This is a genomic window from Kaistella sp. PBT33-4 (assembly GCF_029194425.1).
In the GTDB taxonomy this organism is placed as follows: Bacteria; Bacteroidota; Bacteroidia; order Flavobacteriales; family Weeksellaceae; genus Marnyiella.
This window is the reverse complement of sequence record NZ_JARFYL010000003.1, coordinates 402846-459996: the sequence shown is the minus strand read 5'-3', so window position 1 is coordinate 459996 and position 57151 is coordinate 402846. Positions and strand designations below refer to the sequence as shown.

At 43.8% G+C, this 57151-nt stretch carries 58 protein-coding genes (1 of these 58 running past the window's edge); 33 read left to right on the top strand and 25 right to left on the bottom strand.

Going from position 1 to position 57151, the window contains the following annotated elements; translation table 11 throughout:
- The first annotated feature begins 870 nt into the window (after positions 1-870).
- Entirely contained in the window at positions 871-1218 is a 348-nt protein-coding gene (locus tag P0M11_RS08210; RefSeq protein ID WP_275625230.1) for a hypothetical protein, read from the top strand.
- A 426-nt stretch (positions 1219-1644) separates the two neighbouring features.
- Here the strand turns inward: P0M11_RS08210 and P0M11_RS08205 are convergent, their stop codons facing one another.
- Complete coding sequence (locus P0M11_RS08205; protein WP_275625229.1) at positions 1645-1863, bottom strand: helix-turn-helix transcriptional regulator; 219 nt, start codon at positions 1861-1863, stop codon at positions 1645-1647.
- 193 nt (positions 1864-2056) lie between these two features.
- Here P0M11_RS08205 and P0M11_RS08200 point away from each other — a divergent pair, with 193 nt between their 5' ends.
- The 7 genes from P0M11_RS08200 (at position 2057) to P0M11_RS08170 (ending at position 6174) form a co-directional block, all read left to right on the top strand.
- Positions 2057-2392, top strand: a complete 336-nt coding sequence (locus P0M11_RS08200; protein WP_275625228.1) for a hypothetical protein — start codon at positions 2057-2059, stop codon at positions 2390-2392.
- Positions 2393-2400: 8 nt separating this feature from the next.
- Positions 2401-2823: a hypothetical protein gene (locus P0M11_RS08195; RefSeq protein WP_275625227.1), complete on the top strand. Its 423-nt coding sequence runs from the start codon at positions 2401-2403 to the stop codon at positions 2821-2823.
- A gap of 22 nt (positions 2824-2845) precedes the next feature.
- On the top strand, positions 2846-3439 hold the full coding sequence (locus tag P0M11_RS08190; protein ID WP_275625226.1) for a hypothetical protein: 594 nt from the start codon (positions 2846-2848) through the stop codon (positions 3437-3439).
- A gap of 39 nt (positions 3440-3478) precedes the next feature.
- Positions 3479-3865, top strand: a complete 387-nt coding sequence (locus tag P0M11_RS08185; protein ID WP_275625225.1) for a hypothetical protein — start codon at positions 3479-3481, stop codon at positions 3863-3865.
- Positions 3866-3913: 48 nt separating this feature from the next.
- Complete coding sequence (locus P0M11_RS08180) at positions 3914-4354, top strand: JAB domain-containing protein (RefSeq protein WP_275625224.1); 441 nt, start codon at positions 3914-3916, stop codon at positions 4352-4354.
- Between the two features lie 490 nt (positions 4355-4844).
- Positions 4845-5525, top strand: a complete 681-nt coding sequence (locus P0M11_RS08175; RefSeq protein ID WP_345774359.1) for a type 1 glutamine amidotransferase domain-containing protein — start codon at positions 4845-4847, stop codon at positions 5523-5525.
- A gap of 211 nt (positions 5526-5736) precedes the next feature.
- Positions 5737-6174 (top strand): SRPBCC domain-containing protein, encoded by a 438-nt coding sequence (locus P0M11_RS08170; RefSeq protein ID WP_275625223.1) that lies wholly within the window; start codon positions 5737-5739, stop codon positions 6172-6174.
- Between the two features lie 34 nt (positions 6175-6208).
- Here P0M11_RS08170 and P0M11_RS08165 read toward each other — a convergent pair whose 3' ends face one another.
- From P0M11_RS08165 to P0M11_RS08150, 4 genes are all read right to left on the bottom strand, one after another.
- Positions 6209-6910 carry a YetF domain-containing protein gene (locus tag P0M11_RS08165; protein ID WP_275625222.1) on the bottom strand — a complete coding sequence of 234 codons (702 nt, stop codon included), beginning with the start codon at positions 6908-6910 and terminating at the stop codon, positions 6209-6211.
- Positions 6911-7072: 162 nt separating this feature from the next.
- A complete protein-coding gene (locus P0M11_RS08160; RefSeq protein WP_275625221.1) occupies positions 7073-8068 on the bottom strand; it encodes a T9SS type A sorting domain-containing protein in 996 nt (331 codons plus the stop codon).
- A gap of 129 nt (positions 8069-8197) precedes the next feature.
- Positions 8198-10321 carry a Tex family protein gene (locus tag P0M11_RS08155; protein WP_275625220.1) on the bottom strand — a complete coding sequence of 708 codons (2124 nt, stop codon included), beginning with the start codon at positions 10319-10321 and terminating at the stop codon, positions 8198-8200.
- Between the two features lie 150 nt (positions 10322-10471).
- Positions 10472-11284 (bottom strand): T9SS type A sorting domain-containing protein, encoded by an 813-nt coding sequence (locus tag P0M11_RS08150; protein ID WP_275625219.1) that lies wholly within the window; start codon positions 11282-11284, stop codon positions 10472-10474.
- 265 nt (positions 11285-11549) lie between these two features.
- Between P0M11_RS08150 and P0M11_RS08145 the strand changes: the two genes are divergently transcribed.
- From P0M11_RS08145 to P0M11_RS08135, 3 genes are all read left to right on the top strand, one after another.
- Entirely contained in the window at positions 11550-11759 is a 210-nt protein-coding gene (locus P0M11_RS08145) for a hypothetical protein (protein WP_275625218.1), read from the top strand.
- A 539-nt stretch (positions 11760-12298) separates the two neighbouring features.
- On the top strand, positions 12299-12589 hold the full coding sequence (locus P0M11_RS08140; protein ID WP_275625217.1) for a hypothetical protein: 291 nt from the start codon (positions 12299-12301) through the stop codon (positions 12587-12589).
- Positions 12590-12628: 39 nt separating this feature from the next.
- On the top strand, positions 12629-12832 hold the full coding sequence (locus P0M11_RS08135) for a hypothetical protein (protein WP_275625216.1): 204 nt from the start codon (positions 12629-12631) through the stop codon (positions 12830-12832).
- 211 nt (positions 12833-13043) lie between these two features.
- Here the strand turns inward: P0M11_RS08135 and P0M11_RS08130 are convergent, their stop codons facing one another.
- Positions 13044-13289: a hypothetical protein gene (locus tag P0M11_RS08130; RefSeq protein ID WP_275625215.1), complete on the bottom strand. Its 246-nt coding sequence runs from the start codon at positions 13287-13289 to the stop codon at positions 13044-13046.
- A 41-nt stretch (positions 13290-13330) separates the two neighbouring features.
- Between P0M11_RS08130 and P0M11_RS08125 the strand changes: the two genes are divergently transcribed.
- Entirely contained in the window at positions 13331-13999 is a 669-nt protein-coding gene (locus tag P0M11_RS08125; RefSeq protein ID WP_275625214.1) for an RNA methyltransferase, read from the top strand.
- A 73-nt stretch (positions 14000-14072) separates the two neighbouring features.
- Here P0M11_RS08125 and P0M11_RS08120 read toward each other — a convergent pair whose 3' ends face one another.
- Together P0M11_RS08120 and P0M11_RS08115 are read right to left on the bottom strand one after the other, a co-directional pair.
- Positions 14073-15035, bottom strand: coding sequence for an SPFH domain-containing protein (locus P0M11_RS08120; protein WP_158063487.1), 963 nt, complete (start codon positions 15033-15035; stop codon positions 14073-14075).
- Positions 15036-15298: 263 nt separating this feature from the next.
- Positions 15299-16321, bottom strand: a complete 1023-nt coding sequence (locus tag P0M11_RS08115; RefSeq protein WP_275625213.1) for a M23 family metallopeptidase — start codon at positions 16319-16321, stop codon at positions 15299-15301.
- Between the two features lie 210 nt (positions 16322-16531).
- On the opposite strand from P0M11_RS08115, the gene P0M11_RS08110 reads away from it, so the two are divergent.
- From P0M11_RS08110 to P0M11_RS08095, 4 genes are read left to right on the top strand one after another with little or no spacing between them, the layout of a single operon-like run.
- Positions 16532-17578 (top strand): NAD(P)H-dependent glycerol-3-phosphate dehydrogenase, encoded by a 1047-nt coding sequence (locus P0M11_RS08110; protein ID WP_275625212.1) that lies wholly within the window; start codon positions 16532-16534, stop codon positions 17576-17578.
- Positions 17579-17610: 32 nt separating this feature from the next.
- Positions 17611-18015, top strand: coding sequence for a hypothetical protein (locus tag P0M11_RS08105; protein ID WP_275625211.1), 405 nt, complete (start codon positions 17611-17613; stop codon positions 18013-18015).
- A 34-nt stretch (positions 18016-18049) separates the two neighbouring features.
- On the top strand, positions 18050-18670 hold the full coding sequence (locus P0M11_RS08100) for a DUF1684 domain-containing protein (protein ID WP_275625210.1): 621 nt from the start codon (positions 18050-18052) through the stop codon (positions 18668-18670).
- Between the two features lie 14 nt (positions 18671-18684).
- Positions 18685-19968: a hypothetical protein gene (locus P0M11_RS08095; RefSeq protein WP_275625209.1), complete on the top strand. Its 1284-nt coding sequence runs from the start codon at positions 18685-18687 to the stop codon at positions 19966-19968.
- Here P0M11_RS08095 and recO read toward each other — a convergent pair.
- From recO to P0M11_RS08075, 4 genes are read right to left on the bottom strand one after another with little or no spacing between them, the layout of a single operon-like run.
- Positions 19916-20602, bottom strand: a complete 687-nt coding sequence (gene recO, locus P0M11_RS08090; RefSeq protein ID WP_275625208.1) for a DNA repair protein RecO — start codon at positions 20600-20602, stop codon at positions 19916-19918. The genes P0M11_RS08095 and recO overlap by 53 nt on opposite strands.
- Positions 20603-20605: 3 nt before the next feature.
- Positions 20606-22879, bottom strand: coding sequence for a T9SS type A sorting domain-containing protein (locus P0M11_RS08085; RefSeq protein ID WP_275625207.1), 2274 nt, complete (start codon positions 22877-22879; stop codon positions 20606-20608).
- An 11-nt stretch (positions 22880-22890) separates the two neighbouring features.
- The gene (locus P0M11_RS08080) at positions 22891-23841 is read right to left on the bottom strand and encodes a metallophosphatase (protein WP_275625206.1); all 951 of its coding nucleotides are present in this window, start codon (positions 23839-23841) and stop codon (positions 22891-22893) included.
- Positions 23834-24604, bottom strand: a complete 771-nt coding sequence (locus P0M11_RS08075; RefSeq protein WP_158063496.1) for a 5'-nucleotidase — start codon at positions 24602-24604, stop codon at positions 23834-23836. Before P0M11_RS08075 ends, P0M11_RS08080 begins: the two co-directional genes overlap by 8 nt.
- A 111-nt stretch (positions 24605-24715) precedes the next feature.
- Between P0M11_RS08075 and dapA the strand changes: the two genes are divergently transcribed.
- The 9 genes from dapA to P0M11_RS08030 all read left to right on the top strand — a co-directional run bounded on the left by dapA (position 24716) and on the right by P0M11_RS08030 (position 31150).
- Positions 24716-25588 (top strand): 4-hydroxy-tetrahydrodipicolinate synthase, encoded by an 873-nt coding sequence (gene dapA, locus P0M11_RS08070; protein WP_158063497.1) that lies wholly within the window; start codon positions 24716-24718, stop codon positions 25586-25588.
- Positions 25589-25629: 41 nt separating this feature from the next.
- Entirely contained in the window at positions 25630-26124 is a 495-nt protein-coding gene (locus P0M11_RS08065; RefSeq protein WP_345774358.1) for a GNAT family N-acetyltransferase, read from the top strand.
- A gap of 9 nt (positions 26125-26133) precedes the next feature.
- On the top strand, positions 26134-26805 hold the full coding sequence (locus P0M11_RS08060; RefSeq protein ID WP_275625205.1) for a hypothetical protein: 672 nt from the start codon (positions 26134-26136) through the stop codon (positions 26803-26805).
- Positions 26806-26891: 86 nt separating this feature from the next.
- Complete coding sequence (locus tag P0M11_RS08055) at positions 26892-27149, top strand: hypothetical protein (protein WP_158063500.1); 258 nt, start codon at positions 26892-26894, stop codon at positions 27147-27149.
- Positions 27150-27304: 155 nt separating this feature from the next.
- Positions 27305-27862 (top strand): AraC family transcriptional regulator, encoded by a 558-nt coding sequence (locus P0M11_RS08050; RefSeq protein ID WP_158063501.1) that lies wholly within the window; start codon positions 27305-27307, stop codon positions 27860-27862.
- An 11-nt stretch (positions 27863-27873) separates the two neighbouring features.
- Positions 27874-28320: a response regulator gene (locus P0M11_RS08045; protein ID WP_158063502.1), complete on the top strand. Its 447-nt coding sequence runs from the start codon at positions 27874-27876 to the stop codon at positions 28318-28320.
- A gap of 2 nt (positions 28321-28322) precedes the next feature.
- A complete protein-coding gene (locus P0M11_RS08040) occupies positions 28323-30530 on the top strand; it encodes a PAS domain-containing protein (protein WP_275625204.1) in 2208 nt (735 codons plus the stop codon).
- Positions 30531-30725: 195 nt separating this feature from the next.
- Entirely contained in the window at positions 30726-30881 is a 156-nt protein-coding gene (locus P0M11_RS08035) for a lmo0937 family membrane protein (RefSeq protein WP_158063504.1), read from the top strand.
- A gap of 29 nt (positions 30882-30910) precedes the next feature.
- Positions 30911-31150 carry a hypothetical protein gene (locus P0M11_RS08030; protein WP_158063505.1) on the top strand — a complete coding sequence of 80 codons (240 nt, stop codon included), beginning with the start codon at positions 30911-30913 and terminating at the stop codon, positions 31148-31150.
- A gap of 99 nt (positions 31151-31249) precedes the next feature.
- On the opposite strand, the gene recG is transcribed toward P0M11_RS08030, so the two are convergent.
- The 6 genes from recG to proS form a co-directional block, all read right to left on the bottom strand.
- Complete coding sequence (recG, locus tag P0M11_RS08025; protein WP_275625343.1) at positions 31250-33334, bottom strand: ATP-dependent DNA helicase RecG; 2085 nt, start codon at positions 33332-33334, stop codon at positions 31250-31252.
- 105 nt (positions 33335-33439) lie between these two features.
- Positions 33440-33973, bottom strand: a complete 534-nt coding sequence (locus tag P0M11_RS08020; protein ID WP_275625203.1) for a thioredoxin fold domain-containing protein — start codon at positions 33971-33973, stop codon at positions 33440-33442.
- Positions 33974-34013: 40 nt separating this feature from the next.
- A complete protein-coding gene (locus P0M11_RS08015; RefSeq protein WP_275625202.1) occupies positions 34014-35525 on the bottom strand; it encodes a peptide MFS transporter in 1512 nt (503 codons plus the stop codon).
- A 75-nt stretch (positions 35526-35600) separates the two neighbouring features.
- On the bottom strand, positions 35601-37097 hold the full coding sequence (locus P0M11_RS08010) for a peptide MFS transporter (protein WP_275625201.1): 1497 nt from the start codon (positions 37095-37097) through the stop codon (positions 35601-35603).
- Between the two features lie 271 nt (positions 37098-37368).
- Complete coding sequence (locus tag P0M11_RS08005; protein ID WP_275625200.1) at positions 37369-38661, bottom strand: OmpA family protein; 1293 nt, start codon at positions 38659-38661, stop codon at positions 37369-37371.
- Between the two features lie 107 nt (positions 38662-38768).
- Positions 38769-40244 (bottom strand): proline--tRNA ligase, encoded by a 1476-nt coding sequence (proS, locus tag P0M11_RS08000; RefSeq protein ID WP_275625199.1) that lies wholly within the window; start codon positions 40242-40244, stop codon positions 38769-38771.
- A gap of 143 nt (positions 40245-40387) precedes the next feature.
- Here proS and P0M11_RS07995 point away from each other — a divergent pair, with 143 nt between their 5' ends.
- On the top strand, positions 40388-41338 hold the full coding sequence (locus P0M11_RS07995) for a prolyl-tRNA synthetase (RefSeq protein WP_275625198.1): 951 nt from the start codon (positions 40388-40390) through the stop codon (positions 41336-41338).
- Positions 41339-41360: 22 nt separating this feature from the next.
- Positions 41361-42803 (top strand): hemin receptor, encoded by a 1443-nt coding sequence (locus tag P0M11_RS07990; protein WP_275625197.1) that lies wholly within the window; start codon positions 41361-41363, stop codon positions 42801-42803.
- Between the two features lie 57 nt (positions 42804-42860).
- Here the strand turns inward: P0M11_RS07990 and P0M11_RS07985 are convergent, their stop codons facing one another.
- Together P0M11_RS07985 and P0M11_RS07980 are read right to left on the bottom strand one after the other, a co-directional pair.
- Entirely contained in the window at positions 42861-43550 is a 690-nt protein-coding gene (locus P0M11_RS07985) for a ZIP family metal transporter (protein ID WP_275625342.1), read from the bottom strand.
- Positions 43550-44329 (bottom strand): class I SAM-dependent methyltransferase, encoded by a 780-nt coding sequence (locus tag P0M11_RS07980; RefSeq protein WP_275625196.1) that lies wholly within the window; start codon positions 44327-44329, stop codon positions 43550-43552. Before P0M11_RS07980 ends, P0M11_RS07985 begins: the two co-directional genes overlap by 1 nt.
- Before the next feature lie 116 nt (positions 44330-44445).
- Between P0M11_RS07980 and P0M11_RS07975 the strand changes: the two genes are divergently transcribed.
- From P0M11_RS07975 to P0M11_RS07960, 4 genes are all read left to right on the top strand, one after another.
- On the top strand, positions 44446-45618 hold the full coding sequence (locus P0M11_RS07975; protein ID WP_275625195.1) for a class I SAM-dependent RNA methyltransferase: 1173 nt from the start codon (positions 44446-44448) through the stop codon (positions 45616-45618).
- Between the two features lie 12 nt (positions 45619-45630).
- Positions 45631-46647, top strand: a complete 1017-nt coding sequence (locus P0M11_RS07970; RefSeq protein ID WP_275625341.1) for a glycosyltransferase — start codon at positions 45631-45633, stop codon at positions 46645-46647.
- Between the two features lie 152 nt (positions 46648-46799).
- Positions 46800-47195, top strand: a complete 396-nt coding sequence (locus P0M11_RS07965; protein WP_275625194.1) for a hypothetical protein — start codon at positions 46800-46802, stop codon at positions 47193-47195.
- A 146-nt stretch (positions 47196-47341) separates the two neighbouring features.
- On the top strand, positions 47342-47959 hold the full coding sequence (locus tag P0M11_RS07960) for a hypothetical protein (protein ID WP_275625193.1): 618 nt from the start codon (positions 47342-47344) through the stop codon (positions 47957-47959).
- Between the two features lie 671 nt (positions 47960-48630).
- Here P0M11_RS07960 and P0M11_RS07955 read toward each other — a convergent pair.
- Positions 48631-50703 carry an alpha-ketoacid dehydrogenase subunit alpha/beta gene (locus tag P0M11_RS07955; RefSeq protein ID WP_275625340.1) on the bottom strand — a complete coding sequence of 691 codons (2073 nt, stop codon included), beginning with the start codon at positions 50701-50703 and terminating at the stop codon, positions 48631-48633.
- Positions 50704-50873: 170 nt separating this feature from the next.
- On the opposite strand from P0M11_RS07955, the gene P0M11_RS07950 reads away from it, so the two are divergent.
- Positions 50874-51164 carry a hypothetical protein gene (locus P0M11_RS07950; RefSeq protein WP_275625192.1) on the top strand — a complete coding sequence of 97 codons (291 nt, stop codon included), beginning with the start codon at positions 50874-50876 and terminating at the stop codon, positions 51162-51164.
- Between the two features lie 111 nt (positions 51165-51275).
- On the opposite strand, the gene P0M11_RS07945 is transcribed toward P0M11_RS07950, so the two are convergent.
- Positions 51276-52955: a peptide MFS transporter gene (locus tag P0M11_RS07945; protein ID WP_158063516.1), complete on the bottom strand. Its 1680-nt coding sequence runs from the start codon at positions 52953-52955 to the stop codon at positions 51276-51278.
- Positions 52956-52973: 18 nt separating this feature from the next.
- Entirely contained in the window at positions 52974-55100 is a 2127-nt protein-coding gene (locus P0M11_RS07940; protein WP_275625191.1) for a S9 family peptidase, read from the bottom strand.
- Positions 55101-55223: 123 nt separating this feature from the next.
- Here P0M11_RS07940 and P0M11_RS07935 point away from each other — a divergent pair, with 123 nt between their 5' ends.
- A complete protein-coding gene (locus tag P0M11_RS07935) occupies positions 55224-55691 on the top strand; it encodes a hypothetical protein (protein WP_275625190.1) in 468 nt (155 codons plus the stop codon).
- Positions 55692-55709: 18 nt separating this feature from the next.
- Here P0M11_RS07935 and P0M11_RS07930 read toward each other — a convergent pair whose 3' ends face one another.
- The gene (locus P0M11_RS07930) at positions 55710-56369 is read right to left on the bottom strand and encodes an HPP family protein (RefSeq protein WP_275625339.1); all 660 of its coding nucleotides are present in this window, start codon (positions 56367-56369) and stop codon (positions 55710-55712) included.
- Between the two features lie 66 nt (positions 56370-56435).
- Positions 56436-57151 carry the final stretch of an alpha-glucan family phosphorylase gene (gene glgP / locus P0M11_RS07925; RefSeq protein WP_275625189.1) on the bottom strand. It continues 952 nt past the right edge of the window, so only the last 716 of its 1668 coding nucleotides appear in the window; the start codon falls outside the window, past its right edge — the gene reads right to left on this strand; it ends in the stop codon at positions 56436-56438.

The window sequence follows — 57151 nt, the reverse complement described above, 5'->3', positions numbered from 1 at the left end:
CCAAAATATCCCCGCTGCCACAGCAAGTAACATAATGACAATTATACGCACAGGCCAGCCGCTACAACGTTGCCCTCCATTCCGCACGCCTGTGCTGAGCCTGCCGAAGTGCTTCATTACGTGCAAACCAGCACCATAGTGCCTATAATTGGAAATAATGCTTTTCTTGCAACGGGCAGATTTGTTTTTCGGAAACGGCTTTCTCCCCGGCTGCTTCCTACTAGTTTTCCAGCCAAAGATAAGACTCTAGCCTAAAATTTGTACCCGAAATAGGGGAAATGCAACAACGAAGGGCCGAAAAGGAAACCCAGAATGCCGGCCATAGAAATTTACCGTTATAGAAATGCAGCGACTCCGGCGCGGCTTTCTACCAAAATACTACATTTCCAACAACGACAACAGTGGTTTTCTGAAATTACTTTTTTTCTTTTCCGATGTTGTTTGCAACGAGCAGCAAAACGATCATTCCCGATATAGCCAGAAAAAGAAATGCTAAGACTAAAACGATATTTTCCATAATAATTTTTATAACATATTTATGCTACAAATATAAACTCGAGGTTTACGAAAATCGGTTTTGCTTAACGTGGAATACAATGCCAGGTTTATTATAGTAAAAGTTATGGCGCCAAAAATATTCGAGCCTCCTAAAGAAATTCTTCTAAAAAATTTTTTAGGATTCACTATATTCATTTGTCCCTCCCCCCACTCAAAACCCCCACCCATTTTGGGGAAATCAAGGTTCCCCCACCACTTATAGGAAAAGCAAAATTTGCAGCAGCATATTTTTTATTCAAGTTGAAAGCTGGATAAGTATGCAATGCGGATTCATTTCTTGTGGTGTAATGTCTAACTCATAATCCAAAAACAATGGTAAGAATTATCAATTACAAAAGAAGACTGGCAGAGGACAAAGAGTTCTTTGTGCTAGAAGTGCAGGGAGGTATTGAAATGGTATTAAGCAAAACTACTGGAATGTATTACGCAACTTCCAAAAAGGCCACTATTACCTCAACATTTGACGAGGAAACATGCAAATCCTTAATTGGATCAGAGTTCCCCGGTTCTGTAATTAAAGAGCAGTGTGAACCTTATGAATACACCATCCAGGATACAGGTGAAATTATTTCACTGTCTCACAGGTATGTTTACAGAGCAGAGGAGTTTGATCCATCTAAGGTTAATGCAACAACTGCAGACTTTGCAACTACTGAGTAGGTTGAACAAAATGTCCAAATTTTACCTTTAAATCATATATAGATTTGAGTAAAACTTGGACATTTATTTTTTTTAGCATCAGATTTTCTTTTTTTATATATAGGATTTAGGAAAATCTGATGCTTTTCATAATTTTTACATTAATGGTGCCCTTGAAAGCTGCACAAAATTTCTTTTTATATATTATAGTCCACGGAAAATATGTGCAGGGACTTTGAGGATTACCATTATGGATAATATATTATTTAATGTTTTTGACTAATGGTACTAGACGAATACCCTCCGAAATCTGCGAATACCAGTGAATATTTTAAGAAAGCTAATGCAAGTATGTGTATACCTGCTAATAGTCCCTCATTTACAGCATTAAACTTTAATGGTGATCTGTTCCGGTATAAGTATTAATAGCGAAAACTTATTACGTTTTCAAGTGAACCTTAAAATCTCGAAAGTCTCAATTTCCAACTTTTGAGAAATGATGTGCAGGGTGTATGCAGTAGGATTAGTTTTCCCGGCTTCTAATCTGGACATATTAGACTTTTCAAAATTACAAAGGGCAGCTAATTCAACTTGAGAAATATTTTTCGTTTCTCTTAGTTGTCTTATTCTTTTGCCTATTGCTATCTGAAATTCCTTTTTATCCACCAATTTTAACTAATAGCCAAAAGTGGTCATAAATGATAATCGCATGGTTATCATAAATGATACTTTGGTTATATTTGATAACTAAAAACTACATTTATGCAACGTATTTACATCTTATTTTATTCTTACTTTCAACTTTATCATTTCAATTCTGCTATTCACAACAAGATTTACAGTTGATACCCAATACAGGATGAAGCCAGATAGAAGTGTTGCTAATGAAAACTATTATTTTGGTTTTTATCCATCTGATGGGATTCTTTACACAAATCATAAATACTTAAGTATTCAAAAACAATACTTTATAAAATTTAAAGGTACTTTTTATGATAAAGCCAACTTGTTTAATATTGCATACACGACAGATGCTGTACAACATACATTGAAAAGAAGGCCAAATTCAGAATTAGGAGCTTTTTCGGTAATTTATAATGAAAAAAATGGTCAGGTTGTAGGAGTAAGGGTTGTTACGCAAGATTCAAGTGAAATCTATTTAACTGAGTTCGGAAAAAGAATATTATTTAATTAAAAAGAAAAATGATGAAAAAAGTTATACTGTTCCTTTGTTTATTATATAGTGCTTGGTTATCTTCTCAGATAGTTCCTGCAACAGAGGCTAGTTTGAAGAATTTTACCGCGTATTCCATGGAGGGGACCAATCCTTTTGGTAATGAACTTAGAAAGGCATTTGCGAATACCAGTGTGAAAGTACTCGAAGAAGGTAAGGTCACTAATATTCGATTTACAAGCTCATTAATTGGAAATGATGTTATTGACTTTGTAGTTACCAATGCAGTCAAAAGAATTAAACCTGATTATACGACATATGAGGTTCAGGCATTTAACGCAAAGGATCCATCAATTATCAAAAAAATTGAACAAATATACCTTGTGTATTCCGGGTCACAATTAAAAAGATTTGTTATAATAAGAAATGACGGAGCGGCTGAATTTTATTAATGCTCTGAATCATCTTAGTAAATTGAATGAGTCTCCTTTTGCCTTACAAAAAGTTGCTTACTGGCTTTACGAGTACAACGATTTATACATTGAGATTCTAAATCTCTCAAAAAATCCTTGTAATATCTGTGTAAGTAATGAAGCAGAGGGGTTACCTTTTGACTGTCTGGAAGAACCTGATTATTGCACAAAACAATACTCTTACTTTACGGATTTTTATAAAGGTGTAGAATACGGTGTAGATGTTCAGAGGTATGATTTAGAATGTAAAATTGCTCTTGATGAACTGGAAGAATGTAAAAATCTTTCAGATCAGAAGAATTGGCTAATTAAGTATTTTAATATCGGGATAAGTAAAGTGGCAATTTTCAGTTATGATCATCTAGATTACAGTGTGAAGAAAGGAGAGGTGGTCCATCCACATTTTGGAAACTCTCCAGTTGGTGAATTTGGTGTTTGCATTGACAGGAAGTATTATGAAAATCTGATTCAATTTATAAAAGTGTTTGAAGAATTATTTTACGAAAAGAAAGTATATCCGGAGAAACTGGAAAAAATAAGGAAGCAGATGGAAAAAATTGTAATTCCCATGATTCCAATACCGAAGATTGACTAACAGACCACCAACAGGTGGTTTTTTTATACCATTAACTAAATGAAAAATGATATTTATGATTACCTAATATTTAAGCTTGATGACCAATATGAAAAGTATGAATTTGTCCTTATTCCAATACCGCCGTATGAATTTGTAGAAAATGGATTGTCTTTGGAGCCATATGAGTACTTCGGTGATAGCACAGTCATATTGGGTTTAAGGACGAAGCAGATAATATTGTATTTTAATTGCGACATACTGATGAGAGTGAAGTTATTCTATAACGGTAACCGGCTGGAGTCTGTGAAGGATTTTTTGAACAGTATAGCAGTTAATTTGCCAGCATACATGACCCTCAGATTATATTACGATAATGGTGAACAACAAACCATTATCGAATACCAGAAGAAGATTCTTGGACAGAATAAATTAAAATTAAGTTAGCCAGTTTCAATCAGAGACTGGCTTTTTCAATTAACCAAAAAATCAATTATGAATAATAACGTTGCTGAGATTCAGGTCTCATATTCTCCACAAAAAATCTTAGATTTTAAAGTGGTTGACAGTAAGAAATCATTTGAACTGATGCTACAAAAGTGGGAGCAAGGAAGGATTGAAATGCAGGAAGAAGTGAAATTGCTTCTACTAAACAGGAATAATAAAGTCTTAGGGATTTATTCTCTGGCCACGGGTGGAATTACCTCTTGTGTGGTTGATGTTAGAATTATCCTGGCTGTAGCTTTGAAAGCATTGGCCACAGGAATAATTTTGGTTCACAATCATCCAAGTGGGAATTTGGCTCCCAGTGTAGATGACAAGAAAATAACAGAACAGCTAAACTTGTCTTGTAAGCTTATTGGAATTACATTGGTTGATCACCTTATTATAACCAGAGATGACTACTTCAGTTTTGCTGATGAAGGATTATTGTAATAAATTTAATCCTGCAATATTACAATTATTGCAAGACTTGCAGTATTACATAAATGTGTGTCAGTAATAATTTGCCGTCAACAATACGCCAACATTATTTCAGATAATGGTAAATAAATAAGAAATATCAGAATTTTGTTAATTTTTATATATCTGAAAATCAATTGAATACATATTAATAGAAGTTATTGTAAAAGTATTGATGGCTACTCATAATCAGCAAGTCCTTGGTTCGAGCCCAAGCTGGGCCACTTTAAATTGAAGCACTTACAGAAACGTAGGTGCTTCCTTCTTTTTATTACAGCTCTTTCTCCTGCTTGTATACATCCAATCCTTATTGATAAACTTTATTTTATAGGTAAGCTGCCCACTAATTTCCTATTTTACTTATTTGTACGTTCGATCAGATTTATTATCTGTTGGAATAAATATTGACAAGAGTCTTCAAATCTTTTTTATCACAAATTCAATTAACATCAAAAAAAGAATTATGAATGTACTGTTTGTCTTAACGTCCCACGCTGAGTTGGGAGATTCCGGTAAGAAAACCGGTTTCTGGATTGAGGAATTTGCCAGTCCTTATTATTACCTCACGGACAGGGGTGTTGAAGTGACATTGGCATCACCGGCGGGAGGTCAGCCGCCAATTGATCCTACCAGTGATCAACCTGAAAACCAGACTGAATCCACCATCCGCTTTAAAGGAGATGAGGCCCTGCAGGAAAAACTTAGCAGAACGCTGCCGCTGGCAGATGTAAGCGCAGATGATTATGATGCCGTTTTCTATCCGGGAGGTCACGGACCGCTTTGGGATTTGGCGGAAAGCGAGGATTCAAGGTTACTGATACAGACCTTTTATGGGATGCAGAAGCCTGTTGGATTCGTTTGCCACGCGCCGGCAGCTTTAAAGAATGTAAAAGATGATAAGGGTGAAGCGTTGGTAAAGGGTAAAAAAGTAACCGGGTTTTCCAATACTGAAGAGGAGCTTGTTCAGCTCAAAGAGGTCGTGCCCTTTCTTGTAGAAGATATGCTGAAAGAAAACGGTGGCAACTATTCCAAAGCGGGTGATTTTGAACCCTATGCTCTGGAAGACGGTCTTCTAATTACAGGACAGAATCCTGCTTCATCCGAAAAGGTAGCAGAACTTTTGCTGGCTCAGCTGAAAAAATAATTTTACACGGATAGGTGAAAGTTCCGTGATGCATGTCGCGGAATTTTTTATTGGTAGATAGCTCTCATTCTACTACGATGCAGGGTCGTGGACTCAATAAGTGAGGACAACCAATGCCATTACAGATTTTGTGCGAAATTAAAATGTCAGCAATTTCTGCTTCTTCATTGCCTCAGAAATCAATAAATTGCTTGCTCTTATAAATAATACCATGAAACTTACTGCCCAGGCTACCCTCCAGATTCAAAAAACGGTCGGGGAGGTATTTGAAGCCATAGTCAATCCTGATCACATGACTCAGTATTTTCTTTCGGAAAGCAGCGGCCGACTGGATTCCGGAAAGAATCTGACCTGGAAATTTCCGGAATTTGAGGATGTATTCCCGGTTACACAGGTTAGTGTAAAGACCCCGGATCATATCTCCTTTGTTTGGGACCCTGAAACCACAGTTAACATCTTCCTGAATGCTCAGGCCGACCAAAGTACGTTGGTCAAAGTTACAGAAGGCGATAAGGAGCTGGATGACGATAACCTGAAATGGCTTATCAGTAATACCGAAGGCTGGGCCAACTTTCTGGCCTGCCTAAAGGCTTACCTAGAATATGGAGTGCACCTCCGCAAAGGTGCCTACGATTTTATGAGAAAATAAACAGTTGGCTTGGGGACTCATACAGGTACAGGGTTTAGGTTACGCGTTTATTATTGCTGGCGCTCACCCACTTTTCCTTTCCGCAATGCGAACAGTTACCCGCCGCTCCCACTGCTTTTTCTTCTGTAAAGCCACAAAACGTGCAGGAGTAGTAGCCCGCTTTTTCAATCTGTTTTAAAGGATTGTCCAGGGAATTCAGCATAATGGGCAGGCCGTAGCGGATTTCATCAGCTTCGAGGAAAAAGACACTAACACCGCCTGAGGTTTCCTCGATAGCTGTTTCTATCTGTCCGAGGTGGGAGATTCCGCGTAAACGGAGCTCGGCGAAGAATTCGTCGTTCCCGAGATTCTCTTTCTTAAAATTTTCAAGTTCAAAAACCCCGTCCCTGATCAGGCATACCGGCTTGCCCTCTACCATGTCTTCAAATCTTTTGGATTTACCCAGAAAATAGGTAAGTAGCGCATACAATGCGATGATTACTATAAAAACCAGAAGCGAGAACACAATTCCCACATCCTTATAAAACATAGGGTCGCCCGCGGCCGATCCCAAACCGATAATGACTACAAGCTCAAAAACCGAAAGCTGCTTCACGCCTCTTTTTCCCAGAATCCGAAGTCCCAGAATAATAATCAGGAACATGATGACGGTTCTCAGGATGACTTCCGGCAGGAACGACCAGTCTTCGGACCCAAGTAACAGGTCCTTCCAGTCTATAACGGCAATGGTATTCATAGAGTAGTGTTTCGGCAGCTATAGCGAAAAGAATGCCTATTTGGAAAACAGGGCTTGCGGATTAGGCAAAATGATTTCCGGGTAGCCGCTTTAACAAAGAAATCCTCCTGAACTTTGAAATTCAGGAGGATTTTATTGGAAATTATAAACTTGTTCAGCCAGTTATTTTTTAATGAATTTAAGCGTTCTTGCTTCCACCGATGGGCCACTTATCTCCAGAAAATAAACGCCTGCCGGCAAATCGGATACTTCCACCTTACCCTCTTTTATTACACGTGACCTGACCAGTTTTCCGTCCGTTGCGAAAATCTTAGCATCTGAATACCTGCTGGTTTCTCCGGTGAGATGAATGGTTTCCTGTGCCGGATTCGGGAAAATCTGCAGTTTTGATGCTGGGTCAGCATTAACTGTGCTCAGAAACACCTCATTAAGTGCCTGTGCACCGGTGGTAGTTTGGTTAATGCCCAGCAGCGGAACACTTATGTTGGCGCTGGTGTAGGAAAGTATAGGGAACTTCCGCACATTATCATAATAAGTGTAGGTAGTGTTCGTTACCGTACCTATCGGTACCAGGAAAAGGATATCACTGCTTTGGTGAAGGTTCAGATTCTGCACAGATTTCAGGCGCAGTACATTCGGATAGGTTTGGGATCCTAAAATCAGCGTGCCGGCAGCATCTGCAGTATTGGTGATGGTTCCTTTAAAGATTCCTGACGCTGCAGATGAGGTGAAAGTCCCCTGAGCCTGATCTGTCTCATTATAACCAAAGGCGGCCGGATACGTGATCACTGTTCCGTTGTTCACTGAAAAATTCAGCGTCGCATCGGGTGTGATAAGTCCCGTAATTTCCAGCTTGGTGGCTGTTTGCTTGTAAAGTACCGTATTTCCAAGGCCGTTCATCTTAATGGTGCTACCCGGGAAAGTGGTAAGTTCCGACGCACTGGGCGCTGTGTAGGTGGTTGCCGTAGCTGCTCCCTGAGTAAGGCTGCCGTTCTGAAAAGTTACACCTGCGCCGGTAGCGGAATTATCTACAGTACCGTTCACGGTTACATTATTTACCGTTTCGCCCACAACAGGATCATTAAATGCTTTGGTTATGGTGGTTTGAGCGGAAACCATACCTGTAAACGCTGTAATAAGCAGTATTGATTTTTTCATCGAATATTTTTTGCAAATATAAGTTGAAATAAGAAAAGGAATCTATGTACTTTATAAATATGTTTATATAATTTTACTCTAATTATGTAAAATGAGTAAAAGTGGTTTACTTCATGTTTTAACAGACTGCTACAAAATCATACTCAGCTGCACCCTTTTCCGCACTTCATCAACTTCCGTTACTTTTACCTGAACATGTTGGTGCAGTTTTACCACCTCGTTTACATCCGAAACAAAACCTTCTTTAAGTTGGGAGATGTGAACCAATCCACTTTCCTTGATGCCAAGGTCCACAAAACAGCCGAAAGCCGTAATATTGTTCACGATTCCGGGCAAAATCATGCCTGGTTTTAAATCCTTAATGCCTTTCACACTTGGGTCGAACTCAAAGACTTTTGCAGCTTTTCGCGGGTCCAGGCCCGGCTTTTCCAGTTCTTTCAGGATATCTCTGATTCCCAGGATCCCGATGGTTTCAGTAATATAATTCTCAGGATCAATTTGCACGATCTTCTCTTTGTTGGCAATAAGGTCTGCAGTTTTGAGGCCCAAATCTCTCGCCATCTTTTCAACAATGGGGTAGGCTTCCGGATGGACCGCCGAATTGTCCAGCGGATTCTTCCCGTTGGCAATCCTTACAAAAGCTGCCGCCTGCTGATAAGCTTTTTCGCCAAGCCTTGGAACTTTTTTAAGCTGCTTCCGGTCTTCAAAAGCACCGTTTTCCGTACGGAAATTCACAATGTTTTCGGCCATCTTATCACCAATTCCCGAAACGTAGCTCAGCAAAGATTTGCTGGCGGTATTCAGGTTAATGCCCACCGAGTTTACACATTTCATGACGGTGGAGTCGAGTTCATTTTTCAGTTGGCTCTGGTCCACATCGTGCTGATACTGGCCCACACCAATGGATTTTGCATCGATTTTCACAAGTTCTGCCAGCGGGTCCGAAAGTCTTCTGCCGATAGAAATGGCACCACGCACGGTGACGTCGAAGGACGGGAATTCTTCCCGCGCAATCTTGCTCGCCGAATAAACAGAAGCCCCCGCTTCCGAGACTACAAAGACCTGCGGCGGTTTATCGAAGGCGATTTTCCTTATGAAGAATTCCGTTTCGCGGCTGGCTGTACCGTTGCCTATGGATATTGCCTGAATATTATAGGCATTCACCATCGAGCGGATTTTCTTCATGGCCATGCCCGTTTCGTTCTGCGGTGCATGCGGATAGATGGTTTCGTTGTGCAGTAAATCGCCTTTCTCATCCAGACAAACAACTTTGCAGCCGCTTCGGTAGCCGGGGTCTATAGCCAGTATTCGTTTTTCACCCAATGGCGCTGCCAGAAGCAGTTGCCTTAGGTTTTCTGAAAATATGGAAATTGCTTTTTCATCGGCTTTTTCTTTTGCCTCCTGCAGCGTTTCATTGGCAAGTGCGGGTTCCAGCAGCCTTTTGTAACTGTCCTTTATGGCCAGCCTGATCTGCTCCGTACATTCATTATGTGATTTAATGATGGCCTGTTCAATAAGGTTAATGGCTTCATCCTTATCAGTCTCAGCTTTGGTCTTTACAAAACCTTCAGTTTCCGCTCTCAGCATGGCCAAAAGCCGGTGCGAGGGAATGCGGTTCAGGTTTTCTTCCCACTCGAAATACTGACTGTACTTTTGGGCGGCTTCTTCGTCTTTTTTGGTTTTAACTACCCTGGACGAAATCATGGCTTTCCTTTGGAAAAGCCGGCGCAGATTTTTTCTCACATACCCATTTTCATTGATCCATTCGGCCATAATATCACGGGCGCCCTGCAGTGCTTCCTCCTCTGTATTGACTTCTGCATTCAGATATTTCAGAGCCAGCGACTGCAGGCCATTTGCCTTCTGACTCATTATGATTTTGGCTAAAGGTTCCAGTCCCTTCTCCTTCGCCGCGTCGGCTTTGGTTTTGCGGCGTTTTTTATAAGGAAGGTAAAGGTCTTCCAGTTCCTGAGCGTCAAAACTGCTGTCAATGCGCTGTTTAAGTTCAGAAGTTAATGCGTCCTGTTCTGTAATGGATTTCAGGATGCTTTCTTTCCTTTTAATGATTTCTTCAAACTGCGTATTCAGTTTCGCGATCTGTTCAATCTGCACTTCATCCAGGTTTCCTGTAGCATCCTTTCGGTAGCGCGAAATAAAGGGAACAGTGCAGTCTTCCGCAAGCAGTTTTAGTGTTGCATTAATGTATTTATCAGAAATTTGAAGGGATTGTTGGATAAAACCGGTGGATGTCATTAGCAATTTTTGGAAATGCTAAAATAGGGATTTTGAAGATGAAATGATTTTGTTGAAAATAGTAGGGAAGTGAGAAGCGCAGAATATAAAATAAATAAAAAACCGTTCTCACTTCTGTTTGAACGCCTTTTTATCCTGTTTGTTGGTATATTATTTCCTGATGAATCTGCTGCTCAGCACCGTCTCATTTTTATCCTCAACGGTAATGAAGTAAACACCGGCTGAAAGTTCAGACACATCAACAGTTCCTCTTTTGGAAACTTCTCCTTTCTTTATCAAACGCCCGGCAGGGTCGTGAACTGAATATTCCGCATCCGCAGAAACTTTGGTGATGTGGAGAACGTCGGTTACTGGATTCGGATAAATTTTCAAGCCATTTTCTGCGCCTACTTCCGTGGTGGCCATGGCATTGTCCATATCGAAGCCCATAGTGGCCAACCTGTGCTGAACTGTACCGCTGGCATTATTCATATTGCCGAAGACCGTTCGCGAATTCACGTTTATGGAGCCCTGCATAATCTGAAATCCCGGTGAGTATCCCTCCTGCGAAAGCTCTACCATCAGGTTCTGTGTAGGATCATACGGGAAAGGCGTCTGAAGCGATATTTTGATATAATTGCCGCTTATCACCGGCGTGTTATAATTGCCGGAATACACGGTCTGCAGGCCTGTAATAAAAGTGGAATTTGGGAAAATAGTCATTGTGGTCGTGCCCATCTTAACTTTCAGGTTGGTAATATTGGGCAATGCTGCCGTTGAGGCTTTAAGATAGATCGCGACAATATTCCCTGCCGGTGCGGTCGGGAAATCACTTGGGTAATATATGGACTGCCTGAAGTTACTTGATGAGTTCGCAAAGGGAATGGTATTGGCAATTTCAGTGGTCCCGGTGTACATATACTGCTGAGCATAACCCTGTACAGCCATCGCCGCGAATAAAAAAAGGAAGTTAATTTTTTTCATAGCTAATTATTTTGAGGTTTGAAGTTATGAATTCAGAGACCATTATTCACTGTCTTAGATAGAGGTCTTTAAAAAATCTACTTATTTTATAGATATGTTGTACAGTAAAGGCTTTTATTTTTTGAGGTTTTTAGTGTTTTACAATATATGTTGAATAAACTGTAAATAACTTTTGAAGAAGTGCGAAAAGACTTAGTTAGAAAAAGTCACCGGAATCTAGGAATTGGCATCATGGGTTGACGCTCTTTACTTTTACATTTATCCAATGACTGAAACTCAAAAGCAAATCCTGGAAGAAATCTCAGGATATATGAACCAAAATCCTGGACAGCGTTTTGCACAGGTACTTTTTAACCTGGATATTACGCAGTTTAAACCCAGCTCCGGTGAAGTCCGGGACATCTTTTACGATACGGATGAGGTAGTATTGGAAAGAATTAGAGAAAGGATTGTGCAGTTTAAGGAACCAAAATAGTAAGACACCCGGTTGTCATTCCAAAGGAACTTTGCAATACGCAGCAATTGTGAGGAGGCTGCACAATTTCAGTATTGCTGGTTCTGTATGGATCACTTGCACTTCAGGAAGTCGTCTAAGGTCTTTCCCCATTAGGCATTGCAGCATTACTTATACTCCGGTCTCGCCTGAAAAATATTGATAGCGGCCTTCTTGGATTATTGTAGCGGCAGCGTAGAGTGGAGCGGGACTTGAATAAGGCCAAAGCTTCACATTTGGCGAAATCTGCTTCAGTATCCCGTTTTAAAAAAAGATTTACGAAAATATATTTTCCAGTTACGGTACATTGGGGGCATTATTGCATGAGCAGTAAAAGAAATTCGGTAGAGACTTTATCATCCTAATTATCAGGCAGCCGTAATCTCGGTAGCAGTCAATATACATAGGATCCGTCAGGCTGGTAATCCTTTGAAACGAAATACGTCTGTTGGTACAATATTTCAGCGAGAATTCAGGAACAGAGTCAGAAACGTTTTTACCACAACATTTATATCACTATAATGAAAAAAAGTCTTTTAGAATCAGTAGGCAGTTGGTCTTCGGAATGTGAGATTTGCTATGGCAACGAATCAGAGACTGTTCAGTTTGGTTGTGTACAGGGAAGAAATATATGTTTAACCTGCATTCAGAAATATGAGTTAAAAAATTCGGACAGGACCCTTAATGAAGAACGCTCCCAGGTGCTAGAGAAAATCAGGGAGGAAATAAATGAAGTGATGGACGGGCAACATGTTCTCCGCGAAAATTTAAACAGTTGTGACAGTGAAAAGCTGTCCAAAATGATCGAATAATTAAACATAATCTGTGAGACCAAAATTAAACTGTCGGAAATGATTGCAGTAGCTTCGGTGTTGGAAGAAGATATTCTGAAGTTAAGGCATTCAGCGCATACTGATCCTATGAGTTTAAGCCATAAGGTAAGCCGGCAAAAGGATATAGAAGCAAATCTTATCACACAGAAACAATTGCTGGATAAAGTTTTAATACTGGGAGTATGCGAAGGATTAAATTATTACAAATCGTCCCAAATCTGATTTCCGGGTTAATTCCGTTCTATATTCCGGCTAGACTAACAAATATTTAAGTTGGAGGCAAAGTCCGCGGAACTGTAGGCTGTCAGCCTCGGTTCAGCATACCTTTTCTTATTTTAAATCAGGCTGTGTTTCGAGCAATTTTTCTTAAGATATTTCCGTCACCTTTCCTCAGTCTGATTACAAAACAAGACTTCCATCGTGTGTTCAGATGTTATAAACCCGAAGTGTGGGAAGCTGGAATTGCTGCTTCATTTTTGCCTCGCTGTTTCCGGAACTGCACATAAAGAACCGTTCCCGCGATAATTTCAACTGAAGCGCCGGCCAGAGCGGAGTAGAAGGCGCCGGCCTGGAGGGCAAAAAGTACAAAAGCTGCCGCTCCCAGCAGCGCACCCATCAGCCAGTAGACTTTCAGGCCGTAAAGCGTGGTAAAAGTAAGGTATCGTCCGCCAATGATCATGAAACCGGACTCAAATCCCTCAAATTCCCTACTTTTGCACCATGCACCATGAAACCACCTTTAACTACCTAAAGCGCTTTCTGACTGACGAAAGGCTGGAGAAAATAGAGAGTTATGCGCCCGAGAGTTCGGATTTTGTGCTGCCCGTAATGGAGGATATTTTTCAGTTCCGGAATGCCGCGGCCATTGTAAGGTCGGTGGAGGCCTGTGGTTTTCACAAAATTGTGGCCATGGAAAGTATTAATGAGTTCAGCCCCAATCCCAAGGTGACCAAAGGTGCCGAAACCTGGGTAGAGGTTGAGAAGATGCCGCACTCGCTGGATTCGCTGCGGCAAATTAAGAACCGCGGGTTTAAAATCCTGGCCGTCTCGCCGGAAAACAATGCCACAATGCTTCCGGATTACGACCTCACCGAACCTGTGGCACTGGTTTTTGGCACCGAAAAAGAAGGTGTCACCGACGAAATCCTGAATTTTGCGGATGAAACCCTGGCCATTCCCATGTACGGTTTCACCAAAAGCTTCAATGTTTCGGTGGCGGCTGCCATCTGCTTTTATGAGCTCAAACAGAAACTCATCAGGTCGGGCACGGACTACAAACTCTCCGGCGAGAAACTCTGGGAACTCAAGGTGCGCTGGGCCCGGAATTCCATTCCGCGCGGCCAGGAGGTCCTGGACAATTACCTGAAGTCATTGGAAAGCCAGATATAACCTTAAGCTTTTCATCATAAATACAAATGCTCCGAAGCCTGAACTCCGGAGCATTTTTGTGGACAAACACCTCTTATTTCATTTGGTAAAGGGTGTTGCTGCCGCTGCCCAAAACGGTGGTCGGCATTACGCCGTCCCATTTCAGCACGCGCTGGTATTCCACATAGGTAGAGGTGATTTCCTGCTGCTTCAGGCTGATGGCCTTGGCATCGGCCTGTGCACGGATCACGATGGAGGCGGAGTCACCTTTGGCCAGCTGGATTTTCCTCTGCGCATCGGCCTGGGCTACACGCGCCTGGGCTTCGGCTTTGATGGCATCGGCATCAGCGGTCGCCTTGTCCTCAATGGACTGGCGGATGGCTTTGGGCGGCTGGATATTGGTCTTAAGCTGCGATACCAGGAACCATTTTCCGATTCTTTTGTTCACCTCAGATAAAATCTCGGCTTCGTAAGTTTCCCTGTTATTGAAAAGGTAATCGATGGAGTGTCTGTTGGCCACATCATTGATCGCCCCGATGATGGCGTTGTTCAGCCAGCCTTCCTGTATGGCTTCCAGTCCGCCCTTGGTGTAGGTGGAACGCAGGTTGGTAAACATATCAGCGGCCGTACTTTCCTTCACCGAATAGTTGAAGGAAGGCTTGATGGGGCAGGGGAAACCGCCTTTGGCCACGATAATGGATTCCGGATATTCTATATGACGCTGGTCCAGCGGGATTTCCTGGATTTCCTGCGTGTATTTATTGTAGAACACGACTCCTGAAACTTCCTCGGTGTAAGAGACGCCACGCTTGTCGCCCAGCAGATTGATGAGCAGTCCTTTGTGTCCCACGCTGATGACATCGTAATTCATAGGTTGGAGCAGTGCGGCCACTATGGCTACAAAAATGAAAGTGGCGGGTTTCCACTTCATACCGGTGGGTGTGCGCCGGCCGTTTTTGTCCGGCTCGGAGTAGGTGAGGAGATCCAGTTTGCGGGTGAAAATCCCGATAATGACAATGAGTGCAATAAGCAGCAATAGTAAAAATGTTAACGACATATAAATAGTTTTTAATGGTTTTGATTAATAATAGGGAAATTTTATGAAAATTCAAAGTATTTGTATCAATAAACTATTAAAATGTGTTAATTCTATATAAATTAATTTACGATGATGATTTATGTTGCTTGTATTCAGGTCTTTAGGGGTTTGCCGTAGAATCGGTCAGTAAATTGTTAAATTTAAGCTTCAAGTCTGACTTCTTTGTCCAAATAAAAAAAACGCTCCTGAAAAGGAGCGCACATGTTTTTATGTGGCTGTTCTTAAAAGTTCATAAACAGTTTGGGGTTAACCGGAGTATTGTTCTTGTGAACCTCGTAGTGAAGGTGTGGTCCGGTGGAGCGGCCGCTGTTTCCTGATTTGGCTATCACATGATTTACTTTTACCTTGTCATTGGTGCGTACCAGGATATCGGAGAGGTGAGCGTAAAGTGTGGCGAGTCCGTTTCCATGCGAAACAATCACACAGTTGCCGTAACCGCCTTTCTGGCCCGCAAAGATAACGGTACCCGCGGCAGTACATCTTACGTCGCTGCCATAAGACACAGCGAAATCCATCCCCTTATGAAACTGGATCTGGTCCGGTTCTGCCGGAGCGTTATTGACCTCGCGAACAGTCGATTTTTTAGCCGAAGCAGGAGCGCTGATGGTGGCTGAGGCAGCTGCTGAGGCAGGAACGGTAACATTGGCGTATACAGGTACTGTTTTCTTGCTGATATTACCGAGGCTGTCTTTTTCCTCCACTATCTTCACAGATACCACCTTGCGCTCCACAGTTGTGGTGGGTACAGCTGCTACAGGTGCGCTGGGCCTTGCGGCCGGCGTTTTTACAGAAGCAAGCACAGTGCGGAAAGGAATGGGGTTTTTCCTTTTGCCAAAATTAGAGGAGATATAACCGTCGCTCGGCATTCCCAGGGGCACCTGCATCAGTTTGTTCTGCAAATCCATAAGGTATTGGCTGTAACGGTTGGATTGTTTGGCCAGATAAACAGAACTTGCCAGACTGTCCTGATCCAGCTGTTCCACTTTCAGGTTGGAAACATTTCTGGACGCGAGAAAAGAGTTGAGGTCGCGCACCGTGTTGTCTACCTGAAGCAGGTCATTCTTCATTCTGGCATAATCCACACTGTCTTTCTGGGTGTTGATTTTTACAAGATTGACTTCATAATTCCGGTCGTCCCTGGTGTTCCACAGTTTGGCAATAATGAGTGACTGTGCAAAGATTACCGCGAGGAACCCGCCCAGCAGCAGCCTCATTTTCCTCTTTTTTGTAAATAACTTTTTCATTGTAAGAAATTGCGTGCTGTATGTTTTAAATAACAGTCGGCAAAATTAAAAAAAAATGAACATGACTGTCATTTTTTAACAGAACTTTAGTTTAGAGTAGTATTAACGCAGAAAAAATGATTAAATTGTATAATCAGGCGTGTTTCGTTACATTAATCATAAAGAGACCACTCCGGCCTTTTGCCTATCTTTGCAACCTCGAATTGTGTTATGGTAAATAAAAATACAGCAGCAGAAAATTTGGCATCAGCCGCACAGAAAGGATCTGCCGGCATACGCGTGGGGGTTGTCGGAAGCGGCAGTTTTGCCACTGCCATTGTAAAGATGCTGGTGGAGAACTGTGATAAGGTGCACTGGTGTGTACGCAGTGAGTTTGTGAAAGGTGCGGTTGAACTTCGCGGCCACAATCCCACTTACCTTACTTCAGTAAGTTTTGACCTCAATAAGCTCAATATTACTACAGACATCAACGAACTGGTAAGCGCCTGTGATATTATCGTACTGGCCACGCCATCCATTTATCTTTCCGATGCGATGGACAGGCTGCAGGTAGACTATTCGGATAGGATATTCGTATCTGCAATCAAAGGTATTGTACCAAAGGTGAATGATGTGGTGGCACATTACCTTAGACAGGAATTCAACATCGGCTTCCGCAACCAGGCTGTGCTGGCAGGTCCCTGCCATGCCGAAGAGGTAGGGATGGAGAGGCTTTCTTATCTCACCATCGCCACCGTGGAAGATAAGGTTTCAGAGAAACTGAACAGCATCTTTGCCTCGTCATTCATCAAGGTGACTGCCAGCAAGGATGTCCTGGGCAATGAGTACAGCGCCATCCTTAAAAATATTTACGCGGTGGGAGCCGGTATCGCAAGTGGTCTGGGTTACGGCGATAACTTTACCGCGGTATTTGTGTCCAATGCGGTACGCGAGATGGAATCATTTCTGGAGGCTATTTATGAGGCACCCCGCGACGTTAATGACAGTGCTTATCTGGGCGACCTCCTGGTTACTGCCTATTCACTTTTCTCCAGGAACCGAAGCCTGGGAAATTTGATCGGCAAAGGCTATACGGTAAAATCGGCGATTCAGTCTATGAATATGGTGGCCGAGGGCTACTATGCCGCCGATTCGATTTATGCCACAGCCAAGGAGAAAAACGTGAAGACACCCATCATAGATGCGATTTACAGAATACTGTATAATGAGGAAAACGCTGAAAATGTTTTTGCCGAACTTACGGCAGAACTGAATTAGGATTTCTTCTGAATATTATAATCAGGTTATCAATGAACGGTTCCGACACCATTACCGTACCACGGCCCACAGTTGCACCTGAACTGTTGGAGCAGCTGCAAAACCTCACCGAAGTGGAGCGGCAGGTCATCGTGCATTGCTGTTTTCCGGCTACGCCCTTCTGGGGCAGCTTAATCCGCATCTGGCCCACCACTTATCTCATTGATGATGCAAGTGGCACCCGTAGCCAGCTCGTACATTCAGAAAATATCTCAATGGCACCGTACTGGACCGAAGTTCCGCCAATGAAAGATTTCTGGTTTACACTGATTTTTTCGGGCTTGCCCAAATCCTGTACCCAGTTTGATCTTAAAGAGCTGATTGCCGAAGAGGGCGGTTTCTGTGTGAGGAATATCAGGAGAAACGGTACTGATGTTTACAGAGTAAAGATTGAATAGTGTATATTGTACTTTCAATTATCTACGAAGGCACATGATGAATAAACTGACTCTACTCCTGCTCATGCTGATTTCCCAACTGGTATCTTCTCAGGAAGTCTCCGGTTACACGGCGGAAATCCGGAAGTTTCAGGCAGAGATCAACCGTGAGTACAGGGACGCTAAAGAATCGCCGCTGCGTGGTGAGCACCTGGCAAATTTCAGGGGACACCCATTCTTCCCGATTAATTCAAACTATAAAGTTCAGGCTCAATTCAGGAAAACTCCTGATGCGGTACCGTTTAATATTCCTACCTCCTCGGGTCACGCCCGCCCTTATGTGGAATATGGCGAAGCCGAATTCAGCAGAGACGGGAAAACATACACACTGAAAATTTATCAGAGTGTGGAACTGGTACAGAAGCCCGAATATAAGAACCATCTTTTCCTGCCTTTCCGTGACGCGACGAACGGTAATGAAACTTATGGTGGCGGCCGTTATCTGGACCTTGAGATTCCTGAAGGTGTTGTAATTGTGATTGATTTCAATAAAGCCTATCAGCCGTACTGTGCCTATAATGCTTATGATTACAGCTGTCCGGTGGTGCCGGCCGGGAATACACTGCCATATTCAGTAATGGCGGGTGTGAAATATGATGATATTTATTTCAAATAATCAGAATTGAACTGATGGTAAGTAAATTCCCGGGTAAAATAAAACTGCTGAATCTGAGAGTGTTTCTCATTTTCAGTATTCTTGTGCTGGCGGCTAAAATTAGTTACAGTATTTTCAGTGGATTCCCCGGCGGGACCTATGAGGACTGGGATATCGCCCAGAACCTGGTAAAATACGGTGTTTATTCAGAATTCATTACTATTGGCCCAACCGCGTACAAATTACCTGCTTATCCTCTTTTCCTCAGTTGTTTTATCTGGCTGTTTGGGGATTTTGCAAAAGAAGCGGTGGTATTGGTCCAGCACTGTATTTTATTTCTGGTGCCGCTTCAAATCATCGGTCTTTTCCGGGTCTTTCACAAAACCAGGGCAGGAATTTTGGCTGCCTACCTATTTATTTTTTCGCCCTTTTATTTCTATTATTCCAATGTGCTGGAAATAACCAATATCTTTATTCCTGTTTTTCTGCTTTGGATCCGCCAGTTTCTCCGCATTTATATGTCGCGTGCTGGTTCATATAAAGACATCTTGCTCCTTGGAGTTTTTACAGGGGTCCTCTTCCTTACACAGGTTATTGTGGTTCCTTTGGTTCTGCTACTTTTAACAGGTCTTTTGTTTATGCGTAAGATGCGGTTATACGGAGCCGTACTTCTGCTGGGATCGGCTGCTCTTCTGTATTCACCCTGGGTGATCCGGAATTATGTCATTTTTGATAAAGTTATCCTCACTAAAACCCCGTTCTGGCAAAATATCTACCTGAGTCTGATACCACCCGTTAATGTGTGCGACAGTGTAAAGCTTATTTCTGCCCAGCATGATCTGTATACTTTTCAGCTCAGGAAAACGGTGGATGAATTTGAGATGGAAAAAATCTACAGAACTGAGGTGCTGCGTGTGCTGGAAAACAGGGAAGAGGTAATAGTACTGAAGGCCTTGCAGAATGCAGGGTTGTTGTGGTATGTCCCGACACGTTACTTTTATGATCCCTCCGCAGCTGTGGTTGCCCGTAAGATTTTTGTCATTCTGTTGAATTTGCTTACGCTCTTCGCACTGTTTCATCTGTGGCGGCGGTACCGGCTTCTGTTCTGGGTATCACTGTTGTTGTTCGGAGCGTTTACCGCGCCCTATATGATAGGACATGCGGCCAATATGAGGTTCAAACTGGACTTTGAGTGGTATCAGTACTCCCTGATTGCACTTTTTCTGTATGAGCGCACCGGCCTTTTCCGGATGAATTACGGGAAGACTAAAAAAGTTGCTGCACAATCTCCAGCGAAGCCGGAATCCGGAAATCACTGAAATGATAATGGTAATACACCAAAATGCTGTCCATAAAAGCTTTGCGCTGCTGCGGCGCGATGGCAACAGTATATGGCGCACTGCCGGATAATATTTCTTTCCAGATGGCGGACAGCTCAGCATCAAAAAGATCATGCACTTTATTTTCGGTAAAACTGCCGCTTTCAGGATCCAGAAAAGCGCCCGGACCAACCAGGGGCTGAACGCCTGAGATTTCAAGAAATCTTACCATAAAGATAAGGTGTGCACGGAAATTATTACCGTTCAGCTCTTCCAGAAAATGCGCTGTCTCAGCATAGATCCCCGGGTTCACGCCTTCGTTCCTGAGTACCTGATTCAGGAAATCGGCCATGAAGAATATGACCGAATTGGCCTTGATATTATGAGGAACCTGTGAGCCCTGAACCGGTTCCAGCCTGGAGACGGGTAACATGCTGCCAGCCACCGGGTTTTTGTACATGGTAAAGGATAGCTCCGCCAGCGGGTGCAGGTAAGCTTTCCGTTTGCTCTTTTTTCCGTAAACACCTTTCACGAAAAGACTTTGGTAACCTTTTTCACCTGTAAAACAGTGAAGCACACAGTCATTGTCGCCGTATTTCAAATAGGAAAGCAGGAAACCGTTAAGGTGCAGCATCTTTTAATTTACCACCGCAATTTTGGCGGTTGCTTTATCTGTACCGTCGGCGTTGGTCATAAGCACAAAGTAAACTCCGGAGGCTACACGTTTTCCGCGCTGATTGTTGAGGTCCCACTGGTGAAAACCTCCTCGGGCGACAGCCTGATGAACCAGATTTCCGGCCGCGTCTACAATGCGGATATTTGTTCTTTCGGCCAGACCGCGGATGGTGACAAATCCCTTGAAATTTGCTGTTACCACCGGGTTGGGATATACCACCACATTTCCGAAGTTTGAAGTGACATCCACCACATCACCCTGATAAACCACAATTCCGTCAAAGGTCACAAAATAAACTTTACCTGTCCTGTTATCCACTTTAATGTCCGTGATACTGTTGGTAGGTATAGGCGAGTTTTCGCGTGTAAACTGCAGCAAAGTCCTTTCACCGTTGGCACTCAGCAGATAGGCGCCACCACCGTCTACCGAAACCCATTTATAGTTTCCGGAGTCTACTTCAACCTGCAGTATGGCTCCGTCGCGGAAGAGTTCTTCCGGAATACCGTTCTGCTCAATAATAACGGGCTCAAGCTGTGGACTGTTCTTCACCTCGGTGGGTGCCGAGGGCAGGATCCTTAAACCGGTATCGGTTCCTATCCAGGCATCATCATTTTTATCGAAAGCGATGGAAATCGTACCTTCTGAGTTTGTGGGCAGTCCATTTTGGTCAGTGATATTGTACGGCACATCGTCCGAAAAGTTCAGCGGTGAATTTTTATAGTCATAGGCCATTAGGTCGGTGGTACGTGGCAGGGGAATCCACATCAGGTCGCCGTAAAAAACCGGTTTCTGCGTGGAGAAGCTTACGGGAAGATTTCTGGTCAGGAAGGTATCCGCGGCTCTGTCGTAGGCCATGATTCCGGCTGAAAATGAGTTGGTGGCATCGTTGAAAAGATAACCTATGGTTCCCATCAGATTATTGTTGCCGTCGAAGGCCAGTCCCGTAGGCCGGTTATAGGAATGGTTGGTGGAGGTGGGGTAGAATTTCTGAAGACTGAAATCCTTTGATGAAGCCTCGTATTTCATTCTGTAAATGCCCTGTCCGGGTTTTTCCGTGTGGTTTGCAAAGAAAACTTCGTCAGTATCCGCGGGGTTGGCTACCACATCCATTACATTATATACGGTATCCGTATTGTCAATGAACATGGTGGGATATACCCACTGCATACCGTCAAAATGATAGAAACCAAGGTTGGCCGGGTCGGGCTGTGAACCGTTGTAACGGTCTTTACGCGCGCCCGAAGATACCCAGAGTTTGTTATTCCTGATTTCAATCTTATAGGACCTGTTGTTAAAGGGCCCGTCGGGCTTTATGGAACTTTTGGCGGCATTCATGATGCCTGAACGCTGAGTTCCGGCAAAGACCTGTCCGCCTATGTAAGTCCCCGTATTACAGGGCTGTGCAAATCCGGCACTGTTTACAGCTGCTCCGCCGGTCGTGAATACATAAATGCGCTCATTGTCTGTTACGGTGATGTGCTGATCAGTGACAACAACATCGGAAATTTTACCAAAAGCCTGTGTCAGTTGGGAAAAGGCGGTGCCGTTACCGTAATAAACGTTGTTGGCGGTGGCGTATACCGTTGTGTTTTCAGAATCTGCATGAATGAAATTACCGGCTGTCTGGGTATTCCAGGTGGAGTACACCGGGAAGGTTACATCAATTTCGTGTGTTTTTAGTCCGGTAGCGGTAGCGGCGTAAACGGTATTGTCCTTTATAGTGGCCTCATTGGCCGCTTCAAAACCGGTACCTGTGGTAAAGAAGGCCGATTGGGCAAATTCTTTTTTCTTAAGGTCAAATATGGAAACTCCGTAGCCAACGGAGATTACGGCCCTGTCACCGCTGATAGAAATATGGTTAATCCGCTTATCACCATTATAACCGGTAGCAATGGGAATATCCACCACATAGGTGATTCCCCCGGGTGTAATTACGTCCATGGAACCGTTTCTGTAGCCTACCAGGCCTATTCCGGTCTGAGGATTATAGTCGAATGCTGAAATCTTTACTTCGTGCAGGCCATTTGCTTTTGAAAGTTTGGTGATCTCGCCGGACGAAAGGTTATAGTAAAAGATACCGTTCTCGGTGGCGGCCACGAGTTTTCCGTTATCCTCTTTTATGGCCAGCACATTGTTATATGAAAACAGGTCGCTCCATTTTTTTGATGAGATGGTTTGCCCGGTTACTAGGCTGCCGGCAGAAATTAGTACGGAAAACAGTATTGCTTTTTTCATTTGTATTTTTTTTAAGCAGGGAGCTGCGCGTTGATGGGCTGGTTAAGCCAGGTGATTTTCTGTACCTTCCGCAGACGGTCAAATTCAAAATCAATTTTGCCAAGTAACAGTCCGGCCCAGCCTACCTGGTTTACCAGCACTGTTTTGCCGGCTTTGTTCACGAGTTGTTGCGGCTCGGGCAGGAAGGTGTGCGTATGTCCGCCCAGGATAAGGTCTATTCCTTCGGTCCCGGCGGCCAGGATTCGGTCCGAAACCTTATTCGGATTGTCACGGTAATCGTAGCCTATATGGGAAAGACAGATTACCAGATCGCATTTTTTTTCTTCGCGCAGGATGCGGGTATATTCCTGAGCAGTTTCTATAGGATTCAGGTATACCGTTTCACCATAATGTGTTTTTCCTACCAGTCCCGCCAGTTCAATTCCTACGCCGAAAACACCTACTTTAATTCCGTCTTTTCTGAATATCCTGTATTTTTCTGTGTGGCCCTCCAGAATGGTGTTGCTGAAATCGTAATTGGAGCATATAAATGGAAATTTTGCATGCGGAAGTGCCTTCTTAAAACCTTCAAGTCTGTTGTCGAACTCGTGATTTCCCATGGTAGAGGCGTCGTATCCCATCATGGACATCAGTTTGAATTCCAGTTCGCCGCCAAAAAAATTGAAGTAGGGAGTTCCCTGAAAAACGTCGCCGGAATCAAGCAGCAAAACATTTTTTTCTTCGGAACGTATCTTCTGAATCAATGTTGCGCGTCTGGCAAAACCTCCCTGGTTGGGATTCCGGACATAGGAAGCGTCAAATGGTTCGATGCGGCTGTGCTGGTCATTGGTATGGAGTATTGTAAGACGTGTCCCGCCTTCCGGAACTGCCAGCTCAGAACCACCTGCGAGCAGGAGCTGTGGTGCAAGTGTGAGTGCCAGGGTACCGCCTCCCAGGGTTTTTATAAAGTTCTTTCTATTCATTTTGGGTTCCGTTGGATTTGTTTTTAAACTGAAGCCGCAAGTCTTTAGGAGCAACTACCTGAGGCGTTGCTCTGAATTTCTCTATGAAAAGGTCGCGCATCTTAATTCCGGTAGGTATAAGTTCTGCTCCCGCGAAAAACTGCATATTATCTCCGCCACCGGCCAGATAGTCTGAAGTGGCTATGTAATAGGTTCTGTTTTTGTCGAATAATTCACCATTGATCCTGCTGGAGATCAGTTTGCTTCCGTCGGTTTCAATAAAAAGACCAGAAACAGGGTTGTTTTTCTGATACTTCCGGTAGAATTCAAAGAGATCCGCCATTCTTTTGCCGTCCAGTTTCATGATTACCACCTCATTTTCAAAAGGCATCACTTCGTAAATATGCCGTGTCAGGATATCACCTTTCCCTATGGAAGTCCGAATACCGCCAATGTTGATAACCGCGGCATCTACGGGCGGGCGGCCATTGCTGTTTGCCCATTCGGCGGCTCCCTGCAGGGTGAAGTCTGCCAGAAGGTTGCCCAGATTGCTGTTATCGCCCTGTTTGTTAAGATCTACAGAAGTGAAAGACAGGCGCGTGTTCATTTTGCTGTCCAGATCTTTTTTGTAAGGTGCTATTACAGCCATGTAATCTGCGTCCGGGGTGAGCGCATCGGTGATGGAAATGTTTTTCTGCGTCTGTACACCACTTATTGCCAGTGGTGCCCGACAGGCAGTAAGGGCGAGCAGCACCAGGGCTGAACTCCAGTATTTATGATTCATTATTTTTTTGGATATCACCTACAAATATATGATTTGAAAGCAAATTTTCACTTTATTTAACGAAAATTATTGCCTGAAAGGTGTAAATTTGAGACATTAAAATTTTAAAGCATGAGCAAACTAAAAGGAGTTGGGGTGGCATTGGTAACACCGTTCAATGAAGATTTATCAGTAGATTTTGATTCGCTTACCAAGCTTGTAGATTTCAATATTGACAACGGGACTTCCTTCCTGGTTGTATTGGGAACCACGGCTGAAGCCGCCACCCTGAGTGAGGAGGAAAAGCAGCAGGTCATCAGTCATGTTGTAAAAACGAACCGTAAAAGAGTACCGCTCGTGCTCGGTATTGGCGGTAATAATACTATGGAAGTGAAAAGGCAGATTGAAGAGGCCGACCTCACTGAATTTGAAGCGGTACTGTCGGTATCTCCCTATTATAACAAACCTAGCCAGGAAGGTCTGTATCAGCATTTTAAGATGCTGGCTGAAACCGGTAAACAGATTATCATCTATAATGTTCCTTCACGGACCGGCCAAAATATTGAGGCCTCAACAACACTTCGTCTGGCCAATGAGTTTCCGAATCTGTTCATGATTAAAGAAGCGGCGCCAAATATCCTGCAGTATTTTGATATCCTGAGACAGAAGCCGGATGGTTTCGGATTGCTTTCAGGTGACGATGAATTTACCCTGCCGGTCACCCTCGCCGGTGGAGTGGGTGTAATTTCGGTGATCGGACAGGCATATCCTAAGGAATTCTCTACCATGGTGCAGCTGGCCTTTGACGGCAGAGTGAAAGAGGCTTATGAGATTCATAACCGTCTTGTAAATATAACGCGGCTTATTTTTGCTGAAGGAAACCCGTGTGGCATCAAGGCCGTACTCGCTGAAATGGGAATTGTGAAAAACCATCTGCGTTTACCCCTCATACCGGCGTCCGATGATTTGCATCACCGCATAAAAGCCGAAATGAAAAATATCTAAACTGAGAAATGGGCTCCGGCCCATTTTTTATTTGCAGCATCATGATTAAAATTTCAAAAGCATCACAATCTGATATTCAAACAATCCGGAAATTGGCAGAAGCCTCGTGGCGGGATAATTACCGAAATCTTCTAAGTCCTGACCAGATAGAGTACATGCTTAAAATGATGTATTCCGAAGAAGAACTTCAGAACCATTTCTCGCAGACCACCTACCCCTACTATATAATCCGGGACTCAGGCAAGCCGGTGGGTTTTTTGGGATTCGAATATGATTTTGAACCCGGCACCACCAAACTTCACCGGATCTATCTTCTGCAGGAATGCAAAGGCTTGGGATTCGGCAAACTGGCGCTTGACTTCTTAAAAGAAAAAGTGCGTAGCTACGGAAATTCACGTATCATACTGAATGTAAACAAAGGCAATCCCGCCCGCGGTTTTTACACGACCCAAGGATTTACCGTCTACGATGAGGGGGTTCTTGATATCGGCAACGGATTCGTTATGGATGATGTACTGATGGAATTTTTTGTTTAAATTTAGTTAATGAAAAGAAACCTTGTCCTGCTCTGCTGGCTGAGCTTCCTGCCGCTGAATGCGCAGATACAGAAGGCCGTTACTGAATCCGGAAAAGAAGTTGTTCTTTTGGATGACAGGACATGGCGTTTCGTCCATGAGTCCGACAGTACTGCGCTCGAAACAATTGTACAGAATAAGGCTGAATTTACTCGCGATGCCAAAGCAACGTCTTCAGTACAGAGTGCCAACCTGAATGTTGCCGTGTACCATGATCCCAAAAAATGGAAAACTGCGGCCAGCGGTCTTCAGAATATTGAATATCTGTTCATAGGTCCCGACCATATTTTTGCAACACTGACTGCCGACCGCTCCAGGATTCCCAACCTTCGGATTGTGAAGGATGTTGTGATTTCCAACGTCAGGCAGGCAACCGATTATTTCCGGCTGAAGGAATCCGAATACCGTACAGTAAACGGCAGGAGGATGCTTTATCTGCGCTATATAGCCAACCTTAAAGGTTTGGATTTTGAATATGCCGGTTATTATTTTATAAATGATTCGGGTTTTGCGATGGTGGTAGCTTACACCATGCAGCAGGATTTCGAAGCGAAATTTCCGGAAATACAGAAATTTCTGAATGGTTTTACGGAAATCAGTTATCAGCCGCCGCCACCTCCTATGAGAGTCCCCAAACTTTAATATTATAAAAGGCGCTTATAATTCTGTAAAGACCTGCTGTTCATAATTACGCATTTTTGTAAGGTAATTGTTTAACAGAAGAACGAATGAACAGGTTAGAAGTTTTTGAAGATTATTTTGTTTCACTGTACAAGAAATTTGGTATCGCAAAGGTGAACTATGACCGGGAACTGCACCTTGATGAAAAGGATATCCACAGGATGGTATTCTCATCTGACGATTTCAACCGTGATTACAGCCGCCTGAAATCCCACTGTAAAAAAGTTTATAAACTGCTCAAACGCCGTTACCACATTACTGTCCGTAAAGATTATGGCGATAATTATTATGTCACTGTCGATTAAAAAAACTCAAATTACTTTTCTTTTTTATCTATCGTTGGTTTCCTGCAGAAGAATCTGTGGGAAACCTTATTTTGAAGCCTGGTTCTCATAGCATTTCGCGCAGCCATTTAAGCTTAAATTTGTTATCTTTACCCATATAAATAGTTCCTCATACAATGAAAATCTATCTCAAATTTGATTTTAATACCATCTGCAAATCCGTACTGGATCAAAAACTTGGCGAAAAAGGATGGAAGTACCGTATACTGAGTTTTGGCGAAGTGGAGTTTCTGGAACAGATTCCAAAGGAGCAGATGAAGGAGCTTACGGAATCGTTAAATGAGTATGGTATTGAGATTATTGAAAACCAGAAATCAGCCCTGGTGCAGAAAATCAAGGATGTGATCTACGACATGGTTTTTTCCGAGAAAGATGTTCATGTGAAGGCTTCGGTTTATCTGGCAGAGAAGCTGAACCACAGTTACGGTTATCTCTCCAATCTTTTTTCCGAGGTTACCTACACTTCCATAGAGAACTTCATTATTATGCAGAAAATCGATTATGCCAAACAGCTGATAGTGAACGATAAACTTACACTTACGGAAATTGCTTACCGACTGAATTATTCCAGTGTGGCTCACCTAAGTACCCAATTCAAGAATACCACCGGCATTACGCCTTCCCAGTTCCAGAAAATCATTGCCAAGAGGCGCGAACTGGCCAACTTAAAATAAATACAACAGAAATGGTTAAAGAATATATGCACATCATCCTGGCGGATGACGATGAAGATGACAGGCTTTTTTTTACGGATGCATTTGAAGAACTCAAGATAAATACGAAAGTCCGCACCTATAACGATGGCGCTGAACTCATGGATTATCTGAACGGCGATGATGCGGTTCTGCCCGAAATTCTATTTCTGGACCTCAATATGCCGAAGAAAAACGGTATCGAGTGCCTGGAAGAGATTAAAAACAACCCTAAACTGTCCAATATTGCCATTGCCATTTATTCCACCTCCTCCTCCGAAGAGCATATTGAGGAAACATTCGTAAAAGGTGCCAATATTTACATCAAGAAACCCAGCGATTTCGGAGCCCTTAAGAAAGTGCTTTCCGATGTCGTAACCATTAACTGGCAGTATCAGACTTCGGGACTTAACAAAGACAATTTCCTGCTCAGAATGTGAAGATGAACAAACTCTTCCGGACCCGGTCCTCCTTCCTGCTCACAGTAATATTTATTGTGGCAACCGCCCTTATGTTTTTTCTGATGGCTGTAACTTATAAGCATCTCGAACGTCAGTCTGAAAACTCGGACTGGATGACGGACAGTTATGAAGTTTCGGTAAAACTTGAAAGGATCTACTCCAACCTGAAAGACATTGAAACAGAAAGGCGCAATTTTATCCTGACCGATGATCCCACCTCACGGCAAACGGTCTCGGCCAAAATGAAGGAAATAAACACTTTGCTTGCTGATCTGGATACTTTTTTTCGTGAGCACCCGGGACAGCGTGAAAATATGGACAGTCTGAAACTGATGATCAGGTACAAATATGATATTGTATCCGAAAGTTTCGACACCCATCTTTCCTATGACGAAATGGACGCGCTGAAGGAATCACTTATGACCGGCCAGCGCGTAATGGCCAGTATCAATGACAAAATAGAACAGATGCTGCAGGATGAAAAACACCTGCTCGAAAGCCGTAAAGCGGCTTTCATGTTCAGCCAGAAATCGACCCCGTTCTATCTTTACCTTATTTCACTTTTCGCGTTGGGTCTTCTTATTTTTATCTTTTATAAGGTTAATGCAGATATCAAGAACCAGCGAAAACTCAATTATGACCTTCAGGTCAGCCTGGATACGGCCCAGCTTGCTGAAAAAGTGGGCGGATACGGAATCTGGATTCTGGATTATCAAAGCGATTCCTATTATTATTCTGATAACCAATACCGTCTTTTAGGGTATGAACCGCAGGCTTTCAAGGCAGATTACGGCAGTTTTATGACCAATGTTCATCGGGATGACCTGCAAACGGTACGCACCAAATATGCGGAAATGGTACAGAACGGTAATATGGCACCCTTCCGCTACCGTATTGTAAGGGAAGATGGTGTGGTGAAGTACCTTCACGTGGTGGGGAAATCGGTACTGTCGCCTAATGACGATAAAATTCTGCTGGGCATCACCATGGATGTGAGCAGTGAGATTGAAAATCAGCTGCAGCTTGAAAAAGTGAATGCCATCCTTACCGACAGGAATATCAATCTCAATGTGGCCAACAAAACCTTTGAAGAGGCGGAAAAGATTGGTATGTTCGGCACGCTGCAGTGGATTCTGGAAGACAACCGGTTTGTTTTTTCTGATAATCTGGTACGTCTCTTCGGTTTTGAAGCCGAGGATTTTGACCATCACCCACGTTCCTTTCTTAAAACTGTTCATCCACAGGATATCAGGATGGTTGAAGACCGTATTGCAGCTATAGCTGAACTTCAGCATATCTCACCTTTTACCTTTCGTATTCTGCGCAATACCGATAAGAAGCTGCTTTATATTGATGTGACCTGTAAAATCATCCGTGATTCGGAGCTTGGCGATTATTTCCTTTTTATACTACAGGACGCAACAGAGGAAGTATTGGCCAAGAATGACATTGAAGAAAAAAACAGGATACTGGAAGCCAAAAATACAGAACTTCAGGCCTTTAACTATTTTGCGAGTCATGACCTGCAGGAGCCGCTTCGCAAGATTCAAACCTTTATAAGCCGGTTGAAAGACAAGGAATATGACCGTCTTTCCGATACAGGTAAGCAGTATCTGGAGCGGATTGAGTCCTCCTCGGGCCGTATGCGTTTGTTAATTAAGGACCTGCTGCAGTTCTCCCGCACCACAAGCGCCGAACAGGTATTTGAGACTGCCGACCTGAACCAGCTCATGTATAATGCGCTGGAAGAACTTCATCATCCTATTGAGGAAAAGAAAGCGGTAATTAAAACAGAAAGCCTGCCCGTGTTGAGTGTGGTTCCTTTTCAAATCCAGCAGCTTTTCATCAACCTTATCAGTAACTCATTAAAATATTCGCGCGAAAATGTTACACCGGAAATAAAGGTGACTGTGGGACGTGTAGAATCCGGCGATGAGGGACTGCCCGTAAAGGCCGGAAATTATTTTTATAAAATTGTATTCAGCGATAACGGGATTGGTTTTGAACAGCAGTACGCCGAGAAGATTTTCACCCTGTTCAGCCGCCTGCACGGTAAACTGGAATATGAGGGTACCGGAATCGGACTGGCCATTTGTAAGAAAATTGCTGAAAATCACAGCGGTTTCATCAAAGCTGACGGCACACCGGGCGAAGGTTCCGTATTCACAGTTTATTTACCTGTACAGTAACACATTCTTTATATTCTGCAAGCTTTACGCTTCATGATGTAATATGAAGCCCACGACTCCTTGCGATATTTGTTCATTGAAGGTGAGACAAATGTTATTGGTACTTAAGCACCAAACTGTATAAACATACAATCTAATTTTATAATATCATGCTTCAAACTTTCAGGCATATTTGCACTGGACAATATATATAAAATGAAAGATAATATACTGTATATAATGGCGGCGGTTTTATTTTTCAGCTGGATGATTGGTTACATGCTGTTTGACATTGGAGGTGTATTTCACTTCATGTTTCTCTTCTCAGTGTTGGCTGTTCTTCTGAAACTGGTAAAAGACTATTCACGTTAATCTCAATTATAACCTAAAAATAAACTATTATGACAAAATTTCCTTTATTTACAAAAGTGCAGTTATTCGTGTACTCACTGTTCTTTTCAGCAATTGCATTCGCACAGAATTCCAGCCCGGACCTGGATGTAGATGTTGACGTATCAAAACCGGGTGATGCTATGGGTGGCGACTGGATGTCTAATCCATTGGTATGGGTTATCGGCGCACTGGTACTTATCGTAATTATCGCTTTGGTAGCCAGAGGAAATAACAATAACAGAGCTTAGTTTCTGCTACACCAAATCACAGAATGAGCTGCTTGCCCCGTGCAGGCAGCTTTTTTTATGATGCAGGAAAAGTGATGTAAGGCGACTTCCGTTCAGGACTCAGGAAATTTTCCCCCAACTTGTTTTACTGCGGAAATGAAGCAGGTAATAATTTTTTAGATTTTGGTGCTCAGGCAAGGCCAGGAACGGATCTTGCTGAAGAATGGCCGCCACGGCGTCCTTGGATGCCTGTATAATATTTGCATCTGTAGTAAGGTCCAGTTTCTTAAAGTCAAGGATTCCACTCTGCTGTGTACCCAGCAGATCACCGGGGCCCCTGAGCTGCATATCCACTTCCGAGATTTTAAAACCGTCATTGGTTTCCGTCATAGTTTTTATGCGGGTCCTGCTTTCCTTTGTCAGTTTGTCTGATGTCATCAGGATGCAGAAACTCTGTTCAGCCCCGCGTCCCACACGACCGCGCAACTGATGAAGCTGCGAAAGTCCGAACCTTTCCGCACTTTCTATGATCATTACCGAAGCATTAGGCACATTTACCCCCACTTCTATTACCGTGGTGGCTACCATGATCTGCGCCTTGCCGGAGGCAAAATACTGCATGGCCTCTTCCTTTTCATTAGGCTTCATTCTGCCGTGGAGCATTGTGACATTGCATTCCTCAAAAAACTGCATGATATGGTCGAAATTCTCCATCAGGTTTTTATAGTCCAGGGTTTCGGATTCCTCAATCAGAGGATAAACGAAATACACCTGACGCCCTTTCGCAATCTCTTCGCGGGCGAAACGGAAGACACTTAACCGGTCTTTTTCACGGCGGTGTGCCGTGATTATAGGTTTTCTGCCCAAGGGCATTTCGTCAATTACTGACACATCCAGGTCACTGTAGAAGCTCATGGCCAAAGTCCGGGGTATGGGCGTGGCGGTCATTACCAGAATATGCGGCGGAATCCGGTTTTTGGCCCATAAACGTGCCCGCTGTGCCACACCGAAGCGGTGCTGCTCGTCTATTATGGCCAAGCCCAGGTTTTTAAACTTTACGACATCCTCCAGAACTGCGTGTGTGCCTACCAAAATGGAAAGTTCCCCGGTCAGCAGCGAGTCATGAATCAATTTTCGGTCTGACTTTTTTGTTGATCCTGTAAGCAAACTGATACGGATTCCGGCAGGTTCGGTAAGTTCTTTTAGCGAATTGAAATGCTGTTGGGCCAGAATTTCGGTAGGTGCCATCATCACACTTTGGAAGCCATTGTCCATGGCAATAAGCATGGCTAAAAGTGCCACGATGGTTTTTCCGGAGCCCACATCACCCTGTAGCAACCGGTTCATCTGTACAGGTCTCCGCATATCCATCCTGATTTCCCTGATGACTCTTTTCTGCGCATTGGTGAGGGGGAAGGGCAGGTAGTCCTTGTAAAATGTGGTAAAATAGTCTCCCACCAGCGTAAATGGATTTCCCACAGCATTGGCCTGATGGTGCTGCTTCTTAAGCGCATAACTCAGCTGGAAAAAAAAGGCCTCCTCAAATTTGATCCTGCGGCTTGCCTGCTCACAGATTCGGTGGTTGGCCGGAAAATGAATAATCAGGTAAGCGTCGGCGCGGGAAAGCAGTTTCAGTCTCTGGCGTAAAGAGTCGGGGATATTCTCGCTCAGAAGCAGGTGAATTTGCGAACAGAGGCCGCGCAGAATATTCTGAAAGAACTTTTGATTCAGGCCCCGCTTGCTCAGTTTTTCCGAGCCGGGATAGATCGGTACCACTGCGGAAGTCCGCTCTTTGATGTCCTCAGTTTCAATCTCCGGATGGGACATGGAGAATTGACTGTTAAATAAATTTACTTTGCCAAATACGAAAACAGTTCGGTTTACCGGCAGTTGTTCTCTGAGCCATTTCGAATATTTAAACCAGACAAGTTCTATTGTGCCTGTTTCGTCCTGAAACTTTGCAGAAAGTCTTTTGCTGCGGCCCTCGCCCAGTTCTCGTACCTCTATGATACGCCCTTTCAGCTGAACTTCAGGCAAATTGTCGGTAAGATCCGTTATACGGTACACTTTGCTTTTGTCCAGATAGCGCAGCGGAAAAAAGTTCAGGAAATCCGCAACTGTCGCAATGCCTAAAACATTCCGGATCAGTTTCGCACGTTCCGGACCTATACTTTTCAGATATTCTACAGGGGTATCTAAGGACAGCTGATTCATGGTGATGGCCAGACAATTTCCGAAAAAAAGAAAAGACTTCCAAAAAAATGGAAAGCCTTTCTTATTTAGCAAGTTTCATTGATGTCTGTGGGGACTTTAGTCTTTTATTTTTGACTTAAATTTTTTCTGATAATTCTCCCAATCTTCGCGGGTCTTGATTTTCAGATGTTCATCGTTCGCAAAGAAGTAAATATAGGGTTCCAGTTCCTGGGCGGTAAGCGCACCCTGAAGCATCGTAATAGGGTTGGCCTGCTCGTCCAGAAATACAACGCTGGGTACCGCGTTTACATTCATGTACTGGGTAAGTTCGTGCATGGCATTGCGCCGTTTTTTATTCCCGAAATCCGGATTACTGAAGGTGCGTCCGTACATTTTAATTTTCTGATTTCCTTCCGCATCAAATTTCACAGGATAGTAATTCTGGTTCAGATATTCGGCAATCTGCGGATGGTTATAGGTTTTCTTCTCCATCACTTTGCAGGGGCCACACCAGTCGGCATAAAAATCAATCAGAATCTTCCTTGGAGCGACTTTCTGCGCGGCTATGGCCTCATCAAGAGTCATCCATTTCAGCTGAGCTGAAGCTGTGGTAAAAATCAGAAGCAGTAACACTGCGGCAAACTTTCTCATAGTATATTAGATATATAAAATCTGATAATGTTAAATGGGATTACCTTACTTCCTGCATCAGTTTTTTCACCAATGGCGATATGGCAATCAGGACCACCCCGGCAATTACTGCGTAAATTGCCAGTTGCCTGTAGCCCTCTGTATAGGCAAGGAGCGCGTCCATATTGGTTGAGCCTTCCTTGGCTGTAGCCATGCCTGCACCAATGATTCCGGCCACGTACTGTCCGTAAGCGGAGGCCAGAAACCAGAGACCCATCATCATTCCCTGCAGTTTTTCGGTTGAAAGTTTGGTCATGATACTGAGTCCGATGGGTGAAAGGCACAGTTCACCAAAGGTAATGACCAGCAGTGCAATGGTGAAAATATTAAGTGAGGTGATGCCCTGCAGGTCCGCAAAGAATCTGGTCGCAAAAAGCACGTAGTATCCCGCCCCAAGGAAGATGAAGCCAAGTCCGAACTTTATAACGGTATTAGGTTCCAGTTTTCTTTTGCTCAGCCAGATCCACAGCAGCCCTAATAATGGTGCCAGAAAAATAATGAAGAAAGCACCACCGGAATTATTTACGCCGTTAGGATCCAGGCCAAGGAGGTCCTGGTTAAGGTTCTTGGCGGCAAATATGCTTAATGAGCCTCCGGACTGTTCATATATTCCCCAAAACAGGATGGAGAAGATAATGAAGACAAGTGCTGCCCAAAGTTTTTTGCGCTCTGCGGTGTTCACCTTCGCCATTTCATAAAACAGATATATCAGCGTTAGCGGCCCTACCGTATACATAAAGTAATCAGTATACTGGGGAACCGAGACCATGATCATGATTAACGGTACAAATAGGAGGGTTAAAATATAGGTTCCAACTACTTTCCACCTGGGCTGGCTTTGAAGTGTGCCGTCGGCCGACAAACGCTGTGGCATTAGACCAATGGGGCCCAGGCGGCGCTGGGTGAAAATAAAATTGATGAGGCTGATGACCATCACCACCGCTGCAAGGCCGAAGGCAATATTCCACCGAAGTGTTTCCGGAATAATGTTGGCGAACATTTCGCCTTTCCCAATGGCTATACAGATATAACCTCCAAGGAGTGCGCCCAGGTTGATGCCGGCATAAAACAGCGAAAAACCTGCATCCGTCCGCGAATCTCCGGCACGGTACAGTTTACCCACCATCGTTGAAATATTGGGTTTAAAGAATCCCGTTCCCACAACGGTAAATGAAATTCCCAGAAAAAAGAAATCATGCGGATTCGCGGCCAGGATTAAACTTCCCACAATCATCAGCAAACCTCCCCAGAAAAGAGATTTCCTGAAACCCAGAATCTTGTCGGCAAAAAGACCGCCTACAAATGTAAAGGCATACACGAAGGCCTGGGTAGCTCCATACTGAAGATTAGCCTGCTCGTCGTCAAACTTTAACTGTGAGATCATAAAGAAAACCAGCATGCCCCGCATTCCGTAAAAGCAGAAGCGTTCCCACATTTCGGAAAAGAACAGGGACCATATTTGCCGCGGATATTTTCCTTTGAAATCCTGTATTTGTTCCAGCGTAAGATTCATAAGATATATTTGGCACGAATGTAATAAAAAAAACCACCGGAAGTCCGGTGGTCATCATATTATAGAATGATTTTCTTAATGAATACCCTTCATGAACTTGTTCAGAATCGGTGAAAGCAATAATAATGCGACACCGGAAATCAACATAAGTACCGTAATGAACGGATACAGCGAAAAGTCATAGGTCTCCAGGATCTGCTCCAGGGTTGCTGCCAGATAATTACCCAGTGCAAAACTCGCCATCCATACACCCATCATAATGGATGTAATGTTACCAGGTGAAAGTTTTGTAACCATAGAGAGACCAATTGGTGACAGCATAAGCTCACCGATAGTCAGGAGTACATAAACAGCTACCAGCCACATTGGACTTACCAGGTTTCCGGCATCGGCGCTGTTTTGCGCCTGAGTCATGATGAAGAAGGCGAATGCACCGATAAACATAGAAAGGGCAAATTTCACCGGCGTCCTTGGGTTCAGTTTGCGGGCTGCAAGTTTGATCCACAGCAGTGAAAATAAAGGCGCCAGGGTTACAATGGCAATTGGGTTAATGTTTTGGAACCAGGTAGTCGGGATCTCAAATCCACCTACTACGCGGTCCGTATTTTCCTGTGCAAAAAGGTTGAATGTTCCGCCTGCCTGTTCGAAACCTGCCCAGAAAACGATGTTGAAGAATGCAAGTATCAGAATTACAAAAACTCTTGTCCATTCTGTTGAACCATTGGTTCCTTTAAAGATGGAAAGCGCAATGAATCCGGTTCCGGCAATTCCCAGCACCCAAACCATAATGGTATGGATAAGGTCTGATGTGTTGTTCCAGATAAACATTACGGCAAATACAAAAGCTACATTTGCGATCGTGTACACGATAATGTCCCTCCAGTCCTTAGCAACAAGGTTGGTAATTCCCTTCTCTCTGTATCCCGGTGGCAGACCTTTGTCTCCAAGCGTGTTACGGCGTGCATAAAACCAGAGGACACCGATCATCATTCCGATACCGGCAGCCAGGTATCCATAGGGCCAGCCTACTTTTTCACCCAGCGTACCCGCAACAAACGGAGAAAGGAATGCACCTATGTTAATACCCATATAGAAGATGGTAAAGGCGCCGTCCTTACGCGGGTCATCATTATCATAAAGGTCACCAACAATTGTAGAGATGTTTGGTTTGAAAAAACCGTTACCCAGAATCAGGACACCCAAACCAAGATAGAAGAAATTCTTTCTGGTTTCCAGGTCGCCCATCATGTCACCCGCTGCTCCCGCCGCCAGCATAAACTGCCCGATGGCCATAACCAGACCACCGATAAGGATTGATTTTCTCTGACCGAGGATCTTATCGGCAAACCATCCACCTAAGATAGGGGTGAGGTAAACCAGAGCGGTAAATATTCCGTAAACAGAAAGAGATTCTGCACGGTCCAGTCCGAAACCTCCGGTTGCCAGTTCTGCAGTCAGGAAGATGGTGAGCAGGGCGCGCATCCCATAATAGGAGAAACGTTCCCACATTTCTGTAAAAAACAGGGAATAGAGACCCTTTGGGTGCCCCTGCGTTGGTTGTGTTGTATCCATAGTTAATTTAATAATTATTTGTAACAGGAGCAAATATAGTTTTTTTTCGCTTCTGTACTTAGTGATTGTTATATTTTGAGGTAGATTCAGCCTAATGAGTCATAATATTCCGCATTATACCACAGCATCCTGAGATCCTGAAAACGCTAAGAGAGCAGGTATTATCTCACGGAATGTGTATCACCAGACTTACATGCCTAAATTTCTCAATTCAGCATACAAAACGGGGCAAAAATTTTGCCCCGGTTATAAAATAAAAACTGTTTTCTTACTATTTTGTAAATCTTACAGACATTTTTCTGTCTTTAGCTCGTTCAGCATCAGATGCAGAGGCGTCAACCACAGCCTGCTCGCTGCCGTAACCTTCAGCACCGGTTACCTGTGCACCCACACCCAGTTTTGTAAGCTCAGACTTAATGAAATCTGCTCTGTCCTGAGAAAGTTTTTTGTTTGTTGCGGCATCGCCTGTTTTATCGGTATAACCACCAATCTTTATTTTTGCATCAGGGTATGCCTTCAGGATTTCCGCAAGATTCTGGATCTGTCCTTCAGAGCCCGGCTCAAGAGCGGTTGCAGATCCCATTTGGAAGTTTACATTGTCAAAATCGTACCATGTGGTTTTCAAAGCTTCATCATCAGCGGCATTCGTATACCCTCCGGAACGTAAAAATTCGATCATGCGGGATTCCATGCCGTTGGCATAGCCCTGCAAGGGTGTTCCGTTAAGATCGATTGCTGTCATTTCACCACGGTCCGCCGTCGTCATTGTTGTGTCCACCATTACGTTTGCAGAGTCCTCCACTATCACTGTAGAATCGGAATCAGTTGTCGTGACGGTTTCTTTATTATCACACTGTTTCATCAGGAACCATCCAACGAGAAGCAGGAGAAGTAGGGGAAGAAGCCATTTCCAGATAGAACTTCCTTCCGTCTTTACTTCGTCCCGGTCTACATTTACATGGGTGGCGCCGGCGCGGGTAACCTCTACATGAGGCTCCGTAGCGGCAGCGGTAGTGGCAGTCGCAGCTGCTTTTTCGGAGTAGCTGTCTCCGAACCAATCACCTAATCCAAGGCTGGCCATTGATAGACCCGCAGGCAAAAGTGTTGAAACTATCCCTTTCTGATCAGACAGTAATCCTGAGATTGCGCTGCGGTCCAGATTATTGTCGGCAGCGTATTTTCCCACAGAGCCGAGTGTCGCTCCTGTAACCATATTCAGCAAGGTGGAGGTAGAACCTGTACCAATCCCTGCGTAGCCTGAAATGGCATTGATGATGCCGGCAAGCTTGTCTCCGAAAATACTTGCCAATACGTTCGAGATATAAGTGTTGTTCGCAGACCCGCCCAGCAAGTTGCCCAACAGCCCACTGTTTGCAGAGCCCGTAATCGAATCGAGTACTGTAGGATTGGAAGAATGGTTAGCAAAACCACCCACTACCGCGGGCAGCAGTCCACTGATCGCTTTCGAAATTCCGGATTCACTTTCTCCCAGCTGCGTAGCAGCCTGTGTAACGAGCGCAGGACCTAACTGTCCTCTGATAAGATCAAGAATGTTTAATGACATAGTAGTTAAATTTTAATGTTTATCCGCAGGATGATGCAAGAATTAATCCAAATTTAAAACAGCCAAAAAACGCTCGCCTCGGGGAGAAAGATTAGAACTTAAGGATATTAATAAGCCTTGGCAAAAATGACGCGCCGGGTTGAAGGCTTACCGGAGATCAGAGAAACTCCAGCCTCTTCTTTAGCATCCAAAGGAATACAACGGATGGTTGCTTTTGTGAGATTCTTGATTTCCTCTTCTTCCTCAGCGGTGCCATCCCAGTGCGCAGAAATAAAGCCGCCTTTTTCTTCGAGTACCGATTTGAAATCCTCAAAAGTATCTACTTCCGTAATATTGGCATTTTTAAAGTCCAGCGCTCTGTTATAGATGTCTTTCTGTATGGTCTGCAGCAGTTCCTCAATATAGACTTCAAGGTTTTCAATAGGTTGCACTTCTTTTGTAAGCGTGTCCCGTCGTGCCACCTCTACGGTACGGTTTTCCAGGTCCCTGGCACCCATGGCTATCCTTACAGGTACTCCTTTCAATTCATATTCAGCAAACTTCCAGCCCGGTTTGTTCTGATCATCATCATCAAATTTAACGGAAATATTTTTTGCCTTAAGTTTCTGTTGAATTTCATTTGCAACAGTACGGATGTTTTCCAGCTGTTCCTCTCCTTTAAATATTGGTACGATTACAACCTGAATCGGTGCTAGTGTTGGAGGCAGCACTAAACCGTAATCATCAGAGTGCGCCATGATCAGTGCGCCCATCAGTCGTGTGCTCACACCCCAGGAGGTAGCCCAGGCATATTCTGATTTACCCTCACGGTTAGTGAACTTTACATCGAAAGCTTTTGAGAAATTCTGACCCAGGAAGTGCGAGGTTCCGGCCTGCAGGGCTTTACCGTCCTGCATCATGGCTTCAATACAGTAAGTTTCCTCTGCCCCGGCAAAACGCTCTGTGGGCGTCTTGATGCCACGGATAACCGGCATTGCCATATGATTTTCGGCAAAAGTGGCGTAAACTTCAAGCATTTTTTCTGTTTCCTCCAGCGCTTCTTCCCTGGTGGCATGTGCTGTATGTCCTTCCTGCCACAAAAATTCGGTTGTACGCAGGAATAATCGGGTTCTCATTTCCCAGCGTACGACATTGGCCCACTGGTTAATCAGTATGGGCAGGTCGCGGTAGCTCTGGATCCAGTTTTTGTAGGTACTCCAGATAATGGCTTCGGAAGTTGGACGCACAATGAGTTCCTCTTCCAGTTTGGCTTCAGGATCCACAATAAGTTTCTGCGGATTGTTAGGGTCGGTTTTCAGTCTGTAATGAGTCACCACAGCGCATTCCTTGGCAAAACCTTCAGCATTCTGCTCTTCAGCTTCAAAAAGGCTTTTCGGTACGAACAACGGGAAATAAGCATTCTGGTGACCTGTTTCCTTAAACATCCTGTCGAGTTCATCGCGCATTTTCTCCCAGATGGCGTATCCGTATGGTTTGATCACCATGCATCCGCGAACCTGCGAGTTCTCCGCCAGATCAGCTTTTACCACCAATTCATTATACCACTTGCTGTAATCCTGTTCTCTCGAAGTTAATTTTGCCATTTTTTTGCGTAAATTTTTATAAAACCCTATTTAACTTTTGCCTTTTTCCGAATCTAAAATAAACACGTATATTTACGATATTAATTACGTTTGAGACCGCAAAAGCGGTGCAAAGATATTTAAAATTAAAATTTTTATATACTATGAAAAAATATATAATTGAAAATCTGACCCGTAGCTTGCGCTCCAATATGGTGCTTGCCGTAGCGGGTGGATTTATATTGATGTCCTGTGGTACACAGATGGGCGGCTACAGTGAAACCGACGGAGTGTATTACGATCCAGCCCGGGACACACTGCCTGAAGGTGTGGTGCTTGATAACCGTGGAAATCAGGTAGGTGAATATTACGATTACACGGACACTCAGATAGTAGAGGATGTGCGTGAGCGCAGCTGGCAGGAGAACAGTAAATATTGGGACGATAACGTATCCGATTCGGACTGGGGCGTTTATACAGGCTCTGAGACCAATTTCTATCAGGATAATTGGGGCTGGGGGATGCCATTCGGTTTCTACAGTCCTTACTATGGGCATGGTTTCCGTGTAGGGATGTCATGGGGCTGGGGTTCGCCCTGGGGTTGGTATGACCCGTTCTGGGGTTTCAGCCCATATTCAAAATGGGGATGGTACAACGGTTTTTATCCGTATGGATGGTCCTCTCCGTATTACGGATTCTACAGTCCTTATTATTATGCACCAACCTATCGCTACCAGCGTAGCGGTGCAAACGGAAGGTTGTATAACTCCTACCAGGGATCACAGGGTCTTCTGAAGCAGGGTGCCAACAATGGTTTCAGAAACCAGGGTGCGTCGGGCCGTATATCAAATCAGCAACCGGTGAATAACACGCCACGGTTCCGGACACCAACTCAAACCCGCGATATACAGCAAACACAGCCCCGCTCCGTTCCCAGAAACAGACCATATATGAATAATCCGCAAAGTGCTCCGCGGACTTCTGAGCCTCGAATCAGATCCAATGACAACGGTGGTTTCAGATCAGGTGGCTTTAACAGTGGAAGTTCATCTTCCGGTGGTGGTTTCAGATCGGGTGGCTCTACCGGTGGCGGTATGCGTTCCGGAGGGAGATAAATTTTACTAACAGAGAATAACAATGATAAAAAAATCTTTAGCGGTCTTTACCGTAGCTGCGGCTTTCTTTGCGCAGGCGCAGGATGTCTCTACTTTAAGAAACACAGTAGATGTTTACTCAAACAGTTCGCTGGGCAGTTCGGCCAAATGGAACGCCATGGCAGGTTCGGCTGGAGCACTGGGTGGCGATGCAACCTCGCTTCTGAATAACCCTGCAGGTTTAGGAGTGGCCATCTCAAGTAATATTGGGGGAACGCTGGGGTTAAGCAACTATAAAAACGTTAGCAGTTCCGGGAACCAGTCTACTTCATTCAGTAATACTATGGCGGATCTGACGAATGCGAACGGTGTTGCCTCCTTCCAGTTGCTTACGGAAACTCCCTGGAAGTTTGTTAACCTGGGGGTGAACATCAGCAGCCGTAATCTGGATTCCTACGTCGAAACGCCGGGGAATGCGAACATCATCATTCCAAAAGACCTGGAAGACAGCATGGGCACTCCGCTTGCCGGTAACCTGAGTTTCCTGGGGCATGGCTATGACCGCACGGGGCTGCAGACTAAAATGAGTGTCGGAATTGGGGCTAACTATAATCATTCACTTTTCCTAGGTGCCGGACTAAATTTCCATTCCAGCAATCTGGAGCAGTTTGATACTGCAAGGTTCGGGCTGGATCTGGATAATTCGGTGGCTCAGTATGATAAACAGTACACGCCTTTCAGTGAACTTGGCAGTGGATTTTCGGCCAGTGTAGGTGTGATCGGCAAACTGAATAATCAGTTCCGTGTAGGCGCGGCTCTGGAAACACCCACATGGTGGCAGGTTGAACGTGTTTACACAGATTATTTCACAGATGCGGACGGGTATATTTCCTATGAAACCCTGGCGGAAGACAGAACTTTCACTTCACCGCTGAAAGCTACCTTGAGTGCGGCATTTGTTCCCAATAAAAATTTCTCGCTGAATGTTGATTATGGTATTGGTCTAACTAAACCAAAATATAAGGTTCAGGGCCCGGCTGAAACTGAGTTAAATGATTTCTTTGACGATCACAGCACATCGGGTTCAGAAATCAAAGTTGGTGCGGAGTACCGGATCAAAGCTTTAAGGCTGAGAGGTGGTTTTGCGCACGCGGGCAATCCTTTTGATGCAGTAACTTTATCTGCATACAATAACAGTGGTGCGATATCCAACCAAACTTTTGATAATCTTATTCTGGGCAGCAGGAACACGGTAGGACTGGGTGCAGGTTATGATTTTAAGTCATTTTACATAGACCTGGCGTACCAGAACATGAATTCCGAATATTCCAATCCTTTCCTTTTCGGGAGTGTCATAAACGGTTCGCCCAGATATGCGACAGGATATCATTCCGGTAATTTTGATGTCTCTGAAGAAGTGTCGGCGGTTTCCAGCGTGAAGAACAGTCAGAACAACCTTTTCCTTAGCCTGGGTTGGAAATTCTAACAAGTGCACAAGCCATAAAATAATTCAAATACTCCGGTTCTGCCGGAGTATTTCTATTTAATGATGGTGGAAACTGTGACCCAGCATCGCAAGTGCAACACCCAGAATGACGAGTCCAATCTTAGACCAGTTCACGTTGTGGTTTCTGTTGCTTTCAAAAATAATCACAGAAGATATATGAAGGAAAATTCCCCCTACCACAGCCATGAAATAGGGTTGCAGTTTCGGATCGAAATAAGCGCCAAAAATCATCCCCAGGGGTGATGCCAGTGCAAACAGGGTAATGACTACCCATGAGTTGCGCGAAAATTTCTTGCTTTTGAACAGAAAGGCTCCCAGTATAAACGAGATGGGCAGATTATGAAATATAATTCCCTGCAGGTAGGGCGAAAACATATCGGTTTCATAAGCCAGCGGAAAACCTTCAATAAAAGCATGTACAAACATTCCCAGGATCAGTGCCATCGGCAGTATGCCATGCTCTGAATGATGGTGAAAATGTCCGTGCTCAAAGCCTTTGGTAAGGTGTTCCAGTACCATCTGTAGCAGCACGCCGCCAATGACCCAAGTTCCGACATTTTCTACATCGGCCGTATATATAGACGGGAACACTTCGTTCACGCAGATGGTAATCAGAAAACCCGCGCTCAGGATAAGGAGGTTTTTCGCAAACTTTTCTTTGGTAGCGAAGAATTTTCCAAGCAAAACCCCGGTCACTACACTGAGGATGAGCAGTAAGATAATTATCATAATGATGAGCAGTCCGATTTTTTTCTGAAGACGTTAATGCAGCGCGGAGATGTTTCCGGATCAAAAGGTTCTAGATGGTAATTCCCGTAAACTTTAACCAGCTCAAACCCAAACTCCCTGCCGTAATCTTCTATCTCGGAGGGCTCGTGAAGTTTCACCTTCTCATAGAAATGATGCTTCTTTCCATTGTCCGTGAAGTTGATGTCTTTAATGACATGCTGATCAACAATACGTTTGTTTATATTGAAATCGATATGACCTTTGGTCTGAATTTCCTGAGGTACCAGTGTTTTCTTTACCCAGGTTTCATTTAAAAAGTCAAGCACAAAATAACCTCCTTCATTCAAAGTATTACAGACCGAACGGAATACCCTGCGGTCGTCCTTTTCATCTTCAAAGTAGCCAAAACTGGTAAACAGGTTAAGTACGGCATCCACTTTGGCTGCAGAAACGACCGGATAAATCTCATCTCTCATATCGTGAACCGCAAACTTAAGTTCGGGCTGCCTGTCACCATTTTCAGGGTGGATTTCGAACTGTTTGTTGTGGGTAATGCTCTCCTTCGACAGGTCCAGACCCAGGACATTATAACCTGCTTTATTCAGAAAAACGGAGTGGCGTCCTTTGCCGCAACCCAAATCAATGATTTTTGACCCTGCGGGCAACTGCAGTTCTTTAAGCAGTAATGAGATAAAATTTTCCGCTTCTTCAAAATCGCGGTCTTTGTAGAGTATATGATAATAAGGGGTATCAAACCATGTTTCGAACCATGCCATTCTGCAAAAATAACTAAATTTGCACTCGGTAACCACAAAGACCCGGTTTTTTAAGGAAGCATCCGGCAATAAGCATGCATAAAGGGTCTGCAATCAGGTGTTACCGCCACGCAATTATGGATACAGAAAATTTACAGATACAGATCAAAACGTTTTTCGGTCTGGAACAGGTGCTTGCTGAAGAGGTAAGGAAATTAGGCGGCAGAAATGTTGAAATAAAGAACCGTGCAGTAAACTGCGAAGGCGACCTGGGATTTCTGTACAAAATAAATTACTCGGCGCGTACGGCGCTTAAAATCATGATTCCGGTGCTTACTTTCAAAGCCTGGGACGAAAACCGTTTCTACGATAAGCTTTTTGACTTTCCGTGGGACGACCTTATGCGTGTTGACCAGACTTTCGCGATTGATACCACTATCTATTCCGACCGTTTCCGTCACTCACAGTTTATGGCGCAGAAGATGAAAGACGCCATTGTAGACAGTTTTAAATTCAAATACAGAAAAAGACCGGATGTAGATGCCCGCGATCCCGATATTAAATTTCATCTTCATATAGACCGCGAACTGGTTACGGTATCCATTGATTCTGCCGGAGATCCGCTGTTCAAGCGCGGTTACCGCCGCGAGCAGGGCGAAGCTCCGATCAACGAAGTGCTGGCATCAGGAATGCTTCAGTTGGCTGGCTGGGACGGTAAAGGGAATTTCCTGGACCCCATGTGTGGTTCAGGTACACTGCTTATAGAGGCGGCGATGATCGCCATGGATTTACCGGCGCAGATTTTCCGTAAAAAGTTTGCGTTTCAGAACTGGAAGAATTATGATGATGAATTATTCCAGAAGATCAAGGAGGTCCGTATTGGGCGCATCCGGGAGTTTACCGGAAAGATTGTAGGTTACGACCTGGATCCCGATATGCTGAATGCCGCGCATCTTAATATTGAAGCGGCCGAAATGGAAGATTTAATTGAGGTGAGAAGACAGGATTTCTTTGAATCGAAGAAAGAGCTGTTCCCGCTGCTGATGGTATTTAATCCGCCTTATGACGAGAGAATTGAAATCACCGAAGACGATTTCTACAGAAAGATAGGCGATACCTTCAAGAAGAGCTACCCGAATACCCTGGCCTGGTTTATCTCATCTGATCTGGACGCGGCCAAGAAAGTGGGTCTAAGACCTTCCAGAAAAATAAAACTGTACAACGGCAAGCTGGAATGCCGATTCCTGCAGTTCGAGATGTACGAAGGTACCAAGAAGATCCATAAACTGGCCGGCAACCAGCCGGAATAAATTTTGGCAGCATTGATAAACGTTTCGGTCATCATCGCCATTTACAACCGTAAGGAAGAACTTTACGAGTTGCTGAAATCCCTGTCCCTGCAAACAGATCCCAATTTTGAGGTAGTGATTGTGGATGATGGCTCGCTGCTGGACCTTCGGCCCACGGTTAACCTGTTCGCTGAAAAACTGGATATTAAATTCTTCAGGAAAGATAACTCGGGACCCGGACTTTCCCGCAATTACGGTGCCCGACGTGTAACTTCCGCGAACGATGAAAATCACTGGCTGGTTTTTGTAGATTCAGACGTCATTGTGGAGAAGGATTATATTGCAAACATTAAAAGCAATGTGATTACCTCCGAATGTGATGCCTTTGGCGGTGCCGATAAGGCGCATAAGGGCTTCAATCTAATGCAAAAGGCTATTTCCTATTCCATGACCTCGGTGTTTACAACAGGCGGAATCCGCGGTTCCAAGAAGGCGGTGAGTCGCTTCCAGCCGCGCAGTTTCAATATGGGTGTGAGGAAGTCGGCCTTTGATAAAGTAGGAGGTTTTTCTGAGATGCGCATCGGCGAAGATCCGGACCTTTCCATGACGCTTTGGGAAAACGGATTCAAAACTGCTTTTTTTGATGACATTGGTGTGTATCATAAGCGGCGCGTTGACTTCGGTAAATTCTCCAAGCAGGTTTATCAGTTTGGCTGTGCCAGACCGATTCTCAATCAGAGGCATCCGGAGTATGTGAAGATATCATTCGCATTTCCGACTTTATTCCTGCTGGGTTATATTCTGGGTTTTATTGAATATTTTATTCTGGACAAAGGTTTTTTACTCACCATGTACGGTTTGTACACCTTTCTAATATTTTTCCATGCTTTGTACAAGACCCGCAACATCAGCGTAGCCTCTATGGCCATCATTTCCACCTATATCCAAATGTTTTCTTACGGGTATGGATTTCTGAAATCCTGGTTCCTGCTTAATATTTTAAGAATGAAACCTGAAGATGCTTTTCCTAGGCATTTTCATAAAATCTAGAAAAACAGTCGCTGCAATTAATTATATGTAATTTGAAAGTGGGTTATATCTGAAGCTGTAGTTCCTGAAATATTTAAGTTGTTATATATTAGAGCTGCTATTTAATGTACTGGTGTGGCAGTGAGGCTGTAACTGACATTAATATCCTTTGAATGGGTTTGGTAAATCTTAAATTTGAAAAATTCTATAATTATAATTTCAAGCTGATTAACAGATTTTTTGTAAACAAAGCAATTTCGTTTTTTCTGCTGATAGTAGCTTTGGTTGCAATTTTTTTGCTACTAATAGGGAAGGCGTTTTTTTACAAATGGAGCAGGCCGCTCACGCAGATGAAAAACGGACAAAATTATTGGAACAATAACTTAGTCAAAGCAGCGCGTATGAACCAATTGGCCCCACTGAAAACATTGAGCAGTAAATCACCCGGAGGTATTTTGGTTGCTGCAGATATTGCTCTGTCGGGAGAATTGAAGCCGTCGCATGCAATAAATGCAGCGATGATAGGTGCCTCCTTTACTGGAGTAGGAAGCGTTGTCGCGGGAGCTTGATTTATTGCTGACAATGGTGTTGGAATCTACAATTCTTTGGTGGTCATCAAGAAGGGTTTTACACGCTCTCCGATGTTATTGATGATAGTGATTTCGGAAGCAAAATCACGATTGAAATGTATAATGGAATTTATTGATATAACAAAATGATTAGAAGTATTTTTTTGTTGAAAAGTTTAATATGGTTTATTTTCATGTTAATATTGGCATTATTTGGTTTGATATTTTATGTCTGTAAGCCAATCGTTAATAATAATGTTGGTAGAGATGATTGGTTATTCATCTTATTTTTTTCGTGCCTTGTTTTTTTCATCATCTACCTTATAAAGGAATTTAAATTTTTAATTATAGATACTCGAAAAGAAAAGCACTCCTTTTATTTTCGTTCCATATTCCACCCTTTTGGAAAAACCCTTTATTTTAAAGACTACACAGGCATTTATAAAACTACTGAAAGCGGAAGTGGCGGGACTTATGAGGTAGTTTATCTTGTAGACCATAACAATATTACCCAATTTAAGATTATGGGTCTGTACTACAAAAATATGGACGAGATCATTGCTGCTATTCCACTTCCGGTAATTAAAAGAAATCTGTCAGGAAAGGAATACCTGAAGCTAATGTTTACCGGTAGGGCGAACCTCTCCAAAATAAAAGACAAGAAGAATACAGACAGCAAAATTGCTTTCTATTTTAAAGTTTTTAGTGCAGTTACAATCCTTATTTTTGTGATTGGAATGCTGATAAGGATACTATCCAGGTAGTATTTATGGATATGCTAAGCAGCTAGAATGGTCTACGAAGTAAAGCCCTGTAAAAAGTTTAGCATGTCAAAGGGAGGAGACTGAATGCAGCGAATAAATCATTTAGGCAGGAATGTAGTTATGATGTACTATATACTTTTTTTATTTTACAGATATTACCGCACGGGTGCCACCAAGGACATTCCATATTCTAAGTCGGTGTTTGCATTTTTATTAACAATAGTATTAACTATTGTCAATGTTTTACTTCTTTTAATTCCTGATCAATTCACGCAGTGGAATTCATATTATCTTAGCCACCCTAAACCATTCCGTTTTACTGTGGGTTTAGTTATGGCGGGCATTCTGTACGCAATATTTCATTTTGCTGTTCCTGAGAAAAAAATAAAGGCTGTTAAGGAATCACCAAACATCACCAGAGACGGTTGGATTTTGGTTGGATATATAGTATTTTCCCTCGGATTATTTGTCTTATTAACTCTGTCCCGATAGTAAGCCAATGGCTCGGTTTGGTTATCCCTGAATATCTGCCAAATTAATTGTACTTTAAAAAACCATGAGAAATTGAGTGCGATTACTTGCTGATTCTTTCTCCTACAGAAATTAAAAAGGCTGAAGAGGCTTTTCCGAAACATTTTCATTAAAGGACACCTTTCAGTGTCCTTCATTAGTTAATCATTCAGCAGTCTTTCAATTTTCTTCGATAATTTATCGGCATTGGGCAGCATTTCCTTCTCAAGCACCAGGTTGATAGGTACAGCGGGCAGATTCAGTGAGCCTACTGCTTCAATGGCGGCATCCAGATGTTTGAAACAGTTGTTTGTGATCCTGTGCGCAAATGCTTCCGCAAACGAGTTCTGGATCTGCTCTTCGGTAAGGACGATACATTTTCCGTGGAGTTTTACCCTTTCGAATACCAGGTCTTCATCCAGCGGAATCAGAGTTCTAAGGTCGATGATCTCCACACGGCCGGCAAATTTCTTAGCGGCTTCCTTCGCCCAGAAAACGCCCATCCCGTACGTTACAACAACCATTGTCCGGCCTTTTTTAGTTTCCGAAGGATCGGCTTCAAGCAGGATATTACCTCTACCTAACGGCAGGATATAGTCCTCATCCGGTTCTACTGTCTTTGCATCTTCAGTTCCCGGAACCTTGCTCCAGTACAGCCCTTTATGTTCCAGCATAATCACAGGATTCGGGTCGTAATATGCGGCTTTCAGCAAACCTTTAAAATCGGCAGCGTTACTCGGATAGGCAATCTTGATTCCCTTGATATTGGCCAAAATGCTCTCCACACTTCCGCTGTGGTAAGGGCCACCTCCGCCATAGGCACCGATAGGTACTCTTATGATATTGCTTACGGGGAACTTGCCCTGCGAAAGATAGCAGGATTTTGATATTTCGGTGATCAACTGGTTGATTCCGGGGTAAATATAATCGGCAAACTGAACTTCTACGATCGGCTTCAGTCCAACGGCACTCATTCCCGCGGTGGAACCAATGATGTATGCTTCCTGGATTGGGGTATTGAAGACACGCTTCTTTCCAAATTTCTGACCCAGCGTCACCGTTTCGCGGAATACGCCGCCAATCCTTTCGCCAACGTCCTGGCCGTAAAGCAGGGCTTCAGGATGCTTCCACATCAGTTCCTGTATGGCGTGAATAGCAGCATCAACCATTACGATTTTCTCGCCGCCTTCAGGTTCACGGATACCGCTTTCTTCTGTAACAGGTGTGGGAGCAAAAACATGGTCTGCTACCGTTTCGGGTTTTGGATCTTCGGCAGCGATGGCTTTCTGGAACGCTTCTTCGGCCTCAATACGTGCCTTTTTTGTAATCTGCTTTAGTACCTCCTCCGTAACGCCTTCCTCCATTAGGTGATTTCTGAGGATATCGCCCGGATCTTTTGCGCGGTGCTTCACAAGGTCGGCATCGTCACGGTAGAATTCACGTCGTACACCGGAAGTGTGATGACCTATAAGCACAGTTTTTGCGCACACCAGCATTGGCTTGCGTTCCGTACGTACGAAATCCACCGCTTCTTTCATCGCTTCATAACTCGCTACGAAGTCGGTTCCGTCTACACGCATTCTGTTTAGACCTACAAATCCGGTCGCAAAATCATAAGCGTCTGAAGTCCTTGCTTCTTCTTTTGTAACAGAAATTCCCCATTCATTATCCTGCACCAGGAAAATAACAGGAAGCTGATGGAGCGCTGCAAACTGGAAAGCCTCAGAAACTTCGCCTTCCGTAACGGAGTTGTCGCCGAAACTGCACACAACTACAGGATTGTTTTCAAAGGTTTTCAGGTTGAATTCCTCAATGTATTTTATTCCCTGAGCTACGCCTGTGGTTGGGATTGCCTGCATGCCGGTGGCGGAACTCTGGTGGATAATCTTTGGTTTATCCTCTTCCAGGCTGGAAGGGTGGGAGTAGTATGAACGTCCGCCGGAAAAAGGGTCACCGGCTTTTGCCAGTAACTGAAGCATAAGCCTGTAAGGTTCAAACCCAATTCCCATCAGTATACTTTCGTCACGGTAATAAGGAGACACCCAATCGTCTTTAGTTAACTGATAGGCAGTGGCCAGCTGTATGGCTTCGTGACCCCGCGAGGTGCTGTGTACGTATTTGGTAATGGTGCGGTTTTCCTCGTAAATGTCTGCCATTGCTTTGGCAAGCATCATATGGTTATAAGCTTTAAGCAGAATGTCCTGCGAAATTTTCTCTTTAGTCGTAATCTCCATAGAAAGCAAAGATAAGGATTTTGTTAAAATGATTTTAGAACGGAAATGCAGATGATTTTTACGTTTCACAATTTTCATTTTGATTTATATGATGTTTCGCACCACACCTGATTTAAAAAATATGGTTAGTTCTTTGATATAGCCATTTCAACATTTTAAAATTCATAAGCATGAGATACATTCTTTCATTCACCGTCCTGTTTTTAGCGTCCTGCGAGAGTTCCAACGACAAATGTGACTGTACCCAGCAGCGTTGGGAACGAACTGCAGAGTATCAGGGAACCAGCCAAACTATTGTAGCAGCTACTCCGTGGAGTGGAATGGGCACAGAAGAACCAATTGGCAGTAACGACTGTTCGCTGGACGGTACCTTAGCTTCGGCAGGTGTACAGACTTCCACTGTACTGCCCAACGGAAATACCCGTAAAGAAGAATACGAATACAGAATTACCTGTTATTAATAAACCATTTCATTGGGTATCTGTCATCTTTTTGAAATCTCACTTATTTCAATGAAAAAGCAATCCGCTTCGGTTACCGAAACGGATTGTTTAATATGAAGCTAGGGGCTTTTACTTCACGCCTTTCTCGCGCATAACCTTGTTAAGGTTTTTCAGGATAGCTAATCCCAGGAGTGTCGCTACAAGCAGCAGTCCGAAGTTTACCCAGAAGAAATTGGCTTTATCTTCATAATTGTACCACATACTTGCCAGTACGCCTGAAAGTTTATTTCCGATTGAGGTGGACAGGAAAAAGCCTCCCATCATAAGCGCAGTAATCCTTGGGGGAGACAGTTTGGAAACCAAAGAAAGTCCCATAGGCGAAAGGCAGAGTTCACCTACTGTAATAACTCCGTAGGCTGCAATTAGCCACCAGGAGGAAACTTTCTCCAGACCGTTTCCGCCGGCATATACTGCACCTACCATCACAAGACATGAGAGTGCGGAGATAAAAAGACCAAGGACGATCTTGGAGGGTGTGCTTGGTTCTTTGCCACGCCTTCTCAGGAACATGAAAACTCCAACTACAACAGGTGTAAGAACAATAACCCAGAATGGATTTACGGACTGGAACAATTCTGTATTGAAAAGGTAAATGTTCTTATCTGAGGCTGCCTCCAAAGACTGTCGCTGTTCCGGGCTGATATTCCGGAAATAGACATCTTTTCCCATAATGCGCAGTGGCTCACCTGCATCGTCCTTAAGACCTACAAACTGATCGTCATAGGAAGTTACTTCCTGATCTATATATTCTTTATTTTCAACCAGTGAGAAGGCCTTCAGCGGCTCTTCCAGAAATGCCGGAGCGGTACGGTCCGTATAATTCTCTGCCCAGTTGGTCAGGGCGGTACCATTTTGTTTAAAAATTGCCCAGAACATCAAACATACAGCAAAAATGGTAAGCAAAGCCCCAATGGGTCTCTTATCCTCCTGATTAGCCTTGAAATAAAGGCTCATATAGAAGTAAACCACAGGAATACATGCAAAAAGGAAGGCGTCGTCAGTCTGTTTTCCAAAAATGGTGTCGCCTAAAATCATACCCGGCAAGAACCATCCTATAACTCCGGCAATTACCGCTGGTAAGAATACCTGAAGCAATACGGTGGACAGTTTGGTATCACCCTCCTGCACAGGTTTCATCACATTTGCCTTGCGAACATGTTTCATGCCTACTGTAAACACAAGCAGCCCTACCAGCATTCCTACTCCCGCGGTGATGAATGCTGGTCCCCATCCATATTCGTTACGCATATAGGCAGCCACGAAGTTACAGATCAGCGCTCCGATATTGATGCCCATATAGAAAATATTGTAACCTGCATCTTTGTTGGCGGTATAGGGCTCTTCGGAATACAGATTCCCCAAAAGCGTTGAAATACTGGGTTTAAAGAAGCCGTTTCCAAGGATTACCAGTGCCAGAGAAAGGTAAAACAGGGGTAACTGCTGAAAGAGTCCAATGCCAATATAACCGGCTGCCATCAAAATACCGCCAATATAGATCGCCTTTACGTAACCCAGAACCCTGTCCGCCAGAAATCCGCCCAGGAATGGCGTTAGGTAGGTCAGCGCTATGAAAGTCCCGAAAATATCGTAGGCATCTTTTGGTAAGAAATTCATACCACCCGTATCCTTGGGGTCAATCATATACAGAACAAAGATTCCAAGAATAAGATAATATCCGAACCTTTCCCACATTTCCGTGAAAAAGAGATAGGGAAGCCCCTTAGGGTGCTTGTTGTTGCTTGTCGCCATATTTAATTTTTAGTTGTTTTATAAATTCTGCAGGATAAAGTCGGTCATTTTCTGGTAGAGCTGCGGTCTTGTATTTCCACCGAAAATGCCATGATTTTTGTCTGGATACGCCATAAATTCAAACTGTTTCTTATTTTGAATCAGTGCCTCAGAGAATTCCAGGGCATTCTGGAAATGAACATTGTCATCCGCCGTTCCGTGGATCAGTAAAAATTTGCCTTTCATCAGTTCAGCATATTCAGTAGGACTGTTTTCGTCATAACCTTTAGGGTTTTCCTGAGGAGTCCTTAAGAATCTTTCGGTGTAAACGGTGTCATAATAGCGCCAGTTGGTTACCGGGGCTACGGCAATACCAACTTTAAATACGTCTGCCCCTTTTGTAAGCGCCAGACTGGCCATATAGCCGCCGAAACTCCATCCAAAAATACCGATTCGGTCTGCATCGATATAGGATTGCCTGCCAAACCATTGTGCAGCGGTGATCTGATCTTCAGTTTCATATTTGCCTAGGTTCAGATAGGTGGATTTTTTGTACTTGGTGCCTTTATAACCTGTTCCACGGCCATCTACACAGGCAACAATATATCCCTGCTGTACGAGATGGTTGAACCAAAGGCCGTTTCCACCGTCCCAGGAATTGCTTACACTTTGAGAGCCGGGTCCGGAATACTGAAACATGAACAGCGGGTATTTCTTGTTTGGGTCAAAGTTTTTTGGCTTCATTACCCAGGCGTTCATCTGGTCACCGGCATTGTTCGGAATGGTGAAGAATTCCCTGGTCACCATATTATCTGCCTGCAGCTTCTGCAGCAGTTGGTTGTTGTTCTGCAGTTCCTTCACCGTTTTGCCGTTCCCGTCTTTCAGAATATAAGTAAAAGGACGGGACGCTGTTGATGAGGTCTCGATGAAGTACTGATAATTTCCGCTGAAATTCGCGCGGTTGTTGCCTTCGGTATTGGAGATGATTGCCGATTTTCCGTTTTGGATGTTAATTTTGGAAACTACCTTGTTGATGCTTCCTTTTTGTGTAGTTTGAACCAGCACCTCCTTAGTTTTAGGGTTATAACCATAGTAGTCCGTTACCTCCCAGTTTCCTTTGGTTATCTGCTTTTTGAGCTTACCGTCGGGCGTATACCAGTACAGATGGCGGAAACCGTCACGTTCGGAGCCCCAGATAAATGAGTTGTCCTCCAGGAATTCCAGCGTCACATTGTCTGTATCCACCCACTTCTCATCAGTTTCTGTGAACAGCTTGGTTATCTTTCCTGTTTTCGTATTGACTTTAAGTACATCTGACGCATTTTGAGTCCGTTCCGAGGTAATAAGGATGATCTCATCAGACTTGGCGGTGCGGAAGACATTGGGCAGGTAGTAATTTTTGAATCCCGACAGGTCAAGTGCGGTAACTTTTCCCGAATCCAATCTGTAAAGCTGTGCGGAAACCGTAGAGTTGGTTTCGCCGGCTTTAGGATATTTGAACCTCATTTCGGAGGGATACAGCTGCTTGTTATAGATTGGGATGTACATTTCGGGTACTGCAGTTTCGTCTGATTTGATGAAAACGATAGCATCCGAGTTTTTAGTCCACTCGTACTGCCGGGCGTGCCCGAATTCCTCCTCATATACCCAGTCGGCCAGACCGTTAAGGATATAATTTTTTTGTCCGTCTGTAGTGATTTGGGTTATTTTCTGTGAGTTCAGGTCCTGATAGTAAAGATTATTATCTGCGATGAAAGCCACCTTGGTTCCGTCCGGAGAGAAAGTCGGTTCCTGAACGAAGTCTCCATTGTTAAGGCTGATGACTGTACCCGACTTCAGGTCCTTGACATCAAATTTGCCCAGGAATGAATGTCTGTAGATGGGTTCACTTTCCTTCAGCAGTAAGATCTTACTTTCATCATCACTGAAAATATAGGATTCAAAACTGCCGTCAACAATATTTCCTGCTTTCTGTGAGGTTTTGTAGGAATATTTAGCAATTCCAGTGGGTTCAATTACAGCATAGTTTTCGCCGCCTTTCAGCGAAGCTATGCCTGCAATACCGTTGCCCCTGTAATACCCGGAGTAAATTTTATCCAAAGTAATTTCCTGTCCGGAAAGTGCCATTGTACCCAACAGACAGAGCGATATAATGATTTTTCTCATGAAAATTTGATAAGATTTCAAAGATAACAAAATTCTCAATTTGAAGATTTATCTCCGGAAATAAGTTGAGTTTAGCTTATTTTAGTTGTAAATTTACTGTAGTAATCTAACACCTAAGGTATTATGGAAACTTACAATCAGAAAAAACTCAGTAAATACCGGCTGGCTGGTCTTGAGATCACAGTTGGTTTCCCCAGGTACCGCGATGCGGAAAGTTATGCAGCATCACAAGGCGGCGAAGTGGTGGAAGTTGGATTCCTGGACGGCAATGATAATCCCGAAATTACCAATGAAGCAGGGTTAATTGAAAAAAAACTGCATTTTTATGCTGATGCGGGACCTGAATATAAGTTCATACATTCATCTGATCCGGGTTTCAGGCGTTATGCCGACGATCTGCAGCGGTTAAAATCATCTGCTGACCGTATGAGCTTTGAAGAGAAATACATTACAAATGCGGAACTTGAGATTTCGGAGGATCCTATCATTGTTCTGCGCGATAACCGGTTTGAATCGGTGACCTCTCGCGAACGTGCCAAGTATCTTAAACATACCAAGGTATATGAAATTGGAGTTGCACGCAAAATTTAGATAACAGAAAAAGTGCGTTTACCTCCTTCTTATTTGCCGTTTCAGCCTTCTTAGTCTGCGGCCTCTTTTTATTTGTACGGATTGGGTTCGTACTGGATTAAGAAACCAGTTGAAGGTTCGGGAAAAACGGCCGTCGTTGGGATAGACGCGCTGTGAGGTAATGTTATTTACCAGCAGGGCCACGAGTAAAAGAATAATGACACCGGCCAGCACCGGATACAGTACGTACAGATAACCCATTGCTTTTATCTGTTCCGACCCGCTTACGGCAATAAGTGCGGTAGCACCGCCGGGTGGATGCAGGGTCTTGGTGAACTGCATTCCCAGTATAGACAGCGACACTGCCAATGGTGCGGTAATCCAGAGAATGTCGGGTAGCACCTGTGCAACTGTCACTCCAACCAGGGCACTCACCAGATGGCCTCCAAGCAGATTTCGCGGTTGGGCCAGCGGGCTCTGTATTACTCCGTAGATCAGCACACTGCTTGCACCGAATGACCCTATGAGAAAGAGGTTGTCATGAGCGTTTAGAAAAAAACTCTGTATGGCTGCAATAATGCCGATTCCTAAAAAAGAACCTACAAAGGACCATAATTTTTCCCTGTAATCAATCAGCGTTTCTTTGTAGACTACATATCTGCTGATCCTGTAAGAACGTTTAAGCTGTTTTCTCACAATCGGTTCCTGTTCTGATTTTAAATCGTAATTAAGCCCGCCGTCTCTGAATCTCCCAAGTTCATTCAGTTACGGTTTTGTTTCGTAAATCTTCTTATAATATTCGTGGGCCATACGGTCACTGTTGAAGGCGTCCTTTACGTCATCCATGGCCTGCCACTGGATTTTCCTCCATTTTTCGGGATGCTCATAGTAGGTGGGTACGATTTCATTTTCCAGCAGATCATACAGTTTCTGCATATCATATCGGTCCTGTTCATATACACTCATTTCAGCATAGTCTGCCTTGGGAACTACAAATGAGTTCTCACCATGTCGCGCGAATTCCGGAATCCAGCCGTCGTCTGTTGATAAGTTTACCGACGCGTTCATTGCCGCGGTCATTCCGGAAGTCCCGGACGCTTCCCGCGGTACACGAGGATTGTTCAGCCACAGATCTGAACCCTGTTTCATCAGTTTGCTCAGGGCCAGTTCATAACCTGTAAGTACGGCCATATTCTTGAAATATTTACTTTCCTCCACCAGTGTGTTGAACATGGAGATGGCCGAATAATCCATAGGATAGGGTTTTCCGGCCCAAATAATCTGCACAGGATACTTTGGGTGGTTCAGCAGTTTTTCAAATCTTGCTCTGTCGTGCAGCAACAGATCTGCACGCTTATATCCGGCAAAACGTCTTGCCCAGACAATGGTAAAGACTTCCGGATCAAAAAGTTTTCCGCACTGGTCTGCCACCGTTTTGAACAGCCGTTTTTTTATGTGCTTCTTTCTCAGGTCAAAAAGGC

Excerpts from the sequence above, each read along its gene's own strand:
- P0M11_RS08210 (WP_275625230.1), top strand. The coding sequence starts at position 871 with ATGGTAAGAATTATCAATTACAAAAGAAGACTGGCAGAGGACAAAGAG.
- P0M11_RS08200 (WP_275625228.1), top strand. The coding sequence starts at position 2,057 with ATGAAGCCAGATAGAAGTGTTGCTAATGAAAACTATTATTTTGGTTTT.
- P0M11_RS08195 (WP_275625227.1), top strand. The coding sequence starts at position 2,401 with ATGATGAAAAAAGTTATACTGTTCCTTTGTTTATTATATAGTGCTTGG.
- P0M11_RS08185 (WP_275625225.1), top strand. The coding sequence starts at position 3,479 with ATGAAAAATGATATTTATGATTACCTAATATTTAAGCTTGATGACCAA.
- P0M11_RS08180 (WP_275625224.1), top strand. The coding sequence starts at position 3,914 with ATGAATAATAACGTTGCTGAGATTCAGGTCTCATATTCTCCACAAAAA.
- P0M11_RS08175 (WP_345774359.1), top strand. The coding sequence starts at position 4,845 with ATGAATGTACTGTTTGTCTTAACGTCCCACGCTGAGTTGGGAGATTCC.
- P0M11_RS08170 (WP_275625223.1), top strand. The coding sequence starts at position 5,737 with ATGAAACTTACTGCCCAGGCTACCCTCCAGATTCAAAAAACGGTCGGG.
- P0M11_RS08165 (WP_275625222.1), bottom strand. The coding sequence starts at position 6,910 with ATGAATACCATTGCCGTTATAGACTGGAAGGACCTGTTACTTGGGTCC.
- P0M11_RS08160 (WP_275625221.1), bottom strand. The coding sequence starts at position 8,068 with ATGAAAAAATCAATACTGCTTATTACAGCGTTTACAGGTATGGTTTCC.
- P0M11_RS08155 (WP_275625220.1), bottom strand. The coding sequence starts at position 10,321 with ATGACATCCACCGGTTTTATCCAACAATCCCTTCAAATTTCTGATAAA.
- P0M11_RS08150 (WP_275625219.1), bottom strand. The coding sequence starts at position 11,284 with ATGAAAAAAATTAACTTCCTTTTTTTATTCGCGGCGATGGCTGTACAG.
- P0M11_RS08145 (WP_275625218.1), top strand. The coding sequence starts at position 11,550 with ATGACTGAAACTCAAAAGCAAATCCTGGAAGAAATCTCAGGATATATG.
- P0M11_RS08140 (WP_275625217.1), top strand. The coding sequence starts at position 12,299 with ATGAAAAAAAGTCTTTTAGAATCAGTAGGCAGTTGGTCTTCGGAATGT.
- P0M11_RS08135 (WP_275625216.1), top strand. The coding sequence starts at position 12,629 with ATGATTGCAGTAGCTTCGGTGTTGGAAGAAGATATTCTGAAGTTAAGG.
- P0M11_RS08130 (WP_275625215.1), bottom strand. The coding sequence starts at position 13,289 with ATGATCATTGGCGGACGATACCTTACTTTTACCACGCTTTACGGCCTG.
- P0M11_RS08125 (WP_275625214.1), top strand. The coding sequence starts at position 13,331 with ATGCACCATGAAACCACCTTTAACTACCTAAAGCGCTTTCTGACTGAC.
- P0M11_RS08120 (WP_158063487.1), bottom strand. The coding sequence starts at position 15,035 with ATGTCGTTAACATTTTTACTATTGCTGCTTATTGCACTCATTGTCATT.
- P0M11_RS08115 (WP_275625213.1), bottom strand. The coding sequence starts at position 16,321 with ATGAAAAAGTTATTTACAAAAAAGAGGAAAATGAGGCTGCTGCTGGGC.
- P0M11_RS08110 (WP_275625212.1), top strand. The coding sequence starts at position 16,532 with ATGGTAAATAAAAATACAGCAGCAGAAAATTTGGCATCAGCCGCACAG.
- P0M11_RS08105 (WP_275625211.1), top strand. The coding sequence starts at position 17,611 with ATGAACGGTTCCGACACCATTACCGTACCACGGCCCACAGTTGCACCT.
- P0M11_RS08100 (WP_275625210.1), top strand. The coding sequence starts at position 18,050 with ATGATGAATAAACTGACTCTACTCCTGCTCATGCTGATTTCCCAACTG.
- P0M11_RS08095 (WP_275625209.1), top strand. The coding sequence starts at position 18,685 with ATGGTAAGTAAATTCCCGGGTAAAATAAAACTGCTGAATCTGAGAGTG.
- recO (WP_275625208.1), bottom strand. The coding sequence starts at position 20,602 with ATGCTGCACCTTAACGGTTTCCTGCTTTCCTATTTGAAATACGGCGAC.
- P0M11_RS08085 (WP_275625207.1), bottom strand. The coding sequence starts at position 22,879 with ATGAAAAAAGCAATACTGTTTTCCGTACTAATTTCTGCCGGCAGCCTA.
- P0M11_RS08080 (WP_275625206.1), bottom strand. The coding sequence starts at position 23,841 with ATGAATAGAAAGAACTTTATAAAAACCCTGGGAGGCGGTACCCTGGCA.
- P0M11_RS08075 (WP_158063496.1), bottom strand. The coding sequence starts at position 24,604 with ATGAATCATAAATACTGGAGTTCAGCCCTGGTGCTGCTCGCCCTTACT.
- dapA (WP_158063497.1), top strand. The coding sequence starts at position 24,716 with ATGAGCAAACTAAAAGGAGTTGGGGTGGCATTGGTAACACCGTTCAAT.
- P0M11_RS08065 (WP_345774358.1), top strand. The coding sequence starts at position 25,630 with ATGATTAAAATTTCAAAAGCATCACAATCTGATATTCAAACAATCCGG.
- P0M11_RS08060 (WP_275625205.1), top strand. The coding sequence starts at position 26,134 with ATGAAAAGAAACCTTGTCCTGCTCTGCTGGCTGAGCTTCCTGCCGCTG.
- P0M11_RS08055 (WP_158063500.1), top strand. The coding sequence starts at position 26,892 with ATGAACAGGTTAGAAGTTTTTGAAGATTATTTTGTTTCACTGTACAAG.
- P0M11_RS08050 (WP_158063501.1), top strand. The coding sequence starts at position 27,305 with ATGAAAATCTATCTCAAATTTGATTTTAATACCATCTGCAAATCCGTA.
- P0M11_RS08045 (WP_158063502.1), top strand. The coding sequence starts at position 27,874 with ATGGTTAAAGAATATATGCACATCATCCTGGCGGATGACGATGAAGAT.
- P0M11_RS08040 (WP_275625204.1), top strand. The coding sequence starts at position 28,323 with ATGAACAAACTCTTCCGGACCCGGTCCTCCTTCCTGCTCACAGTAATA.
- P0M11_RS08035 (WP_158063504.1), top strand. The coding sequence starts at position 30,726 with ATGAAAGATAATATACTGTATATAATGGCGGCGGTTTTATTTTTCAGC.
- P0M11_RS08030 (WP_158063505.1), top strand. The coding sequence starts at position 30,911 with ATGACAAAATTTCCTTTATTTACAAAAGTGCAGTTATTCGTGTACTCA.
- P0M11_RS08020 (WP_275625203.1), bottom strand. The coding sequence starts at position 33,973 with ATGAGAAAGTTTGCCGCAGTGTTACTGCTTCTGATTTTTACCACAGCT.
- P0M11_RS08015 (WP_275625202.1), bottom strand. The coding sequence starts at position 35,525 with ATGAATCTTACGCTGGAACAAATACAGGATTTCAAAGGAAAATATCCG.
- P0M11_RS08010 (WP_275625201.1), bottom strand. The coding sequence starts at position 37,097 with ATGGATACAACACAACCAACGCAGGGGCACCCAAAGGGTCTCTATTCC.
- P0M11_RS08005 (WP_275625200.1), bottom strand. The coding sequence starts at position 38,661 with ATGTCATTAAACATTCTTGATCTTATCAGAGGACAGTTAGGTCCTGCG.
- proS (WP_275625199.1), bottom strand. The coding sequence starts at position 40,244 with ATGGCAAAATTAACTTCGAGAGAACAGGATTACAGCAAGTGGTATAAT.
- P0M11_RS07995 (WP_275625198.1), top strand. The coding sequence starts at position 40,388 with ATGAAAAAATATATAATTGAAAATCTGACCCGTAGCTTGCGCTCCAAT.
- P0M11_RS07990 (WP_275625197.1), top strand. The coding sequence starts at position 41,361 with ATGATAAAAAAATCTTTAGCGGTCTTTACCGTAGCTGCGGCTTTCTTT.
- P0M11_RS07980 (WP_275625196.1), bottom strand. The coding sequence starts at position 44,329 with ATGGCATGGTTCGAAACATGGTTTGATACCCCTTATTATCATATACTC.
- P0M11_RS07975 (WP_275625195.1), top strand. The coding sequence starts at position 44,446 with ATGGATACAGAAAATTTACAGATACAGATCAAAACGTTTTTCGGTCTG.
- P0M11_RS07965 (WP_275625194.1), top strand. The coding sequence starts at position 46,800 with ATGGGTTTGGTAAATCTTAAATTTGAAAAATTCTATAATTATAATTTC.
- P0M11_RS07960 (WP_275625193.1), top strand. The coding sequence starts at position 47,342 with ATGATTAGAAGTATTTTTTTGTTGAAAAGTTTAATATGGTTTATTTTC.
- P0M11_RS07955 (WP_275625340.1), bottom strand. The coding sequence starts at position 50,703 with ATGGAGATTACGACTAAAGAGAAAATTTCGCAGGACATTCTGCTTAAA.
- P0M11_RS07950 (WP_275625192.1), top strand. The coding sequence starts at position 50,874 with ATGAGATACATTCTTTCATTCACCGTCCTGTTTTTAGCGTCCTGCGAG.
- P0M11_RS07945 (WP_158063516.1), bottom strand. The coding sequence starts at position 52,955 with ATGGCGACAAGCAACAACAAGCACCCTAAGGGGCTTCCCTATCTCTTT.
- P0M11_RS07940 (WP_275625191.1), bottom strand. The coding sequence starts at position 55,100 with ATGAGAAAAATCATTATATCGCTCTGTCTGTTGGGTACAATGGCACTT.
- P0M11_RS07935 (WP_275625190.1), top strand. The coding sequence starts at position 55,224 with ATGGAAACTTACAATCAGAAAAAACTCAGTAAATACCGGCTGGCTGGT.